This is a genomic window from Streptomyces sp. AM6-12 (assembly GCF_044327085.1).
Taxonomy (GTDB): Bacteria; Actinomycetota; Actinomycetes; order Streptomycetales; family Streptomycetaceae; genus Streptomyces.
This window is the reverse complement of sequence record NZ_JBIQWN010000003.1, coordinates 56744-114414: the sequence shown is the minus strand read 5'-3', so window position 1 is coordinate 114414 and position 57671 is coordinate 56744. Positions and strand designations below refer to the sequence as shown.

Annotated in this window: 36 protein-coding genes (2 of these 36 running past the window's edge); 7 read left to right on the top strand and 29 right to left on the bottom strand. The window is 71.8% G+C overall.

Annotated features, from left to right (window positions below; genetic code table 11):
• The 4 genes in view from ACE4Q9_RS33840 to ACE4Q9_RS33825 are tightly spaced (at most 55 nt apart) and all read right to left on the bottom strand, a layout consistent with a single transcriptional unit that may run on beyond the window.
• On the bottom strand, positions 1 to 761 hold the 5' portion of the coding sequence (locus tag ACE4Q9_RS33840) for a type I polyketide synthase (protein WP_397988447.1). 2329 nt of this gene lie to the left of the window's left edge; 761 of the gene's 3090 nt are visible here — the first part of the coding sequence; the start codon lies at positions 759 to 761; the stop codon falls past the left edge of the window.
• A gap of 55 nt (positions 762 to 816) precedes the next feature.
• Positions 817 to 1554, bottom strand: coding sequence for a thioesterase II family protein (locus tag ACE4Q9_RS33835; RefSeq protein WP_397988445.1), 738 nt, complete (start codon positions 1552 to 1554; stop codon positions 817 to 819).
• A complete protein-coding gene (locus ACE4Q9_RS33830) occupies positions 1551 to 2801 on the bottom strand; it encodes a cytochrome P450 (protein ID WP_397988443.1) in 1251 nt (416 codons plus the stop codon). Before ACE4Q9_RS33830 ends, ACE4Q9_RS33835 begins: the two co-directional genes overlap by 4 nt.
• Complete coding sequence (locus ACE4Q9_RS33825) at positions 2798 to 3046, bottom strand: phosphopantetheine-binding protein (protein WP_397988441.1); 249 nt, start codon at positions 3044 to 3046, stop codon at positions 2798 to 2800. The genes ACE4Q9_RS33830 and ACE4Q9_RS33825 overlap by 4 nt, the downstream gene beginning before the upstream one ends.
• 379 nt (positions 3047 to 3425) lie before the next feature.
• Here ACE4Q9_RS33825 and ACE4Q9_RS33820 point away from each other — a divergent pair, with 379 nt between their 5' ends.
• The gene (locus tag ACE4Q9_RS33820; RefSeq protein WP_397988439.1) at positions 3426 to 6569 is read left to right on the top strand and encodes a BTAD domain-containing putative transcriptional regulator; all 3144 of its coding nucleotides are present in this window, start codon (positions 3426 to 3428) and stop codon (positions 6567 to 6569) included.
• Here the strand turns inward: ACE4Q9_RS33820 and ACE4Q9_RS33815 are convergent.
• From ACE4Q9_RS33815 to ACE4Q9_RS33755, 13 genes are all read right to left on the bottom strand, one after another.
• Positions 6553 to 7317: an ABC transporter permease gene (locus ACE4Q9_RS33815; RefSeq protein WP_397988437.1), complete on the bottom strand. Its 765-nt coding sequence runs from the start codon at positions 7315 to 7317 to the stop codon at positions 6553 to 6555. The two genes, ACE4Q9_RS33820 and ACE4Q9_RS33815, sit on opposite strands and share 17 nt — an antisense overlap.
• Positions 7314 to 8258 carry an ATP-binding cassette domain-containing protein gene (locus ACE4Q9_RS33810; RefSeq protein WP_397988435.1) on the bottom strand — a complete coding sequence of 315 codons (945 nt, stop codon included), beginning with the start codon at positions 8256 to 8258 and terminating at the stop codon, positions 7314 to 7316. Before ACE4Q9_RS33810 ends, ACE4Q9_RS33815 begins: the two co-directional genes overlap by 4 nt.
• Before the next feature lie 88 nt (positions 8259 to 8346).
• Positions 8347 to 9087 (bottom strand): thioesterase II family protein, encoded by a 741-nt coding sequence (locus tag ACE4Q9_RS33805; RefSeq protein ID WP_397988434.1) that lies wholly within the window; start codon positions 9085 to 9087, stop codon positions 8347 to 8349.
• A gap of 17 nt (positions 9088 to 9104) precedes the next feature.
• Entirely contained in the window at positions 9105 to 10415 is a 1311-nt protein-coding gene (locus ACE4Q9_RS33800) for a lysine N(6)-hydroxylase/L-ornithine N(5)-oxygenase family protein (protein WP_397988432.1), read from the bottom strand.
• Between the two features lie 2 nt (positions 10416 to 10417).
• On the bottom strand, positions 10418 to 15379 hold the full coding sequence (locus ACE4Q9_RS33795) for an amino acid adenylation domain-containing protein (protein WP_397988430.1): 4962 nt from the start codon (positions 15377 to 15379) through the stop codon (positions 10418 to 10420).
• A 5-nt stretch (positions 15380 to 15384) separates the two neighbouring features.
• Complete coding sequence (locus tag ACE4Q9_RS33790; protein ID WP_397988428.1) at positions 15385 to 25371, bottom strand: amino acid adenylation domain-containing protein; 9987 nt, start codon at positions 25369 to 25371, stop codon at positions 15385 to 15387.
• A complete protein-coding gene (locus tag ACE4Q9_RS33785; RefSeq protein WP_397988426.1) occupies positions 25368 to 33158 on the bottom strand; it encodes an amino acid adenylation domain-containing protein in 7791 nt (2596 codons plus the stop codon). Before ACE4Q9_RS33785 ends, ACE4Q9_RS33790 begins: the two co-directional genes overlap by 4 nt.
• Before the next feature lie 41 nt (positions 33159 to 33199).
• Positions 33200 to 34387 (bottom strand): NAD(P)/FAD-dependent oxidoreductase, encoded by a 1188-nt coding sequence (locus ACE4Q9_RS33780; RefSeq protein ID WP_397988424.1) that lies wholly within the window; start codon positions 34385 to 34387, stop codon positions 33200 to 33202.
• A gap of 191 nt (positions 34388 to 34578) precedes the next feature.
• Positions 34579 to 34809 (bottom strand): phosphopantetheine-binding protein, encoded by a 231-nt coding sequence (locus tag ACE4Q9_RS33775; protein ID WP_397988422.1) that lies wholly within the window; start codon positions 34807 to 34809, stop codon positions 34579 to 34581.
• Between the two features lie 16 nt (positions 34810 to 34825).
• The gene (locus ACE4Q9_RS33770; protein WP_397988421.1) at positions 34826 to 36409 is read right to left on the bottom strand and encodes an amino acid adenylation domain-containing protein; all 1584 of its coding nucleotides are present in this window, start codon (positions 36407 to 36409) and stop codon (positions 34826 to 34828) included.
• Positions 36410 to 36521: 112 nt separating this feature from the next.
• Positions 36522 to 37265 (bottom strand): LmbU family transcriptional regulator, encoded by a 744-nt coding sequence (locus ACE4Q9_RS33765; protein WP_397988419.1) that lies wholly within the window; start codon positions 37263 to 37265, stop codon positions 36522 to 36524.
• 63 nt (positions 37266 to 37328) lie between these two features.
• On the bottom strand, positions 37329 to 37544 hold the full coding sequence (locus tag ACE4Q9_RS33760; protein ID WP_397988417.1) for an MbtH family protein: 216 nt from the start codon (positions 37542 to 37544) through the stop codon (positions 37329 to 37331).
• Positions 37545 to 37766: 222 nt separating this feature from the next.
• On the bottom strand, positions 37767 to 38972 hold the full coding sequence (locus ACE4Q9_RS33755; RefSeq protein WP_397988415.1) for a serine hydrolase domain-containing protein: 1206 nt from the start codon (positions 38970 to 38972) through the stop codon (positions 37767 to 37769).
• A gap of 195 nt (positions 38973 to 39167) precedes the next feature.
• Between ACE4Q9_RS33755 and ACE4Q9_RS33750 the strand changes: the two genes are divergently transcribed.
• Positions 39168 to 39905, top strand: a complete 738-nt coding sequence (locus ACE4Q9_RS33750; RefSeq protein WP_397988413.1) for an LmbU family transcriptional regulator — start codon at positions 39168 to 39170, stop codon at positions 39903 to 39905.
• 42 nt (positions 39906 to 39947) lie between these two features.
• Here ACE4Q9_RS33750 and ACE4Q9_RS33745 read toward each other — a convergent pair whose 3' ends face one another.
• Complete coding sequence (locus ACE4Q9_RS33745; RefSeq protein ID WP_397988411.1) at positions 39948 to 40595, bottom strand: FMN-binding negative transcriptional regulator; 648 nt, start codon at positions 40593 to 40595, stop codon at positions 39948 to 39950.
• Positions 40596 to 40942: 347 nt separating this feature from the next.
• Between ACE4Q9_RS33745 and argB the strand changes: the two genes are divergently transcribed.
• Both argB and ACE4Q9_RS33735 read left to right on the top strand, forming a co-directional pair.
• Positions 40943 to 41845 carry an acetylglutamate kinase gene (argB, locus tag ACE4Q9_RS33740; RefSeq protein ID WP_397988410.1) on the top strand — a complete coding sequence of 301 codons (903 nt, stop codon included), beginning with the start codon at positions 40943 to 40945 and terminating at the stop codon, positions 41843 to 41845.
• Positions 41846 to 41925: 80 nt separating this feature from the next.
• Positions 41926 to 42372 carry a hypothetical protein gene (locus ACE4Q9_RS33735; RefSeq protein WP_397988409.1) on the top strand — a complete coding sequence of 149 codons (447 nt, stop codon included), beginning with the start codon at positions 41926 to 41928 and terminating at the stop codon, positions 42370 to 42372.
• Positions 42373 to 42399: 27 nt separating this feature from the next.
• Here the strand turns inward: ACE4Q9_RS33735 and ACE4Q9_RS33730 are convergent, their stop codons facing one another.
• The 5 genes from ACE4Q9_RS33730 to ACE4Q9_RS33710 all read right to left on the bottom strand — a co-directional run bounded on the left by ACE4Q9_RS33730 (position 42400) and on the right by ACE4Q9_RS33710 (position 48351).
• Entirely contained in the window at positions 42400 to 42861 is a 462-nt protein-coding gene (locus tag ACE4Q9_RS33730; protein WP_397988408.1) for a nuclear transport factor 2 family protein, read from the bottom strand.
• Between the two features lie 136 nt (positions 42862 to 42997).
• On the bottom strand, positions 42998 to 43843 hold the full coding sequence (gene ddaH / locus ACE4Q9_RS33725) for a dimethylargininase (RefSeq protein WP_397988407.1): 846 nt from the start codon (positions 43841 to 43843) through the stop codon (positions 42998 to 43000).
• A gap of 103 nt (positions 43844 to 43946) precedes the next feature.
• Positions 43947 to 45008, bottom strand: coding sequence for a 2-oxoacid:ferredoxin oxidoreductase subunit beta (locus ACE4Q9_RS33720; protein ID WP_397984569.1), 1062 nt, complete (start codon positions 45006 to 45008; stop codon positions 43947 to 43949).
• The gene (locus ACE4Q9_RS33715) at positions 45001 to 46899 is read right to left on the bottom strand and encodes a 2-oxoacid:acceptor oxidoreductase subunit alpha (RefSeq protein ID WP_397988406.1); all 1899 of its coding nucleotides are present in this window, start codon (positions 46897 to 46899) and stop codon (positions 45001 to 45003) included. Before ACE4Q9_RS33715 ends, ACE4Q9_RS33720 begins: the two co-directional genes overlap by 8 nt.
• A gap of 177 nt (positions 46900 to 47076) precedes the next feature.
• On the bottom strand, positions 47077 to 48351 hold the full coding sequence (locus ACE4Q9_RS33710; RefSeq protein ID WP_397988404.1) for an aminotransferase class V-fold PLP-dependent enzyme: 1275 nt from the start codon (positions 48349 to 48351) through the stop codon (positions 47077 to 47079).
• A gap of 400 nt (positions 48352 to 48751) precedes the next feature.
• On the opposite strand from ACE4Q9_RS33710, the gene ACE4Q9_RS33705 reads away from it, so the two are divergent.
• Both ACE4Q9_RS33705 and ACE4Q9_RS33700 read left to right on the top strand, forming a co-directional pair.
• Entirely contained in the window at positions 48752 to 49060 is a 309-nt protein-coding gene (locus tag ACE4Q9_RS33705) for a hypothetical protein (protein ID WP_397988403.1), read from the top strand.
• 11 nt (positions 49061 to 49071) lie between these two features.
• Complete coding sequence (locus tag ACE4Q9_RS33700; RefSeq protein ID WP_397988401.1) at positions 49072 to 50352, top strand: class I SAM-dependent methyltransferase; 1281 nt, start codon at positions 49072 to 49074, stop codon at positions 50350 to 50352.
• A 64-nt stretch (positions 50353 to 50416) separates the two neighbouring features.
• On the opposite strand, the gene ACE4Q9_RS33695 is transcribed toward ACE4Q9_RS33700, so the two are convergent.
• The 3 genes from ACE4Q9_RS33695 to ACE4Q9_RS33685 all read right to left on the bottom strand — a co-directional run bounded on the left by ACE4Q9_RS33695 (position 50417) and on the right by ACE4Q9_RS33685 (position 53236).
• Positions 50417 to 51652: a helix-turn-helix domain-containing protein gene (locus ACE4Q9_RS33695; protein ID WP_397988399.1), complete on the bottom strand. Its 1236-nt coding sequence runs from the start codon at positions 51650 to 51652 to the stop codon at positions 50417 to 50419.
• 515 nt (positions 51653 to 52167) lie between these two features.
• Positions 52168 to 52299: a hypothetical protein gene (locus ACE4Q9_RS33690; protein ID WP_397988398.1), complete on the bottom strand. Its 132-nt coding sequence runs from the start codon at positions 52297 to 52299 to the stop codon at positions 52168 to 52170.
• A 559-nt stretch (positions 52300 to 52858) separates the two neighbouring features.
• Positions 52859 to 53236, bottom strand: a complete 378-nt coding sequence (locus tag ACE4Q9_RS33685; protein ID WP_397988396.1) for a hypothetical protein — start codon at positions 53234 to 53236, stop codon at positions 52859 to 52861.
• On the opposite strand from ACE4Q9_RS33685, the gene ACE4Q9_RS33680 reads away from it, so the two are divergent.
• A complete protein-coding gene (locus ACE4Q9_RS33680) occupies positions 53217 to 54842 on the top strand; it encodes an AAA family ATPase (protein WP_397988395.1) in 1626 nt (541 codons plus the stop codon). The two genes, ACE4Q9_RS33685 and ACE4Q9_RS33680, sit on opposite strands and share 20 nt — an antisense overlap.
• Positions 54843 to 55095: 253 nt before the next feature.
• Here the strand turns inward: ACE4Q9_RS33680 and ACE4Q9_RS33675 are convergent, their stop codons facing one another.
• The 3 genes from ACE4Q9_RS33675 to ACE4Q9_RS33665 form a co-directional block, all read right to left on the bottom strand.
• The gene (locus tag ACE4Q9_RS33675) at positions 55096 to 55917 is read right to left on the bottom strand and encodes a BTAD domain-containing putative transcriptional regulator (protein ID WP_397988394.1); all 822 of its coding nucleotides are present in this window, start codon (positions 55915 to 55917) and stop codon (positions 55096 to 55098) included.
• 323 nt (positions 55918 to 56240) lie between these two features.
• Entirely contained in the window at positions 56241 to 57083 is an 843-nt protein-coding gene (locus tag ACE4Q9_RS33670) for a 4'-phosphopantetheinyl transferase family protein (protein WP_397988392.1), read from the bottom strand.
• A gap of 121 nt (positions 57084 to 57204) precedes the next feature.
• Positions 57205 to 57671: the 3' portion of a phosphopantetheine-binding protein gene (locus ACE4Q9_RS33665; RefSeq protein WP_397988390.1), read on the bottom strand. It continues 262 nt past the right edge of the window; the window shows 467 of its 729 coding nt (coding positions 263-729); its start codon lies off the right edge, out of view — the gene reads right to left on this strand; the stop codon is at positions 57205 to 57207.

Genomic DNA, 57671 nt, shown 5'->3' with positions numbered 1-57671 from the left:
ACGGCGTGGTCGAGCCGCTTCAGCAGGACGAACGCGCCGCCCTCGCCCCGGACGAACCCGTTGGCGCGTGCGTCGAAGGGGAAGCAGCGGCCGTCGGGCGACAGGGCGCCCAGATTCGCCAGGCCGGCCCCGGCCTCCGGGTCGGCGATCAGGTGCACGCCGCCGGCGAGCGCCATGTCGACGGCGCCGGACCGGATCCGTTCGCAGGTCAGCGCCAGCGACACGAGGGAGGAGGACTGGCCCGAATCCGCGCAGAAGCTCATGCCGCGCACGTCGAACAGGCTGGAGATCCGGTTCGCGATCAGCGCGCCACTGGAGCCGAGGGCGGCGTAGTGGTCGTCCTGGTCGCTGCCGGTCTGCTTGCGCAGCTGCTGGTATCCGGAGGGCGCGGCGCCGACGACGACGTCGACCTCGCGGCCCGCGAGGACGCTCGCCGGCACGCGGGCGTCCTCGACGGCCTCCCAGGCCAGCTCCAGCCCGAGCCGCTGCACGGGGTCCATGGCGGCCGCCTCCGCGGGGCCCGCCCCGAAGAAGGCGGCGTCGAACCCGTCGACGGAGTCGAAGAACGACCCGGCGTCCAGGGTGGCGGCGTCCGGGTGGGACAGGTGCCTCGTCCGCGCGTCGGCCGCCCGCTGTTCCGGGAACGTGCCGACGGTGGACCTCCCGTCGTGCAACAGCCGCCAGAACCCGGCCAGGTCGGGCACTCCGGGAAAGCGGCAGGACATCCCGATGACGGCAATACCGGTGGCTGCGCCACTCATTCGCGTTCCTTCCGGTTCCCTCGGCGTACGGCCCCACGGGGCGGCCGCACGGTGCTCACAGCCAGCGGGTCAGCAGCTCTCGCAGTTCGCCGGGCGCGTCCATGAAGTCGTAGTGGCCGCCGTCGAGCACCCGGAACTCGACCGAGTCCGCGTACCGGCGCCAGCCCTGGAGGTCGGTGAGGCTCACATCCGGGTCGTCCCGCCAGTGCAGTACGACGACGGGGCAGTGCACCGCGGCCGGCTCCACGCGCCGGTACACGCCCGCGGCCGCGTGGTCGCGCAGCAGCACCATGACGCCCATGTCGACCATGTCGGGCCGCGGCTGCATCCCCCGGCTGCGGATGAACGACTCGACCTCGGCGCGCAGTTCGGGCTCGGTCATGGTGAGCATCCGGTCGCGCGCGGCGTCGTGGGGGGCCGGCTGACCCGACACGAACAGGCAGTCCGGTGTGGGCAGGCCGCGTTCGGCGAGCCGGAGCACGGTCTCGTACGCGGGCAGCGCGCCCGAGCAGTGGGCGAAGAACGCGAACGGCCGGTCGAGCAGCGGTGCGAGAGGCTCGACCAGGGCGTCGGCGAGATTCTCGTAGGTGCCGTAGTGCGGGTGGCCCAGCCGGTTCTCGCGGCCGGGGAACTGCACCGGACAGACCTCGGCGCCGTCGAGCGCGGCCGGCCAGGAGCTGAAGGCCGATGCCCCGGCACCGGAAAACGGGAAGCAGAAGATCCGGGCGCGGTGGCCGGCGGCCGGCGGCCGGACGAACCACGGCGACATGGCGGTGGTGGTGGCCGTTGTCATGGCGTCTGCCGTTTCTGCGCGACGATGGGGAGGTGGGTCATTCCGGCGATGAAGTACGACCGCAGGTGCTCCGGTTCGCCGGCGAGTTCGATGGAGCCGAACCGCTGGAGCAGTTCCTCGAAGAAGACGCGCTGGGTCAGCCGGGCCAGCGGTGCGCCGATGCAGAAGTGCGGTCCGAACCCGAACGCGACATGACGCTTGGCGTTGCTGCGGGTGATGTCGAAGGTGTGCGGGTCGGTGAACTGGGAGGGGTCCCGGTTGGCCGAGCCGATCCAGGCGACGACGGCCGCACGGGCCGGGATGGTGCCCCCGGCGAGGTGGACGTCGTCCACCGCGTAGCGCATGAAGTTGCACGCGGGCGATGTCCAGCGCAGCCCTTCCTCGACCAGGTTCGGGATCAGCGACGGGTCGGCCTGCGCCTTCTCGAACTGCTCGGGCCGCTCGGCGAGCGCGTGGACGGTGCCGGCGATGGTGTGCGGCGTCGTCACGTTGGCGCCCAGCAGGATGCTGTAGCCGTCGAGGGCGATCTCCTCGTCGGTCAGCGGTTCGCCGCCCGCGCGGACGCCCATGAGGTGGGTGAGCAGGGTGTCGTCCTCGCCGCCCCGCGCCCGCCGCCGTTCGACCCACTCGGTGACGTAGTTGATCAGCTCGTGGTGGGAGATGGCCAGCGTGGCGGCCTCGTGGCCCACCATGAAGTGCGGGTCCGAGGGGGCCGTCACCATCGCGGTCAGCTGGACGAGTTCCGCCCAGTCCCGCTCCGGGATGCCGAGCAGCGGGCCGGTGATCATCGCCGGGAGGAGCAGGGCCCGCTCGGCGAGGTCGAACTTCTCGCCGTCCAGGGCCGGTTCGAGGAAGCCCACGATCGTGCGGCGGATCGAGTCCTCCCAGGACTTCACCGCCCGGGGGGTGAGCGGCGCGCCGAGCGGCCGGCGGACCTCGGTGTGCCGCGGCGGGTCGGTGGATGTCAGCAGCTTGCCCGCCGCGGGGTCGTCCACCCCGACGTGGGTGGGTGTCGTGCCGCGCTCCGAGGTGAACTCGCGGTGCTCACCGAGCACCCGGCAGACGTCCTCGTGCCGGGTCACCGACCAGAACTCCCGCCCGTCGGGCAGGACCTGGTGGTGCACGGGCGCCTTCTCCCGCATCACGTCCCAGATCGGGTGCGGGTCGCCCGAGGTGTAGAGGTCCAGGTCGAACAGGTCGACCCCGTCGAGGTCGATGTCGCGCGCGGGACCCGGCGTCAGCCTCACGTCCCGACCCTCCCCTGCTCTATCAGCTCGGCGACCCGCGCGGGGGTCTGCGCCAGGTAGAAGTCGCGCACGGACAGCTTGACGCCGTAGTCCTGCTCCACCCGTTCAATGATCTTGATGCCGGCTATCGAATTGCCGCCGAGCTCGAAGAAGTCGTTGTCCGGCCCGACCTCGCGATCGCCGAGGATTTCCCGCCACAGCGCCGAGATCTCCTGAACGAGTGACGTTTGCGCACTCGATGCCATTTGCCAGTCTTCCTTCCTCCGCCGGACGTTCAGGTGTCCCGCTGGCGAGACAAATCCATGGAACGGCCGAAACGAGTGTCCCGTGATTCTCGTCCGCTCACCGCGTGTGGGTGGTGCCCGGTGCTCGCAGGTCAGGTGGCATTGAGAATGGACCAACAAGTCGGGATGCTAATCCCTTCTCGGCCACGGTGGTCATATCCAGCGGACGGCTCCATCGGCGCTAAAGTGGAATTCGAAATTTTCCCGAGCGGAACTTACGGACCGGCCGCTCCCGTCTTGCCGGCCGATCGCCGCGGTGGGGTGCGGGCCGATCACTCGTGCGGTGTGCTCGTTCCGGTGGCACTGGATGCCCGCCGACCGTGCGTGGCAAGATCTTCGGGTGCACATCGGAATACTTGGCCCGTTCGAGGTCCGCGACGCCGGCGGCGCCTTGGTGGACGTGCCGGGCGCGCGGCTGCGCGGGCTGCTGGCCGCCCTCGCGCTCAGGCCGGGCAAGGTGGTCCCGAAGGCGGCGCTCGTCGACTGGATCTGGGGTGAGCTGCCGCCCTCCGACGTGCCAAGTGCCTTGCAGCGCCTGGCCTCCCGGCTGCGCAAGGCACTGCCCGAGGGCCTGGTCGAGGGGCGGCCGGACGGCTACCGGCTGGCGGTGGGGCCCGACGACGTCGACGCCGTGCGCTTCGAGCGGCTGCTCACCTCGGGCCAGGTCCGGGCCGCGGACGATCCCCGGCGGGTCCAACTGCTGCGCGAGGCCGTCGCGTTGTGGCGCGGCGCGGCCTTGCAGGACATCGCTCTGCACAACAGCGCGGCCTTCGACGCGGCGGTCGCCCGGTTCGAGGGGCTGCGCCTGACCGCTCTGGAGGACCGGTTCGACGCGGAGCTCGGCCTCGGCAACGGCGCGGAGCTGGTCACCGAGCTGACCGACCTGGTGGCCGCGCATCCGCTGCGCGAGCGGCTCGCCGCCCTGCTGATGCGGGCCCTCGTCGCGGCCGGCCGCGGCAGCGAGGCACTGCAAGTCTTCCAGCGCGCGCGTCAGGTCCTGGCCGAGGAGCTGGGCGCCGACCCGTCGGCGGAGCTGGCGGAGCTGCATGTCGCGCTACTGCGGGGCGGGTTGGAGCGACGCGAGGAGTCACGCAAGACCAATCTGCGCGCCGAGCTGACCAGCTTCGTCGGCAAGGACGCCGACATCGCCGCCGTCCGCGACCTGATCTCCGCGCACCGGCTCACCACCCTGATCGGGCCGGGCGGCTCGGGCAAGACCAGGCTGGCCGCGGAGACCGCGCGCACGCTGCTCGACGATGTCGCGGACGGGGTCTGGCTGGTGGAGCTGGCGGCCCTCGGCCCCGACGACGACCTGGCGCACTCGGCGCTCGCCGCGCTGGGCCTGCGGGACACGCTGCTCGGCGGGACGCCGAACGCGGAGCTGACGGACCGGCTCATCGCCGCGGTCCGCCAGCGTGAGGCGCTGCTGATTCTGGACAACTGCGAGCACGTCATCGAGTCGGCGGCGGCGTTCGCCCACCGGATGCTCGGCGAGTGCCGGCGGCTGCGGATCCTCGCGACGAGCAGGGAGCCGCTCGGCATCACCGGCGAGGCGCTGTGGCCGGTCGAGCCGCTGGCCCTGCCGGACGTGTATCCCAGCCGGGCCGAGATGGAGGCCTCGCCCGCCGTGCGGTTGCTGCGGGACCGGGCCGGCGCGGTGCGCCGGGACCTCGTGGTCGACGCCCGCACGCTGCCGACGATGGTGCGCATCTGCCGGGCGCTGGACGGGGTGCCGCTGGCGATCGAACTGGCCGCGGCCCGGCTGCGGACGATGTCCGTCGATCAGCTCGCGCACCGCCTCGACGACCGCTTCCGCCTGCTGACCAGCGGCAGCCGGACCGCCCTGCCGCGGCACAAGACGCTGCGCGCGGTGGTCGACTGGAGCTGGGAACTGCTCAGCGACGCCGAACGGACGGTGCTGAGCAGGCTCTCGGTGTTCTCGGGCGGGACGAGCCTGGAGGCCGCCGAGCGGGTGTGTGCCGGCGATGGCGTCGGGCAGGGGCAGATCCTGGAACTGCTCACCTCGCTGGCCGAGAAATCGCTGCTGCGTGCGGTGGCCGACGACGACCCGCGCTACCGCATGATCGGCACGATCAAGGAGTACGCCGGGCTCCGGCTCGCGGAGGCGGGGGAAACGGAGCTGGTACGCCGGGCTCATCTCGCCTACTTCACCGAACTGGCCGAGGCCGCGGAGCCGCGGCTGCGCCTCGCCGAGCAGTTGGAGTGGCTGGCCGTCCTGGAGGCCGAGCACGACAACATCGGTGCCGCGATGCGCGGCGCGCTCGCGGCCGGCGAGGCGCAGGCGGCGATGCGGCTCGCGGCGGGCGCGGGCTGGTACTGGTGGCTCGGCGGGCACCGGGCCGAGGGGATGGAGCTGATCACCGCCGCCGCCGAGCGGCCCAGCGAGGTCGGCGACGACATCAGGGCCACGGTCTACGGCCTCGTCGTGCTGTTCCTGACGTCCGGCTGGGGCGACGAACGCCAGGCCGCGGAGTGGATCCACAAGGCGTACGGGTTCAGCCGGCACGCCCGGTACCGCCACCCGGCGCTGGAACTCGTCGGCCCGCTGGAGCACATGCTCCAGGAGCCCGAGTCGACCCCGACCGCGTTCGAACCGCTGCTGGACAGCGAGGACCCCTGGGTGCGCGCGCTGGCCCGGCTGCACCTGGGCAAGATGCGGATCATGCTCGGCCAGGAGGGGCGGGACGCCGACACGTACCTGGAGCTTGCGCTCACCGAGTTCCGGGCGCTCGGCGAGCGGTTCGGGATCTCGTTCGCGCGGACCGAGCTGGCGGACCGGATCGCGATGCGCGGCAAATTCGCCGCCGCGTGCGAACACTACGAGCAGGCGATCGAGGCCGTCACCGAGCTCGGTGCCGTCGAGGACGTCACCCGGATGCGGTCGAAGCAGGCGCAGCTGTACTGGCTGCTGGGCGACCAGGACGCCAGTGCGCGCGCTCTGGCCGAGGCGCAGCGGTGCGCCGAGCGGGTCGCCTGGCCGGACGCGCTGGCCGAGCTGGCCCTGTCGAGGGCGGAACTCGCCCGCTGGGCGGGCGACTTCGAGGAGGCGCGGCGGCAGGTCGGCATCGCGCGGACCCTGCTGGGCGACGAGGCGGAGCAGGCGACCGTGCGCGCGCTGACGCACGATCTGCTGGGCTATCTCGCCGAGGACCTCGAGGAGGCCCGGACGGCACGGGCGACGGCCTTCGCGGCGGCGTCCGAGGCGGGGCACGCCCCCCTGATCGCGCGGACGTTGGTCGGGGTGGCGGACCTGGCGCTGCGCGGTGAGCAGTACGGGCGGGCCGCGCGGCTGCTGGCGGCGAGCGCGGCCGTGCGCGGGCTGCGGGACCGTTCGCACCCGGACGTGGACCGGATCGAGGAGACGGTACGGCGCTGCCTCGGCGACACGGAGTTCGCCGAGGCAGCGCGCGAGGGGTCCGGTGAGGACTGGTCCGCGTTGGTCGCGGTCACGCTCGCTTCTTGAAGGAGGAGAGCGCCCACACGTAGCCGAGGACGGCGATCCCGACGGTCCAGGCGAAGGCGCCGATCAGATGGCCGGTCGAGACCGTGGTGCCGAGCATCAGGCCGCGCAGCGTCTCGATCATCGGGGTGAAGGGCTGGTACTCCGCGAACTGCCGCACCCCCGTGCCCATGGAGCTGGCCGGCACGAAGGCGCTGCTCAGGAAGGGCAGGATGTTCAGCGGCGCGGTGGCCATGCCCGCCGACTCCGGAGTGGAGGCGGCCAGGCCCATGGCGACCGTGAGCCAGCTGGCCGCGAAGCCGATCAGCGCCATCACGGCGATCGCGCCGAGCCAGTCGACGGCGCTGGCGTGGGTACGGAAGCCCATCGCGAAGCCGACGGCGATGATGGCCACGCAGGCGAGCATGCAGCGCACCGTGGTGGCGACGACGTGACCGGTCAGTACGGCGCCGCGGGAGACGTCCATGACCTTGAAGCGGTTGATGATGCCCTTGGTCATGTCGTTGCTCACCGACATCGCCGTCGGGCCGAGCCCGTAGGTGATGGCCATCACGACCAGGCCCGGCACGGCGTAGTCGATGTACTTGCCGCCGACGTTGAAGGCGCCGCCGAACACGAACACGAACATGCACATGATCACGATGGGCAGCAGGACGGCCTGGAACACCGACATCGGATTGCGCGTCTGGTGCTTGAAGTTGCGACGCAGCATGATTGCCGAGTCGCCGAGGGACATCGAGATGGTGCTCATTTTGCGACTGCCTCCGCGGGGGTGCCGGCGTGGCCGGTGAGGGCAAAGAAAACGTCGTCGAGGTCCGGCGTGTGCACGGAGAACTCTTCTGCGTTGATCATGTGTTCGTCGAGCCGGTCCAGCACGGCCCGCAGCGACCTCGAACCGCCGTCGCTGGGCACCCGCAGGACCAGTTCCTGCTCGTCGCGGGTGGACCCGGACAGGACCCGCGCGGCGGCGTCGAGTTCGTAGTGGTCGCCGAAGCGGAGCCGGACGTGGGTGCCGGGGATGCGGCGCTTGAGGTCGTCCGGGGTGCCGTGGGCGGCGATGCGGCCCTGGTCGACCACCGCGATCTGGTCGGCGAGCTGGTCGGCTTCCTCCAGGTACTGGGTGGTGAGGAAGATGGTGGTGCCGTCGGCCACCAGTTCACGGACGATGCCCCACATGGTGCGGCGGCTGCGCGGGTCGAGGCCGGTCGTCGGCTCGTCCAGGAAGACGATCTGCGGATTGCCGACCAGGGTCATCGCCAGGTCCAGCTTGCGACGCATACCACCGGAGTAGCTGCCCGCCTGCTTGTCCGCAGACTCGACCAGGTCGAACCGCTCCAGCAGCCGGGAGACCAGGCTGTCGGCCTTGCGCACCCGCTTCAGGTCCGCCATCATCCGCAGGTTCTCACGGCCCGTCAGCAGCTCGTCGACCGCGGCGAACTGACCGGTCACGCCGATCAGGGAGCGGACCTGCTTGGTCGCGGTCAGCACGTCGTGCCCGGCGATGCGCACCGTGCCGGCGTCGGCCTTCTGGAGCGTCGTCAGGATGTTGACCGTCGTTGTCTTGCCCGCCCCGTTCGGGCCGAGCAGGGAGAAGATCGATCCCGCGGCGACCTCGAAGTCCACGCCGTCGAGTACGACCTTGTCCCCGTACGTCTTGCGCAGCCCCGAGACTGCGATCACCGAACTGTTCATGCCTCCACCATTCCTACCGGACCAGACAACTACCTGACACCGCCCAGACACGGCCGTCGACACGGCGTTTTCCTTGTGTCTCCCCTGGTCACAGGGGTGCGGCTGTCTTCTCTATCGCGTCCAGCACCTCTCGGCCGCTGTCGACGAGGTACATGTGATCGCCAGGGAACTCCGCGTACCCGAAGCCGGCCGTGGTCGCCTTCCGCCACTGCCGGGCCTCCTCCGCGGTGACCAGGCCGTCGCGGTCGCCCCGCAACGAGAGGATCGGCACCGACACCGGATCGTCGGTGCTCGGCACATAGGCCTCGTGCATCTCGCAGTCGGCCTGGAGCACGGGAAGGATCAGCTCGCGCATCTCCGGGTGGTCGAGCGCCTCGTGCCGGAAGCCCGCGAACTCCTCGACGCGGGCCAGGAACTCGTCGTCCGGGAGTCCCGCCGCCCGCCGCTCCCGCTGGGTCCACGGGCCCGGCGAGCCGCTGACGACCAGCCGCTCGACGCGCACGCCGCGCGCGCTCAGCAGGTGCACCAGCTCGTAGGCGAGCACCGCGCCCAGGCTGTGCCCGAACAGCACGGTCCGCGCCCCTTCGCCGAGGTCCGCGAGGATGTCGTCGACCGAGTTCCTGGCCGCTTCGACGACGTTGCGGTACGGCGTCTCCAGGATCCTGCGCTCCCTGCCGGGCAGCTCGACCGAGGTCACGCGCCAGCGGCCGGCGGACAGTTCCCGCCAGGGGTGGAAGAACGACGGTCCCGCTCCCGCGAACGGCACGCACAGCAGTGTGGTCCGTGCCCGGTCCCCGGTCTCCGCCGCGGACGCGCCGGCTTGCTTCACTCCGACCGTTCCTCCCATCAGCAGCTCACCGCTTCGGGCAGCCGGTTCCGGGACAGCGAGCGCACGATCTCCCCGCTGCGGGTCGCCATGTTCGACAGCAGGGAGGACGACAGACCGTGCGTGTGCTCGGTACCGCCCTGGAGGTAGATCCCGGCGCTCACGTCATCGGTCGTGACCAGCCGGTAGTCGCGCTCCAGGCGGTGGCGGCCCTGCTCGTCGCGGGCGCAGTACCCGTCGAGTTCGCCGAGCACCCCCGCGATGTCCATCGCCTCGTACCCGGTGGCGCACACGACGATGTCGACGTCCATGTCGTAGGACCGGTCCGTCGCCAGCGAGTGGATGGTGACCCGGGTGTCGTCGCCGCTGCGCTTGACGTCGGTGACCCGCGACAGCTCGGCGAAGTGCAGCCGCTCGGCACCCCGTACTTCATCGTCGTACTGACGCTGGTAGAGGCTTCGGATCACCTCGTCGTCGACCACGGAGTAGTTGGTGTTCCGGTGGTACTGCCAGAACTTCTCCTTCGCCCGCTCCTCGGCGAAGTAGTAGTCGTCCACCGCGTTCGGGTCGAAGATCCTGTTCGCGAACGGGGTGTTGTCGGCGATGCTGTAGCCGTACGACGGGATCACTGCGGTGACCGTCGCGTTCGGCGCGTTGTCGTAGCAGTGGCGGGCGATCTCCGCGGCGCTCTGCCCGGCCCCGACCACCACGATGTCGGTCAGCTTCGCCGCGTCGCAGCGCCGGAACTTCTCCAGGAACTCCGAGCTGTGCCAGACCCGTTCGTCGCGGACGAAGTCCTGCGGCATCCTCGGCGCCAGGCCGGTCGCCAGGACGACGTTGCGTGCCTCCACGGACGACTCTCCGGTGGCCGGCGAGGACACCTGGATCCGGAAGCGGTCGACGGGTCCTGCCGGGCCCGAGCTGCGCAGCGGGGTGACGGCGGTGACCCTGGTGCCGTAGGACACCTGGTCGGCGAAGTTCGCCGCCACCCACTCCAGGTACTGGTGGAACTCGGCGCGTGTCGGGAAGAAGTCGGAGTTGTTGACGAACTGCGGCAGGCGCTCGACCGCGTGCAGGAAGGACACGAAGCTGTACGGCGACGTGGGATTGCGGAACGTCACCAGGTCCTTCAGGAACGAGACCTGCATCTTCGCCGTCGGCAGCAACATGTTCCGGTGCCACCCGAACGACGGCTGGCTCTCGAAGAACCGCGCGGTCGGCGGGGTGGCCCCGGTGGCGCCGAGCTCTTGCAGCGCGATGGCGAGGGACAGATTCGACGGGCCGAATCCGATGCCCACCACGTCGTAACCGGATGGTTCGCAACTTGCCATGCCTACACCTCCTTCAGGTACTGCGCCAGCTTGCGGTTGATGACCTCGAAGACTTCGGCGGCAGGCTCGGGCATGTACATGTCGTAGTGCGTGGCGTGGATGTCGTGCACCTCGATGGCACCGCGGACGTACGGCCGCCACAGGTGCGACCACGAGCCCTCGGGCTTCAACTCCGCGTTGAAATACAGGACATCTCCATGGAAGACCGGTGACTCGTACTGCGACATGAGGGTCATGTTGTTGGCCAGCACCCGCGACATGGCGTCGAGGAACTGCTCCTGGTTGCCAGTGTTCATGTACTGGCTAAAGAACTCCTCGAGTTCGACTCGATAGTCCGAGCGGCTGCGGCCGGCGAGGATCTTGAACTCGTTCGCCGGCTCGGAGTCCAGGATCGCCAGGAAGGCGACCCGGTGACCGCGCTCCTCCAGCCGCGCCGCGACGGCGTGCCCGAGCGTCCCGCCGTAGGACCAGCCGATCAGGTGGAAGGGCCCCTCGGGCTGGACCTTGAGCATCTCGTCGACGTAGTCGTCGACCATCTCCTCCATGGACTTCGGCAGTGTGCCCGAGCCGCCACAGCCACGGGCCTGGAGGGCGTAGACCGCCCACTCCTCAAGGAACGGCAGGAAGCTGAAGTACGCCCAGCTCAGCCCGCCGCCCGTGTGGAAGAACCACAGCGGAGGCTTGTCCGCCGCGCTGTTCAGCGGCAGGACGACCGCGAACGGGTCGGCGTGTTCGGCGGGGATGCTGTTGGCGAGCATCAGCGCGGCCAGCTGGCCCACGGTCGGGTACTGGATGATCGTCCGGAGCGGCACGTCGATGTCGAAGTGGCCGCGGATGCGGGCGCTGAGCCGGGTGGCCAGCAGAGAGTGGCCGCCGAGCGCGAAGAAGTCGTCGTCGATGCCGACGCTCGGCAGGCCGAGCAGCTCGCCGAAGATGGCGCACAGCGTCTCCTCGTGGGCGTTGCGCGGCTCCCGGCTGCCCTCGGTGCTCGCCTGGTCGGACGGCAGGGCCCGTCGGTTGAGCTTCCCGTTGGGGGTGAGCGGGATCTCCGAGAGCGGGACGACGGCGGCGGGCACCATGTAGTCCGGCAGCCGTCCGCGCAGGTATGCGGGGAGTTCGGCGAGGAGCGGGCCGATGGTCCGGGAGAGTCCGGGGTTGTTGGCCCGGGTCCGGCCGGCCACGCCGCTGGGCACGAACGCCCCGGTGACGGCGCGTTCCCCGGACAGCAGTACCGCGTCGAAGGCGTGGACGGCCTCGCCCGAGGGGGTGAGGACCGCCGCCCTGCCGTGCTCGCCGGCCCACTGGAGGACTTCCTGCGGGTCGACCGGCCGGCCGGCCAGGGACGCCTGGGGCAGCAGATCGGCCGCGACGGTCGCGGCGGCCTCCTCGGTCAGCCGGGCGTTGGGTATCCCGGTCACCCGCAGCGGGCCGTCCACCCGGTCGGCGCGGCGCTGGAGGTCGGTGAGCTCGTACACGTCACGCCCCCACGCGACCGTGGGCACCGCGGTCAGGTCGAGCAGGCCCGTGGCTTCCTTGTGCAGGACGACCTCGTAGCGGTGCCGGGTCAGCTCGTTGTGCGCCGTCCCGGGCTTCAGCCGGATGTCCACGCCGAGCGACCGGCCTTGCGCCCACTCGGTGAACCACTCGGGCGCGATGACCAGTTCGCGCTCGGCGAGCAGCGCCTTCTCCACCAGCGTCCGCAACTCCTCGGGCGAGGCGTGCGGCTGGGCCGTGCGCTGGACCGCCGTCAGCAGCAGCCGCAGCGTGGTGGCATTGCGGACGTCACCGACGATCAGCCGCCCGCCGGGCGCCACCAGTTCAAGGGCCTGGTCCAGCACCCGGTCGAGGTAGTCGACGCCGGGGAAGTACTGGATCACCGAGTTCAGGAGGACCGTGTCGAACGCGGCCCTGGGCAGTCCGGAGACGTCGTCGGCGGGCTGCGCACTCAGGTGCACCCGGTCGCCGAAGCCGTTCTGCTCGGCCTGGGCGCGGACCCGGTCCACGACGGGGGCGGACAGGTCGGTGCCCCAGAACTCCTCGACCTGGCCGACGATCTTCGCCATCAGCAGACCGGAACCGACACCGATCTCCAGCACCCGCCGGGGCGCGGACTCCAGCACCTGCGCCACCGCGGCGTCCTGCCACTCCCGCATCTGCTCCAGCGGGATCGGCTCACCGTCGTAGGTCGACTTCCACAGGTCGAAGTCGTCGCCCAGCGCCTCGTCCTCGGACGCGAGGTAGCTGTCGTCGTAGACCTGGCGCCACTCGTCCACCTGGGCACCCGCGTCGGCCGCCCCGGCCTGCGGTTCGGGGACGACGTAGCCGACGACGCGCTTGTCGTCCTGCTGGTCGCGTACGACGACCACGGCCTGCGCGACGCCCGGATGCGAGGCCAGCACGTTCTCGATCTCGCCCAGCTCGATACGGAAACCGCGCACCTTGACCTGGAAGTCGGTGCGCCCGATGTACTCGAGCCGGCCGTCCCGGCCCCACCGCACCAGGTCACCCGTGCGGTACATCCGCGCCCCGGACGCACCGAACGGGCACGCCACGAACCGCTCCGACGTCAGACCAGGACGACCCTGATAGCCACGGGCCAGACCATCACCCGCGATGTACAGCTCACCCTGCACCCCCCGCGGGACCGGACGCAGCCGCGAATCCAGCACGAACACCTGCGTGTTGCCGATCGGCGAACCGATCGGCGGGACGCCTTCGCCCACCTTCACGGCCGCCGTGGTCGACCAGATGGTCGTCTCGGTCGGGCCGTACATGTTGAAGACCTCGGCGGCCTGGTCGGCCAGCGTCTCGGCCAGCCGGGCCGGCAGGGCCTCGCCGCCGACCAGGATCCGCAGGCCCTTCGCGGCGTTCGGCTCGTGCATCACCAGCATCTGCCAGAACGCGGGGGTGGCCTGTACGACGGTGACCTCGTGCCGGCGCACCACGTCGAGCACGGCCGACGGCTCGGCGACGACGTCCTTGCCCGCGAGGATCACGGCCGCGCCCGAGAGGAGCGGCAGGTACAGCTCCAGACCCGCGATGTCGAACGACACCGTGGTCACCGCCAGCCACCGGTCCGACGGCGACAACGGCACCCGACGCCCCATCGTCGCAAGGAAGTTCGCCAGCGCGCCGTGCGGCACCGCCACACCCTTCGGCCGGCCCGTCGAACCCGACGTATAGATCACGTACGCCGTGCTCTGCGACCGTACGACCACGCCCGGAGCCGACTCCGGGAACCCGGCCAGCTCCGCGCCGGCCAGCGTCTCGGCGTCCAGGACCAGCACCGGCGCCGCGTCCTCCAGGATGTAGTCGATCCGCGACCGCGGATGATCCGGATCGATCGGCACATACGCACCGCCCGCCTTCTGCACCGCCAGCAACGCGACGATCAGCTCCACCGACCGCGGCAGACACACCGCAACCAACGACTCCTGCCGCACCCCACGCCCGATCAGCCAGTGCGCCAGCCGGTTGGCCCGCGCCTCCAGCTCCCCGAACGTCAGCGACTCGTCGCCGCACACCACGGCGGTCGCCGCCGGAGCGGTCTCGGCGTGCCGGGCGACCGCCGCCACGACGTCCGCGCCCCGGACCGGCTCGGCCGTGTCGTTCAGATCGGCCAGCAGCCAGTCGCGCTCCCCCGCGTCCACCACGTCGACGTCCCCGACGCACACGCCCGGATCGGCGACGACCTGCTCCAGGACGCGCACGAACCGGGCGGCGATGGCCTCGGCCGTGTCCCGGTCGAACAGCTGGGTCGAGTACTGGATGTCGCCGCGCAGCGCCCCCGTGTCGTCGGCGGCGATGCTGAAGAACAGGTCGAACTTCACGGTCGAGGTGATGGCCTGCTCGAACTGCACGTCCAGGCCGGGCAGTTCGAGGTCCCGCTTCTCGTAGTTCTGCCAGGCGAACATCACCTGGAACAGCGGCTGGTAGGCCGCCGAGCGGTCCGGGTTGATCGACTCGACCAGCACCTCGAACGGCACGTCCTGGTGCTCGTAGGCCGCCAGTGCCTTGTTCCGCACCTGAGCGAGCAGGTCGGTGAACGTCGGGTCGCCGGCGAGGTCGACGCGCAGCACCAGGGTGTTGACGAAGAATCCGACGAGGTCGGCGAGCGCCTCGTCGGTACGGCCGGCGATCGGGCTGCCGATGGTCACGTCGTCCCCGCCGCCGAGCTTGCGCAGCAGCACCGCGAGGGCGGCCTGGAGGACCATCGACATGGTCATCCCGCGCGCGGTGGCCAGCTTCTCCAGCCTGGCCGCCACCCGCGGTTCCACGACGAGGTCGACCGTGTCGCCGTGCGGGTCCGCCTCCGCGGGCCGCGGGCGGTCCAGCGGCAGGCTGAGCGGCTGCGGGACGCCGGCCAGCTCCGAGCGCCAGTACTCGACCTGCGCCGCGGCGAGGCTGCCCGGGTCCGCCGGGTCGCCGAGCACCTCGCGCTGCCACAGCGTGTAGTCCTTGTACTGCACGGGCAGCGGCTCCCACCGGGGCGCCTGCCCGCCGCGGCGGGCGGTGTAGGCGTCGGCCAGGTCACGGGCGAGCGGCGCGCCCGAGCTGCCGTCCATGGCGATGTGGTGGATCACCAGGGCGAGCACGTGCTCCTCGGGGGAGCAGCGGAAGACGGTCGCCCGCAGCGGGATCTCGGCCGCCAGGTCGAACTGGTGCGAGATGACCTCGTCGATGGCGGCGGACACCGCGTCGGGGGTCACGTCGACCACCGGCAGAGCCGGCGCCGCGTCCGCCGCCGGGAGGATCTTCTGGAAGGGCTCGCCGTCGGCGTCCGTCGGGTAGACGGTGCGCAGGATCTCGTGCCGGTCGAGCACATCGCCGAGCGCCGCTTCGAGGGCGTTGATGTCCAGGGACCCGGTCAGCCGGAACGCCGCCGACATGTTGTAGGTTTCGGCGGCCTCCTCCAGTTGCTGAAGGAGCCACATACGACGCTGCGCAAATGACAGCGGGATCATGGTCGTTACTCCTCTACGATCATCTTGCGCAAACCGGGACGGCGAGGTGCGGCCGCCGATTCCTCCGACCACGCGGCGAGCGCGGCCGGCGTCGGCAAGTCGAAGATCTTTCGGACAGGTATTTCGATGCCCATCTCGGCACGTGCTCGGCTGATCAGCCGGGTGGCCAGGAGCGAGTGACCGCCGAAGGCGAAGAAGTCGTCGTCGATGCCGACCCGGCCGAGACCGAGCACTTCCGCGAACAGCGCGCAGAAGTTCTCCTCGCGCTCGTTGCGCGGCGCCCGGCCGGTCGACACCTGCGCGTAGTCGGGCGGCGGCAGCACCCGTCGGTTGAGCTTGCCGTTGGGTGTGAGCGGGATCTCGGACAGGGGGACGACCGTGGCCGGGACCATGTACTCGGGCAGCCGTCCGCGCAGGTATGCGGGGAGTTCGGCGAGGAGCGGGCCGATGGTCCGGGAGAGTCCGGGGTTGTTGGCCCGGGTCCGGCCGGCCACGCCGCTGGGCACGAACGCCCCGGTGACGGCGCGTTCCCCGGACAGCAGTACCGCGTCGAAGGCGTGGACGGCCTCGCCCGAGGGGGTGAGGACCGCCGCCCTGCCGTGCCGTCGCGCCCAGAGCAGCAACTCCTCCGGGTCGACCGGCCGGCCGGACGGGGCGGCCGGGCTCGGCACGCCCGCCGTGGCGGCGGCCGCGGCCTCCTCGGTCAGCCGGGCGTTGGGTATCCCGGTCACCCGCACCGGGTCGTCGCCGGCGCGGTCGAGGCGGTGGGCGAGGCCCGCGAGGTCGGGGATCTCCCGGCCCCAGGGCAGCCCTGGCACTGCGGTCAGGTCGAGCAGGCCCGCAGCTTCCTTGTGCAGGACGACCTCGTAGCGGTGCCGGGTCAGCTCGTTGTGCGCCGTCCCGGGCTTCAGCCGGATGTCCACGCCGAGCGACCGGCTTTGCGCCCACTCGGTGAACCACTCGGGCGCGATGACCAGTTCGCGCTCGGCGAGCAGCGCCTTCTCCACCAGCGTCCGCAACTCCTCCGGCGAGGCGTGCGGCTGGGCCGTGCGCTGGACCGCCGTCAGCAGCAGCCGCAGCGTGGTGGCGTTGCGGACGTCACCGACGATCAGCCGCCCGCCGGGCGCCACCAGCTCCAAAGCCTGGTCCAGCACCCGGTCCAGGTAGTCGACGCCGGGGAAGTACTGGATGACCGAGTTGATCACCACGACGTCGAACGCGCCCCTGGGCAGTCCGGAGACGTCGTCGGCGGGCTGCGCACTCAGGTGCACACGATCGCCGAAGCCGTTCTGCTCGGCCTGGGCGCGGACCCGGTCCACGACGGGGGCGGACAGGTCGGTGCCCCAGAACTCCTCGACCTGGCCGACGATCTTCGCCATCAGCAGACCGGAACCGACACCGATCTCCAGCACCCGCCGGGGCGCGGACTCCAGCACCAGCGCCACCGCCGTGTCCCGCCACTCCCGCATCTGCTCCAGCGGGATCGGGACGCCGTCGTAGGTGGACCGCCACAGCTGGAAGTCCTCGCCCCAGGCCTGGTCCCTGGACTCCGTGTAGCTGTCGTCGTAGACCTGCTGCCATTCGTCCACCTGGGCATCGGCCTCGGCGAGCGCGGCGTCCGGCTCGGGGACGACATAGCCGATGACGCGCTTGTCGTCCTCCTGGTCCTCGCGTACGACGACCACGGCCTGCGCGACGCCCGGATGCGAGGCCAGCACGTTCTCGATCTCGCCCAGCTCGATGCGGAAACCGCGCACCTTGACCTGGAAGTCGGTGCGCCCGATGTACTCGAGCCGGCCGTCCCGGCCCCACCGCACCAGGTCACCCGTGCGGTACATCCGCGCCCCGGACGCACCGAACGGGCACGCCACGAACCGCTCCGACGTCAGACCAGGACGACCCTGATAGCCACGGGCCAGACCATCACCCGCGATGTACAGCTCACCCTGCACCCCCCGCGGGACCGGACGCAGCCGCGAATCCAGCACGAACACCTGCGTGTTGCCGATCGGCGAACCGATCGGCGGGGCGTCCGTTCCGGGCTCGATGGCCGCGCTCGTCGACCAGATCGTGGTCTCGGTCGGGCCGTACATGTTGAGCACTTCGGCGGCCTGGTCGGCGAGTGTCCCGGCCAGTTGCGCGGGCAGCGCCTCGCCGCCGACCAGGATCCGCAGATCCTTCGCGCCGTTCGGCTCGTCCATGAGCAGCATCTGCCAGAAGGCGGGGGTGGCCTGTACGACGGTGACCTCATGTCGGCGCAGTGCCGCCATGACGGCCGAGGGCTGGGCGATGGTGTCCTTGCCCGCGAGCACCACGGCCGCGCCGGAGATCAGTGGCAGGTACAGCTCCAGCCCCGCGATGTCGAACGACACCGTGGTCACCGCCAGCCACCGGTCCGACGGCGACAACGGCACCCGACGCCCCATCGTCGCAAGGAAGTTCGCCAGCGCACCGTGCGGCACCGCCACACCCTTCGGCCGGCCCGTCGAACCCGACGTATAGATCACGTACGCCGTGCTCTGCGACCGTACGACCACGCCCGGAGCCGACTCCGGGAACCCGGCCAGCTCCGCGCCGGCCAGCGTCTCGGCGTCCAGGACCAGCACCGGCGCCGCGTCCTCCAGGATGTAGTCGATCCGCGACCGCGGATGATCCGGATCGATCGGCACATACGCACCGCCCGCCTTCTGCACCGCCAGCAACGCGACGATCAGCTCCACCGACCGCGGCAGACACACCGCAACCAACGACTCCTGCCGCACCCCACGCCCGATCAGCCAGTGCGCCAGCCGGTTGGCCCGCGCCTCCAGCTCCCCGAACGTCAGCGACTCACCCTCACCGATCACCGCCAGAGCGTCCGGAGCCGACCGCGCCCACCGGGCCACCGCCTCCAGCAGACCCGGCTCCAGTGTCGGCTCCACCGTGTCGTTCGCCGTACCCAGCAGCCACCGCCGCTCGTCCGCACCGAGCACGTCGAGGTCACCGACGCGCACGCCCGGATCGGCGACGACCTGCTCCAGGATGCGCACGAACCGGGCGACGATGTCGGCGGCCGTGTCCGCGTCCAGGAGGTCCTGCTGGTACTGGAGGGCGAACTGCACCTCCGGCTCGGAGGCGGCGGCCAGGGTGACCGGGTAGTGCGACCCGGCGAACGGCCGTAGCCCGGTGATGGCCACACCGGCCTCCGAGTTGGCCTCGACGATGGCCTCGCGGTCGACCGGGAAGGACTCGAACAGCACCAGGGTGTCGAAGAGGGTGCTCAGCCCGGTGGCCTGCTGGATCTCCACCAGGCTGTGGTGGTGGTGATCCAGCAGCGCGACCTGCCGGCTCTGGAGTTCGGCGAGCAGTTCGGCGAAGGTGCTCCGCCATGCGCAGCGCACCCGCACCGGGATGGTGTTGATGAACAGGCCGACCATGTCGTCGGCGTCGATGAAGGCCGCCGGACGGCCGGCGACGGTGGCGCCGAACACGATGTCGGACCGCCCGGTGAGGTTGGCGAGCATCACGCCCCAGGCGCCCTGCACCAGCGTGTTCACCGTGACGCCGAGTTCCGCGGCCCGGTGCAGCAGGCCGTTCATGTCCTCGATCGCCACGTCGAGGTTTCCGACGCCGCCGGAGTCGTGCCGTGCGGTGGCGCGCGGCACGAGCAGGGTGGGCTCCTCCACCCCTTCGAGCTCGGCCGCCCAGGCGCGGGCGGACTCCTCGTGGTCGTGCCGGGCGCGCCAGGTCAGGAACTCGCCGAAGTCACGGGCCGGGGGCATCCCGGACGCGTCACCGTCGGCCGCGTACAGCAGCAGCAGGTCCCGCATCAGCAGCGGCGTGGACCAGCCGTCGAACAGCACGTGATGGGCGGTCAGCACCAGTTCGGCCCGGTCCGGTTCGAGGACGACCAGCGCCAGCCGGATCAGCGGCGGAGTGCCCACGTCGAAGTGGGTGGCCCGGTCCTCGACGAGGAAGCGCTCGAACGTCTCGACCCGCTCCGCCTCGGCGAGCCCGGTCAGGTCCAGGTGCTGCCACGGCAGCGCCACCGTCTCGGGCACCACCGACACCACGTCGCCGTCCGCCGAGTTGACGAAGGCCGCGCGGAGGTTGGTGTAGCGCCCGAGCAGCGCCTGCCCGGCCCGGTGCATGCGCTCCGGGTCGGTCTCGCCCGCGAGGTGGAACACCAGCTGCATGTGGTAGACGTCGAACTCGGCCCCGGCCAGCATCGCGTGGAACAGCAGTCCGGACTGGGCCGGGGTCACCGGCCAGACCTCGGTCAGGCGGCCGAACCGGTCCTGCCAGGCATCGATCTCGTCCTGGCCCACCGCGACCAGCGGTGCGTCGGACGGGGTGAGCCCGCCGGCGTCGGCGGACGCGGCGTGCCGGGCCAGCCCGGTCAGCGCCTCGATCCACAGCCCGGCCAGTTCGGTCACCTCGTCATGGAAGAGCACACCGGTGGGGAAGCCGAAGTCGGCGGCCAGCCGGTCGCCCTCCGGGGTGGCGGTGACCACCGCGTCGATCTCCAGCGCGGCCTGCGCCGGCCGGTGCAGGTCCGGCCCGGCGAGCAGGTCCCGGTGGGCCGCGTCCGGCTCCCAGCCCAGGCCGCGCAGGTCCGCGGGGAGTTCCGCGGACGCGGACCCGCCGTGATAGGTGAACCCGATCCGCGGTTCCCGGTCGCCGGTGAATTCGCGGGCACTCTCCGGGTCGAGGTAGCGCAGCAGGCCGTAGCCGGTGCCGTGGTCGGGCACCGCCCGCAGCTGCTCCTTGACGGTCTTGAGCGCACGGCCGGCGGCCCCGCCGCCGGCGAACGCGTCCGCCACGTCGATGCCGGCCAGGTCGAGACGGGCCGGGAAGACCGTGGTGAGCGGGCCGATCGTCCGGGACAGGTCGGCGCCGGGCACCAGGTGTTCGTCCCGGTCCTGCCCTTCGAGCCGGACCAGCGCGGACGACGCCGGCAGGCCGCGCAGTTCGCGCCAGCGCATCAGCGCCAGCGCCAGTCCGGTGAGCAGCCCGTCCTCGGCACCGGCGCGGAACACCGCGGGCAACAGGTTCAGCAGGGTGTCCGCGACCTCGGCCGGCACCTGGACCCGTACCGAGTCCACGGTGGCGCCCTCGCCCGCGCGGTCCGCCTCGCGGGCGCCGAGCGGGGACTCGTCGGTGCGCAACTCCCGCTGCCACCAGGGTATTTCGGCCTTGCGTCGCGGGTCGGCGGCCTCGTCGGCCAGGGCGTGCGCCCACCGGCGGAACGAGGTGCCCACCCGCGGCAGCACCGGGGTCTGGCCCGCGCGCGCCTGCTGCCAGGCGCGGACCAGGTCCGGGACCAGGATCCGCCAGGACACCCGGTCCATGACCAGGCGGTGTACGACGATCAGCAGCCGGTCCTCGCCGGTGTCGGAGGTGAGCCGGACGAACTGCGCCACGACGCCTGCGGCCGGGTCCAGTCGGAGGGCCGCGGCGTCGGCTTCGGCGGCCACGCGGTCACCGTCGGCGGCGGTGCAGCGGATCTCCCGCAGCAGCGTTCCGGCGTCCACCGTGCCGGACGGCTCGATCCGCAGACCCGGCTGCGCCAGGTCGAGCCGGGCGCGCAGCGCGTCGTGCTGGTCCAGCACGGCCCGCACCGCGGCGAGCAGTTCGGCGCGGTCGGTGCCCGCGGGCAGGGTGAGCACCATGGAGGTGGAGTGCGCGTCGCCGCCGCCGTCGAGGGCGAGGGTGCCCGCGGCCGTCGGCGGGAGCGGGGCCCAGCCGGTGCCGCCGCCCGGCAGTTCGGCCAGGGCCGAGCTCTCCTCGTCCCGTGCGTCGAGCAGTTCGGCGAGCCGGGCGACCGTGCGGTACTCGAAGATCTCCCGCACGCTGACCTCTTCGCCGCGGGTCTTGGCGCGGGCGACGACCTGGATGGAGCGGATGCTGTCCCCGCCGAGCGCGAAGTAGTCGTCGTCGACACCGACCGCGGCGAGGCCGAGCACCTCGGCGAACAGCTCGCAGAACAGCCGCTCGCGCTCGTTGCGCGGCGCCCGGCCGGTCGACACCTGCGCGTAGTCGGGCGGCGGCAGCATCCGCCGGTTGAGCTTGCCGTTCGGGGTCAGCGGGATCTGCGAGAGCGGTACGACGGCAGTGGGCACCATGTACTCGGGCAGCCGCCCGCGCAGGTGCTCGGGCAGCGCGGCGAGCAGCGGACCGATCGCCTTGGCCAGGCCGGGGTTGTTCGCCCGGATCCGGCCGCCCGCACCGCTGGCCACGAACGCGCCGGTGACGCACTGCCCGGCCCGCTGCCGGGGCAGCAGCACCAGGTCGAAGCAGCGCGGGTCCTCGCCGGACCAGGTGGTCACCGCTTCCCAGCCGTGTTCCAGCGCCAGTCGGCGCAGTTCCTCGGGGTCGGCCGGTCGGGCGGCCAGGGACACCGGGTCGAGGACCTGAGCCGTGACGGCGAGGCCGGCCTCCTCGGCCAGGCGGGCGTTGGGTATCCCGCGCACCCGTGTGGGGCCCGCCCGGTCCACGTGCCGGCCCAGTTCGACGAGGTCGGACACCTGTCCGCTCCACGGCACCGTGGGGACCGCGGTCAGGTCGAGCGGGTCGGCGGGTTCCTTGTGCAGGACGACCTCGTAGCGGTGCCGGGTCAGCTCGTTGTGCGCGGTCCCGGTCTTCAGCCGGATGTCCACGCCGAGGGGCCGGCCTTGCGCCCACTCGGTGAACCACTCGGGGGCCACGACCAGTTCGCGCTCGGCGAGCAGCGCCTTCTCCACCAGCGTCCGCAGTTCGTCGTAGGACGCGTGCGGCTGGGCGGCCCGCTGCATCGCGGTGAGCAGCAGCCGCAGCGTGGTGGCGTTGCGAACGTCACCGACGATGAGCCGGCCGCCGGGCGCCACCAGTTCAAGGGCCTGGTCCAGCACCCGGTCCAGGTAGTCGACGCCGGGGAAGTACTGGATGACCGAGTTGATCACCACGACGTCGAACGCGGCCTTGGGCAGTCCGGAGACGTCGTCGGCGGGCTGGGCACTCAGGTGCACCCGGTCGCCGTACCCCGCCGCCTCGGCCTGGGCGCGGACCCGGTCCACGACGGGGGCGGACAGGTCGGTGCCCCAGAACTCCTCGACCTCGCCGACGATCTTCGCCATCAGCAGACCGGAACCGACACCGATCTCCAGCACCCGCCGGGGCGCGGACTCCAGCACCTGCGTCACCGCGGCGTCCTGCCACTCCCGCATCTGCTCCAGCGGGATCGGCTCACCGTCGTACGAGGACTTCCACAGGTCGAAGTCGTCGCCCAGCGCCTCGTCCTCGGACGCGAGGTAGCTGTCGTCGTAGACCTGGCGCCACTCGTCCACCTGGGCCTCGGTGTCCGTGAGCGCGGCGTCCGGCTCGGGCACGACGTAGCCGACGATGCGCTTGTCGTCCTCCTGGTCCTCGCGTACGACGACCACGGCCTGCGCGACGCCCGGATGCGAGGCCAGTACGTTCTCGATCTCGCCCAGTTCGATGCGGAAGCCGCGGACCTTGACCTGGAAGTCGGTGCGCCCGATGTACTCGAGCCGGCCGTCCCGGCCCCACCGCACCAGGTCACCGGTGCGGTACATCCGCGCACCAGCCGGTCCGAAGGGGCAGGCCACGAACCGCTCCGACGTCAGACCGGAACGACCCTGATAGCCACGGGCCAGACCATCACCCGCGATGTACAGCTCACCGTGCACCCCGCGCGGGACCGGACGCAGCCGCGAATCCAGCACGAACACCTGCGTGTTGCCGATCGGCGAACCGATCGCCACGCTCGTACCGGCCTCGACGGGCGCCATGGTCGACCAGATGGTCGTCTCGGTCGGGCCGTACATGTTGAGCACTTCGGCGGCCTGGTCGGCCAGCGTCTCGGCCAGCCGGGCCGGCAGGGCCTCGCCGCCGACCAGGATCCGCAGGCCCTTCGCGGCGTTCGGCTCGTGCATGAGCAGCATCTGCCAGAAGGCGGGGGTGGCCTGTACGACGGTGACCTCGTGCCGGCGCATGGCCGCCGCTACGGCCGACGGGTCGGTGACGGTGTCCTTGTCCGCGAGCACCACGGCCGCGCCGGAGATCAGCGGCAGGTACAGCTCCAGCCCCGCGATGTCGAACGACACCGTGGTCACCGCCAGCCACCGGTCCGACGGCGACAACGGCACCCGACGCCCCATCGTCGCAAGGAAGTTCGCCAGCGCGCCGTGCGGCACCGCCACACCCTTCGGCCGGCCCGTCGAACCCGACGTATAGATCACGTACGCCGTGCTCTGCGACCGTACGACCACGCCCGGAGCCGACTCCGGGAGCGCGGAGACCTCCGCGCCGGCCAGCGTCTCGGCGTCCAGGACCAGCACCGGCGCCGCGTCCTCCAGGATGTAGTCGATCCGCGACCGCGGATGATCCGGATCGATCGGCACATACGCACCGCCCGCCTTCTGCACCGCCAGCAACGCGACGATCAGCTCCACCGACCGCGGCAGACACACCGCAACCAACGACTCCTGCCGCACCCCACGCCCGATCAGCCAGTGCGCCAGCCGGTTGGCCCGCGCCTCCAGCTCCCCGAACGTCAGCGACTCGTCGCCGCACACCACGGCGGTCGCCGCCGGAGCGGTCTCGGCGTGCCGGGCGACCGCCGCCACGACGTCCGCGCCCCGGACCGGCTCGGCCGTGTCGTTCGCCGTACCCAGCAGCCACCGCCGCTCGTCCGCGCCGAGCACGTCGACGTCCCCGAGGCGTACGTCCGGATCGGCGACGACCTGCTCCAGGATGCGCACGAACCGGGCGACGATGCTGACGGCCGTGGCGTGGTCGAAGAGTTCCAACGCGTACTCGAGGCGGCCGTGCGCGCGCCCGGTGGCGTCCGGGACGATGTTGAAGAACAGGTCGAACTTCGCGGTATCGGTGCCCACCGGGACGGGGGTGACCCGCAGCCCCGGCATCCGCAGCTCCGACCAGACGAACTGCCAGGCCAGCATGACCTGGAACAGCGGCTGGTACGAGGTGGAGCGATCCGGGTTGAGCAGTTCCACCAGCCACTCGAACGGCACGTCCTGGTTGTCGTACGCGGCGAGGGCCTTGTCCCGTGTGTGCTCCACGAGCCGGCCGAACGACGGGTTGCGCGACAGGTCGGCGCGCAGCACCCAGGTGTTGACGAAGAACCCGACCAGTTCGGCCAGGGCCTCGTCGGTGCGTCCCTCGATCGGGCTGCCGACCGTGAGGTCCTCGCCGCCGCCCAGCTTGTTCAGCAGCACCGCGAGCGCGGCCTGGGCGACCATCGGGACCGTGGCGCCGCGGTCGGCGGCCAGTTTGCCGAGCCCGGCGACCAGGTCGGGCTGGAGGAGGAACTCGACGTGACCGCCTTCGTGGCCGGCCACGGTGGGGCGCGGCCGGTCCAGCGGAAGCTGCACCGGCTGCGGCACCCCGGCCAGCTCCTCACGCCAGTAGGCGAGCTGGGAGGCCGCGACGCTGTCCGGGTCGCCCTCCTCGCCGAGCAGCTGCCGCTGCCACAGCGTGTAGTCCTTGTACTGCACCGGGAGCGGCTCCCACCGCGGCGCGTCGCCGCTGTGGCGGGCCGAGTACGCCGACACCAGGTCCCGGACGAACGGGCCCATCGAGGAGCCGTCCGCCGCGATGTGGTGGAACACGAACACCAGCAGGTGCTCCTGCCGCGAGAACCGGAACACCGTGGCCCGCAGCGGCAGTTCGGTGTCCAGTTCGAAGCCCTGGCCGAGCGCCTCGCGCAGGGCGGCGTCCACCTCGTCCGGGGCGACGTCGACCACGCGGAACGGGATGGCGGCCTCCTGCGGGGGCAGCACGCGCTGCTCCGGTGTGCCGTCCGCGTTCTCGGCGACCAGGGTGCGCAGGGTCTCGTGCCGGGTGGCGACGTCTCCCACGGCCGCGGCCAGGGCCGCCGTGTCGAGCGGCCCTTCCAGGCGCATCACGAACGGGATGTTGTAGGTGGCGGTCGGGCCCTCCAGTCGGTGGAGGAACCACAGCCGGCGCTGGGCGAAGGACAGGGGGATCATCGACGCGTCTCCTCAACGTTCATCTGGCCCAGCCGGGGACGCAGCCGGGGGCGGTTCGACGGGGCCTGCTCCTCGATCCGGGCCGCCAGCTGGGCGACGGTCGGATTGCGGAACACGGTCGTGACCTTCACGTCGGCGTTCAGCTCGTTGCGGATGCGGCCGACCAGCCGGGTGGCCAGCAGCGAATGCCCGCCGTGGGTGAAGAAGCCGACGTCGATGCCGACCTCCGGCAGGTCGAGCAGGTCCGCGAACAGCCGGCAGAGGACTTCCTCGGTGTGATTGCGCGGTCCTCGTCCGGTGCCGGCCTCGGTGCCGTGGTCCGGCGCGGGCAGGGCCTTGCGGTCGAGCTTGCCGCTCGGTGTCGTGGGCAGTGCGGCGAGCGGCATGATCGCCGAGGGCACCATGTACTCCGGCAGGTGCTCCCGGACCTGGTCCGTCAGGGCCGTGAGGTCCAGCTCGGCGTCCGTCTTCCCCTTGACCGGCACCACGTACGCGACCAGCCGCTGGTCGCCGGGGCGGTCCTCGCGCACCACGGCCACGGCGCCGTCGACGTCCGGGTGCGCGGCCAGTGCCTGCTCGATCTCGCCGAGTTCGATGCGGAACCCGCGGACCTTGACCTGGAAGTCGGCCCGCCCGATGTACTCGACCTGGCCGTTCTGGTTCCACCGCACGACGTCGCCGGTGCGGTACATCCGGGTGCCGGGCGCACCGTAGGGGCAGGCGACGAACCGGTTCGCGGTCAACCCCGGCTGTCCCAGGTAGCCCCGCGCGAGCCCGGTGCCGGCGAGGTACAGCTCACCGGTGACGCCGGGCGCGACCGGGCGCAGGGCCGCGTCCAGGACGTACACCTGGGTGTTCCAGATCGGTGCGCCGATCGGCACCCGGTCCGCGCCCGGCACGTGCTGATAGGCCGTGACCTCGACCGATGCCTCGGTGGGCCCGTAGAGGTTGTGCACCTGGCAGTTCGGCAGCACCTCGACCGCCTTGTTGGCGAGCGCCGGCGGGAACGCCTCGCCCGCGACCTCGATCCAGCGCAGCCCGGTGCACTCCTTGGCGGCGGGCTCGTCGAGGAACGCCTCCAGCAGGGAGGGCACGAAGTCCGCGCCGGTGACCCGCTCCCGGCGGATCAGCTCGGCCAGGTAGGCGGGGTCGCGGCGGCCGTCGGGGCGGGCGATGACAATGGCGGCGCCGACCTGGAGCGGCGCGAACAGCTCCGGCACCGACACGTCGAAGCTCGCCGTCGTGCTCAGCAATACCCGGTCCTCGGCCCCGACGCCGAAGTGCGCCAGACCCCACGCCAGCCGGTTCATGATCGACCGGTGTCCCACCAGTACGCCCTTGGGGCCGCCGGTGGAACCCGAGGTGTAGATGACGTACGCGGCGCTGTCCGGGGACAGCTGACGCTCCGGGTTCGTCTCCGGGTACCCGGACACGTCGGGGAGCGTCTCGTCGAGCACCAGCAGCGGCTGCGCGCTGTCCAGCACGTGCCGTACCCGGTCCTCGGGCAGCTCCGGGTCCACCGGCACATAGGCCGCGCCGGCCTTGACGACGGCGTAGATCGCCACCAGCAGGTCGACGGAGCGGGGGATCCTGACCGCGATCAGCTGCTCGGGGCCCGCGCCCCGTTCGAGCAGCCAGTGCGCCAGCCGGTTGGCCCGCCGGTTGAACTCGCCGTAGGTCAGCGTCTGCTGCTCGCCGATCAGGGCGACACGGTCGGGGTCGCGGTCCACCTGGGCCTCGAACGCGGCCGGCAGCGTGTGCGCGGCCACCGGGTGCGCGGTGTCGTTGACCTGCCGCACCAACCAGTCGCGTTCCCGCGCCGCCAGCACCTCGACCGCACCGACCGGTGTGTGCGGGTCGGCGAGTATCTGCTCCAGCACCCGCACGAGCCGGGCGGCGATCACTTCGGCGTCGGCACGCTCGTACAGGTTCTTCTGGTAGTCGAGGGAGAGCCGCAGATACGGGTCGGAGGAGTTGAGGGTGAGCGGGTAGTGCGAGCCGGCGAACGGCCGGATGGCGTCGATCGCGAAGCCCGCGTCGGTGTTGGCATCGACCATTCCCGCGCGGTCGATCGGGTAGTTCTCGAAGACGACGATCGTGTCGAACAGGGCGGGCAGCCCGACGCTGCGCTGAATGTCGGCCAGCCCGTAGTAGTGGTGGTCGAGGAGCGCGGTCTGCCGCCGCTGGAGTTCGGTGATCACGGCGGAGACGCTGTCGTTCGGCCGGCACAGTGCTCTGATCGGCAGGGTGTTGATGAACAGGCCGACCATCTCGTCCGATCCGGTCAGCTCGGCGGGGCGGCCGTTGACAGCGGCGCCGAACACCACGTCCTGCTGCCCCGTCAGCTTCGCGAGCAGGATCGCCCAGGCGCCTTGCAGGAGCGTGTTGAGGGTGACCCCGAGTTCCGCGGCGCGGCGGGAGAGTTCGCGCCCCTGGTCGATCGACCACGGCACCTCGATCCGGCCGAGGGAGGACGCCTCCTCCTTGACCGGCGGGTTCGGGGCCACCAGGGTCGGCTGCTCGAATCCCTCGAGCTCGGCGGCCCACCGGGCGGCCGACGCCTTACGGTCCTGTGCGGTCAGCCAGGCCAGGTAGTCGCCGTAGCCGCGGACCGGGGCGAGTTCCCGGGTCCCGGCGTACAGCCGGATCAGGTCCGTGATGACCAGCGGTGAGGACCAGCCGTCGAACAGGGTGTGGTGCGCCGTGATGATGAGCTTCGCCCGCTGCGGCCCGCAGGTGAGCAGGGCCAGGCGGAACAGCGGCGGCCGGGTGGGGTCGAGCTGGTCGGCCCGGTCGTCGGCCAGCGCGGTGTCGAGCGCTGCGTCCTGCTCGGCCTCGCTGCGGCCGGTCAGGTCCAGGTGCCGCCAGGGCAGGGCGACGTGTTCCGCCACGACCTGGACGGGGTCGCCGTCGGCCGAGGCGAGGAACGCGGAGCGCAGGTTCGGGTACCGCTCCAGCAGTGCCTGTCCGGCCGCCCGCATGCGCTCCGGGTCCACATGGCCGGACAGGTGCAGCACGAACTGCATGTGGTAGACGTCGAAAGTGCCGTCGGCGAGCGCGGCCTGGAACTGGATGCCGGACTGCCCCGGCGCCTGCGGCCACACCTCGGCCAGCCGGCCGTAGCGCTGCTCCCAGGTCTCGATCTCGTCCTGCCGCACCGTGACCAGCGGGGCGTCCGAGGGCGTGAGCCCGCCGATCTGCGGGCCCGTGGCGTAGGCGGCCATGCCGTGCAGCACCTCGACCCACAGCCCGGCGAGTTCGGCGGCCCGCTCGCGGGTCAGCAGCCCCGTGGCGAACATGAGGGCGGCCTGGAGCCGGGTGCCGTCGGGGGTGTCCGTGGCGACCGAGTTGACCTCCAGCGCGGACAGCGCGGGCAGGTCCGGGTCGGGCAGCGCGATCAGCTCGGCGGACCAGTTCGTGGGCCCCCACCCGTCGGCGCGCAGGTGCTCGGGTATGTCGGTGCCGGAGATCCGGCCGAGGTAGTTGAACCCGATCTGGGGCACCGGAAGGTCGGCGAGCTGTTCGGCGGTCTCGGGGTTGAGCCAGCGCAGCAGCGCGTACCCCATGCCCTTGTCCGGGACGCCGCGCAGCTGCTCCTTGACCCGCTTGACCGCCTGGCCGGCCGCGGGGCCGCCCGCGAGCACGTCGGCCAGGTCCACGCCCCGTACGTCGACGCGGGCCGGGTACATGCTGGTGAACCAGCCGACGGTCCGGGAGAGGTCGGCGCCGGGGACGATGTCCTCCTCACGGCCGTGTCCCTCCAGCCGGACCAGGGTCGAGCGGTCACCGCCCCACCGGTTCACGGCGAGGGCGAGGGCGGCGAGCAGGACGTCCGTCCCGGTGCCTTTGAACGCGGCGGGGAGCGTGGTCAGCACCGCCTCGGTGACGTCGGCGGGCAGCTCGACGCGCACGGTGTCGACGGTGGACCACACGTCCGTCTTCGGGTCGAAGGCGCGCGTGCCCAGGGGCGGGTCGGACGCCTCCAGCAGGTCCCGCCAGTACGTCAGCTCCGCCTCCCGCTCAGGCGACAGCGCCTCGTCCGCCAGGGCCGCGGCCCAGCGGCGGGCCGAGGTGCCGACCGCGGGCAGCTCGGGCGTCCGGCCCGCGCGGACCTGCTGCCAGGCCTCGGCGAAGTCCGACATCAGGATCCGCCAGGACACTCCGTCCACCACCAAGTGGTGGAGGACGACCAGCAGCCTGCCCGCGCCGGAGCCGGCGGCGAACCAGACGAAGTCGGCCACCGTCCCGGCTTCCGGGTCGAGCCGCCCGAGCGACGCCTCCAACTCCGCCTGCGCCGCCCGGAGCGACGCCGGCTCGTCCCAGCGGCCGTCGCAGTCGACCCGGTGGATGAGGTCCGCGGCCCGTACGGCGCCCTTTTCCCGTACGACGAGGGAGAGCTCGCCCTCCCGCACCAGCCGGGCGCGCAGCAGGTCGTGCCGGTCGAGTACGGCGTCGAGCGTGGCGGCGAGTCCGTCCGTGTCGATGCCCGCGGGCAGCTCCAGCACCATCGACATGGCGAACCGGTCGATGCCGCCGCCGTGTTCGAAGACCTGCCGGGCCACCGGCTGGAGCGGCATCGGGCCGATGCCGCCGCGCTCGTCCTCGGCGAGGACCGGCGCCTGGTCGCGGCGGTCGGCGGCCGCCTCGGCCAGCCGCGCCGCGGTGCGGCACTCGAAGATCTCACGGGTGGTGAGAGTCAGGCCGAGGGCCCGCACCCGCGCCACCACCTGGATGGAGCGCAGGCTGTCGCCGCCCACCGCGAAGAAGTCGTCGTCTATGCCGACCCGTTCCACGCCGAGCACGTCCGCGTAGGCGGCGGTGATGATCTTCTCGGTCTCGGTGCGCGGCTCGCGGTAGCTCTCGCCCAGGAACTCCGGTTCGGGCAGCGCCTTGCGGTCCAGCTTGCCGGTCGGTCCGAGCGGCAGCCGGCCGAGGACCACGAAGGCCGCGGGCACCATGTAGTCGGGCAGCCGGGCCGCGACGAACTTGCGGAGTTCGGCGGCGGAGGCGCCGGACTGCACGTCCACGTCGCCGATGCCGCCGGCGCCGTCGTCACCGACGGCTCCTTCGCCGGTGTGCACCACGTAGGCGACGAGCCGCCGTCCGCCCGAGGGCACCTCGCGGCTGATCACCACGGCCTCGCTGATGCCGGGGTGGCGGGTGATCGCCGCTTCGACCTCCGCCGTCTCGATGCGGAAGCCGCGCACCTTCACCTGGCCGTCGGCGCGGCCGACGCACTCCAGCTGACCGTGCGCGTTCCAGCGGGCCAGATCGCCCGTGCGGTACATCCGGTCGCCGGCGGGGCCGAACGGGTTCGGCACATAGCGCTCGGCGGTCAGGTCGGGGCGGTCGTGGTAGCCGCGGCCCAGGCAGGTGCCGGCCACGTACAGCTCGCCGATCACGCCCCGCGGCGCCGGGGCGAGTGACGGGCCGAGCACGTAGGCGCGCATGTTGCCCAGCGGGGTGCCGATGGGCGCGACCTCGCTCTCCGGCCACTCCTGCCCGGCGCCGAGGGAGAACGTGGTGGCGTAGAAACTCTCGCTCTGGCCGTAGGAGTTGACGATCTGCGCGCCGGGCAGCGCCTCGCGCACCTGCCGTACCAGCCGGGCCGGGAGCACGTCGCCCGCGAAGACGACCGTGCGGATGCCGGTGGTCTTGTCCAGGTGGCCGACGAGTTCGCCGAGCACCGAGGGAACGCCGCTGAGCACCTGGCCGTGCCAGCCGTCGCGTTCGGCGAGGGCCAGCGCGTTGGGCACCACCTCGGCGGTGCCACCGGTGGACAGGGTGGTCAGCAGCTCGAAGACGGAGACGTCGAAGTTCACCGAGGTGCCGGCCAGCATGCGCCAGCCGGGCGGGGCGTCGAGGACGCGCACCAGCTCCCGCACGCCGTTGACGATGTTGCGGTGGGTGATCGCCGCGCCCTTCGGCTTGCCCGTGGAGCCGGAGGTGTACATCACGTACGCCAGGTTGTCCGGGGCCAGCGGCGCGGTACGGTCCGCGTCGCCCGGAGCCCCGCGCGGGGTGTCCCAGTCCGCGCGGTGGTCGAGGTTGACGCACGACATGTCGTTGGCCGGCAGCTCCCGCGAGGTCGCGGTGTCGGTGACCGCGAACCGCGGGCGTGCCTCGGACAGCACGCTCTCGGCGCGTCCGGCGAGGTACTGCGGGTCCACCGGCAGGTATCCGGCGCCGGACTTGAGGATGCCGAGCAGGCCGGCCACCAGGTCCTCGGTGCGGGGCAGCGCCAGCACCACCAGGTCCTCCGGTCCGGCACCGCGCCGGATCAGCTCCCAGGCGACGGCGTTCGCCCGGTCGCCGAGCTCCCGGTACGTCACCGTCCGGTCGTCGCACACGAGCGCCGGGGCGTCCGGGCTACGGGTGACCTGGAGTTCGAACAGCTCCGGAACCGTCAGTTCGGGCCCGGCCGCCGCGGTGTCGTCGAACCCGGCGACCAGCTGCTCCCGCTCGGCGGTGTCGAGCACGTCGACGGTGCCGATCGCGTGGTCTGCGTCGGCGACGAGCCGGCCGAGCACCCGGACGAAGCGCTGCGCGATGCTCTCGGCCGTGGTCCGGTCGAAGAGGCTGGTGGCGTACTCCAGACGGCACTGCGCGCCGCCCGAGTTGTCCGGGAGCAGGTCGAAGAACAGGTCGAACTTGGCGGTCCCGGTCTCCAGGCGCTCGGTGCGGACGCCGAGTCCGGGGAGTTCCAGGTCCGGCACCGGCGGCTGCCAGGAGAGCATGACCTGGAAGAACGGGTTGTAGGCGGTGGAGCGGTCGGGGTTGAGCAGCTCCACGAGCCGCTCGAAGGGCATGTCCTGGTTCTCGTACGCGGCCAGGGAGCGGTCCCGCACCTGGCGGAGCAGCCGGCGGAAGCTCGGGTTGCCGGCGAGGTCGACGCGGAGCACCCAGGTGTTGACGAAGAAGCCGACGAGGTCGCGCAGTTCCTCGTCGGTGCGGTCCGTGATCGGCGCGCCGATGGACACGTCGTCACCGCAGCCGAGGTGGTGGAGCAGTACCGCGAGCGCCGCGTGCATGACCATCGACACCGTCGTGTCCTGGTCCGCGGCCAGCTTCTCCACGGCGCCGAGGAGTCCGGGCTCGAGGGAGAACCTGACCCGGTCCCCGTCGGGGCTCATCACCCGCGGGCGCGGGCGGTCCGTGGGCAGGTCCAGCGGCTGCGGCAGGTCGGCCAGCGCCTCGCGCCAGTAGGCCAGTTGCCGGGCCGACAGGCTCTCGGGGTCGGACTCGTCGCCGAGCACGTCCCGCTGCCACAGGGTGTAGTCCGCGTACTGCACCGGCAGCGGCTCCCACGGCGGGGCGCCGCCCTCACGGCGGGCCGCGTAGGCCGTGGTGAGGTCGCGGAACAGCGGCCCGAAGGACTCGCCGTCCACGGCGATGTGGTGGGCCACGACGACCAGGGTGTGGTCGGCTGGTCCGCAGCGCACCAGCCGGGCGCGGATCGGCGCGTCGGCGGCCAGGTCGAAGGTCCGGGTGGCCACCTCGTCGACGGCGGCGGCCCGGTCCTGCTCCGCGACCTCCACGACGGGCAGCTCGAACGGCTGCTCCCCGGCGGCGAGTACCCGCTGGTGCGGCACGCCGGCGTCGTCCTCGACGATCACCGTCCGCAGCACCTCGTGGCGGTCGATGACATCGCGGAGCGCCGCTCCCAGCGCTTCCGCGTCCAGCTCACCGGTCAGCCGCAAGGCGAACGCACCGTTGTAGGTCGGCGAAGGGCCTTCGAACCGGTCCACGAACCACAGCCGACGCTGCGCGAACGACAACGGGATCATTGAGTCTCCAAAATCGGCAGAACCAGGGAGCAGGTCGTCACTCAGCTCTGGTCGAGCAGGGTCAAGAGTTCGTCGTTGTAGAAGTCGTCGATGGAGCAGGCTCCCGACAGGGTCGAGAAGTACCGGTCGATCAGCTCCTGGTGACCGACCAGCTTTTGCAGCAGCTCGACGCGTCCCTCGGGCTTGAGCTCGGCCACGTTGAGCGCGCCCCGGTAGTGGCTGAAGGCGTCGTCGCCCAGGTTGTCCTCGTAAGCGCTCAGCGCCGCCTCGAGCGCGGCGTCGTCGTGCAGGTTCTCCCCGATGTACCCGGTGAGCGTCTGGGCCTGGACGAATGCCTCGGTGATGCCGCGGGCGGTGATGGAGTCCTTGTGGTTGACCGCGTCGCCGACCAGCGCCCAGCCCGGTCCGTAGGCCTTGCGGAAGAAGTTCTCCTGGTGTCCGGTGCCGTACAGCTGTTCCACGCGTTCGCCGGACCGCATCCGCTCGTACAGCTCGGGGGCCGTCGTCCGGAAGGTCTCCAGGTAGAACGGCTCGACTCCCTTGCGGACGGCGTTGTAGTCGTCCTGCGGGAAGTAGGTCATGAGCAGGGTCAGGTCGTCGTTGGTGGGAATGACGCCGACCCAGCGTCCGGGGCGCTCGTACAGCTCGAAGTTCGCCGGGACGCCCGCCCAGTAGCTGTAGTAGGTGCAGGTCAGTCGCGGGTGCTCGATGACGTTCGGGGCGCCTACCTTGCGGGCCACCAGCGAGCGCATGCCGTCCGCTCCGACGACGAGCCGGGCCCGGTCCGTCGCCGCGGCGCCGCCGGGGGTGGTGTACCGCACCCCGACCACCCGGTCCCCCTCGAAGACCAGGTCGTTGACCGCGCAGGACTCCCGGAACTCCACACCGGCCGCGACGGCACCGGCCGCGAGGATCGGGTCGAGCACGTAGCGCCGCGGCGCGTACGTGGTCCGCAGGCCGTCGATGGGCAGGGAGAAGCCGTCGATGCGGACGCCGGGCCCCTCGTAGCTCTGATGAGTGATCGGCCGGCAGCCCGCGTCGCGGAGTTCGTCGAGCAGTCCCCACCGGTTGAGGAGCGCCACGCCCTCCTGGTGGATGTAGTGGGAGGACAGGGTGTCCTGCGGAAATCGCGCTTTCTCCAGGAGCAGGACTCGATATCCCGCTTGAGCGAACAACATGGCCGTGGGCGAGCCCGCACAACGGGCACCTATGACAATCACGTCGTACATAGCGCCACTCCTACCAGATTGTTTTTTGATCGCAATGCGGCCTCAGCCGGAAATGTAGTGACTCTCGAGTGCGCTATCGACGCGACGGATGCGAATTCCCGTCAGCGGGCACTTATTTGATGCTAGCCGTCCGAACCGGCCCTGGGAAATACATAGTGAAGTCTGCGACGCCCCGAAAGAAATCGGCGCCGTTACCGGGTCACCGCGCCCAGGGTCTCGATGTACGCGGAGATCGAGGCCACTGTCGGGTTGAGGTACATCTGGTCCATCGGGACCTCCGCGCCCAGCTCCTCGATGTAGGCACCCTGGATCCTGGCCATGATCACGGACTGGCCGCCCAGGGCGAAGAAGTCGTCGTCGTCCCCTATGTCATCGCGCTGGAGTTCCCGGCACCAAATGGTGCGCACCCCGTCGGCAATCATGTCGTTCCTCTCGTTTTCAGGCCGCCGTGACGCGGCCGGCGAACTGATTCGGATACGCGTCGGCCAGCGCCGCGCGGTCCACCTTTCCGTGCGGGCTCAGCGGGAGGCTCGGGACGGTGACGAACCTCGACGGCACCATGTTCCGCGGCAGTGTGGCGAGGAGCCGGGCGCGCACGTCGTCCTCGGCGCCTTCGTCGCCGTCCGGGACGACGAAGGCGGTCAGTGCGGCCTCCCCGGCTTCGGTGTACTCGACCACCACGGCGGCTTGCCTGATCCCGGCCAGGCGGGCGAGCGCCCGCTCGATGTCGGTGGGATCGATGCGCATGCCCCGCACCTTCACCTGCGCGTCGATCCTGCCGAGGACGATGAGCTCGCCGGCCTCGGTCACATAGCCGCGGTCGCCCGTGCGGTACACCCTGCGTGTCTCGCCGTCGACCTCGATGGTGGTGAACCGCCGGTTCTCGGGGCCGTTGTTGAGGTAGCCCGCACCGACGCCGGCACCGGAGATGCAGATCTCACCCTGCTCCCCCGGCGCGACTCCGCGCAGCTGCGCGTCGAGGAGGTGGATGTCGGTGTTGTAGGCCGGCCTGCCGACCGGCGCGACCTGCTGGTCGCCGGGCCGGCGCGCGCACAGGACGTAGGACGTCGCGACGTCCGTGCACTCGGCGACGCCGTACTGGTGCAGGAGGGTGCAGTCGTTGTCCGGGCGGCGCGCCCAGTCCGCGATCCGCTCGTACACCAGCGGCTCCCCGCCGAACAGCAGGTAGTCGAGCCTGGCCAGCGCGTCACCGCCGCGCGCGGTCTCCCAGTCCACCAGCAGGTACAGCGTGCTGGAGGCGCAGTGGATCACGCGTATGTCGTGGTCGGTGAGCATGCGGTAGGCCAGCATGGCGTCGAAGTTCCGGCTGGCCATCAGGTGCTGGGTGGCGCCGCAGAACAGCGGTGTCATCAGGGCCCGTTGGGAGAGGTCGAAGCCGAACGCGCTGACGACCAGGTTGTGGGAGCCCTGGTGCAGGCCGTACTCCAGCCGCAGCCAGTTCATGAGGTTGAACCAGCCCTCGTGGCGCACCGCGGTCAGTTTCGGGGTGCCGGTCGAGCCGGAGGTGAAAACCGCGTAGCACACGTCGTCGCCGGTGACATGGACGTCCGGGGCGGTCGCCGGGAGACCCGACAGGTAGCCGGACATCCGCTCCAGGTCGACGACCTCGACGACCGCCGACTCGACCAGTGCGGCCGTCGCCGGTGAGGCCACGATCAGGGCGAGGTGGGGCACCTGGTCCAGCAGCAGCTGAAGCCGGGCCGACGGGTAGGCGGGATCGAACGGCACGTAGGCCGCCCCCGCCTTCAGCGTGCCGAGGATGGCGACGAGCATGTCGACCGAGTAGTCCAGGCAGACGCCGACCTTGGCGCCGCGGCCGTGTCCGCAGGTGACGAGGAAGTGCGCGAACCGGTTCGCCCGCGCGTCCAGTTCCGCGTACGTCACCTGCTGCCCCGCGCAGCGAACGGCGACGGCGTCGGGCGTGGCGGCCGCGTGCGCTTCGAACTGCTGGTGAACGACGGGCGCCGGGGGCAGGGCAACCCGCTTTCCCTGAAGGATCATCAACTGACTCCGATGTGACAGGTGTCCGAGCGGGCGAGCCGTCGGTACACCAGGGGGAAGGGGCTGGTCCGGCGCCTTCACCGGGTCCGGCGCCGGTCGGTGCGGTGCGCCGTTAGGCGGTGCGCCGACCGGTGGCGTCGAGCACCCGGGTCACCCACTGTTCGACGGGCAGACCGTGTGCGGCAGCCGATTTCGAGTAGTAGTCCAGTTGGTCGGCCGACAGCTCGATGGTGAGCGTGGCGGCCTTGCGCGGGCGGGTGCCGGCGGCCGCCGTCTCGGCCGGCCGGGGCGGCGCCCCTCGGGACCGGCCGGCGCCGTCCGGGCAGGTGACGGCCGGCGGGGCGTCGGCCGGCGGCAGGTCGCCGGTGCGGCTTCGCTCGGCCAGACCGGCGCGAACCGCCTTGCGCAGTTCGTTCCGTGACCAGCCGCCCCGTTCGGCCTCGCACAGCCACTGGTCCTGTTCCGGCGGCGGCAGCCGGGCCACTTCCGCGTGGTGGGCGAAGCTGAGGCCGTCCCGCCTGCGGTGCCGCTCGAAGCGCCGGGCCACCCAGGCGTAGTTGCGCAGGGTCTGGTAGTCGAGACCGGTGCGCTCGACCGCCTCCCGGTACCGCCGCCACCCGTAGGCGGCCTCGCCGAAGAGCAGCCAGTCGGCGAGCCACCACGCGGAGGAGTTCGTGAGCTCGCGCAGGTTGGACCCGATCCGCTCCCAGGACCGCTCGGACAGGTTCTCCGGGAAGATCAGCGCCGACTTCCGCACCATCGCCTGCCGTCCCACCAGGGAGAGCACCACGTCGTGCTGCGCGGGCTCGCTCCTGGTGGCCGTCGGTGCCGACCGGTGTCTGCTGGCGGTTCTCACAGGATGTCCCCCACAACCCTCGTCTCGCGGCCGGCGTCCCCGCCGTGCGCTGTGGCCCCGGACTCAGTCCGCGGCCATGGCCTCCCGCAGCCCCCTGGGCCGCATGTCGGTCCAGTTCTGCTCGACGTACTCCAGGCACTCGGTCCGGGCCGCCGCTCCGAAGGCGACCCGCCAGCCCGCGGGCACCTCGGCGAACGCGGGCCACAGGGAGTGCTGCTCCTCGTCGTTGACCACGACGTAGAAGCTGCCGTCCTCGTCGTCGAATGGGTTCGTGCTCAACTGCCACCGTCCTTAGCCGTCCCGAGGCAAGTCGGGATTGGAATTCATCAGGGGGTTTTTCGTGGATCAGCGGGTACCGGACGGCATCGTCCTGTCGACAGGACACCCGGCATCCGGCGCGCCCCGTGAATGCTCACGAACTTAGGTCCCGGACGCCCTCATCACAAGGGCGGCGAATTCCGGCGACCACCGGCTGAACCGGAATTCGAGCGGAATTGAAGGCTACTTGCCGCAGAACTCCGCTTCCAGTTCGGCGCCGAAGACGCCGAGCGGTGACTGCATGGACCAGCCCGTGCCGTCCAGCCAGTCGCCGTTGACGTTGGTGGAGAGCAGGTGGCGGCCGTCCCGGGTGCCGTAGGTGTACGTCCAGGAACCCTCGGTACCACCGAACTGGCCGTACACGGTGGTACCGCAGGACAGGGTGGTCGAGGAGACACCGGAGCCGTAGTTCATCCCCGGAATCCAGCTGGTGGTCTGCCGCATGGTCAGCATCTCCTGCAACTGGGCGGGCGGCAGCAGACGGCCGCGCAGCAGCGCGCCGAAGAAGGTGTCGAGGTCCCCGGTGGTGGAGATCATGTCACCGGTGGCGAAGACCCAGCCGGGGTTCAGCTCGGTGACGTCGTACGACGGGAGGCCGGAGCCGGTTTCGTTGAGGCGGGAGTACTCGCGGCCGTGCGGGCCGTCGATGCCGGTCTCACCGGCGGCCGGCTCGTACGTACCGGTCAGGTGCAGCGGGCGGACGATCCGGTCGTCGATCTCGTCGGCCAGGCTGTGCCCGGTGGCCTTCTCGATGATCATGCCGGCCAATACGTAGTTGGTGTCGGAGTAGCCCCAGTTGGTGCCGGGGGGAAAGGCCGGCGGGTAGGCGACGGCGAGGCCGACCAACTGCTCGGGGGTCATGCTGTCGAAGCGGTGCTGGAGGAAGGGGGTGCCGATGACGGAGGACAGGACAGTGCTGGACATGACGTAGTTGAAGATCCCGCTGGTCTGGTTGAGCAGCTGGCGGACCGTGATCTTGCCGGCGTCGTAGCCGTTGCCCTCGACCAGGCCGGGCAGCCACTTCTCCACCGAGTCGTCCAGGCTCACCTTGTGCTCGGCGACGAGTTGGAGCATCACGGTGGCCACGAAGCTCTGGGTGGTGCCGCCGATCCGGAACCGGTTCTGCGGCTGCTGCTGCGCCCCCGTACCGAGATCGGCCACCCCGGCGCGGCCGAACCAGTTCCCCTTGCCGGCCTCGGTGATCTGCGCGGTGGCTCCAGGCAGCGCGCCCTCGCTCACCGCGCGGTCCAGCGCATCCTGCACCGCGGCGTGGGGGCTCTGGCCGGTGGCTCTCGGGGTGGGTACGGCGTCGGCGGGTACGGCCGCCGTCATGGCCAGCGCCGCACCGGCTGCGAGCAGGCCGACGGCGGCGCGGATCCGGAGCTTCATGGGGTCCCCCTCGGGTGAAGTACGGCCCGCTGTCTGCGGGTTGCCACGACGTTGCGGGCGCCGGCTGGAGCACGGCACGTACGTCACTGGAGGCGCGCGCACGGTGCCGGCGCGCGTGGCACAAGTCGTACTTCACGGGCACTCCAGGTCGGCGTGCCAGGCTCCCGCCTGTCCGCACGCGTTAAGGGAGGCCTGATGGCGATTCACGCCGGCAACGTCGAACGACCGGGGGACGGGGAGAGCGGGCCGGAGCGGACCGTGGTGCCGCAGCGCAGGCTCTCCGGGGAGCCGCCGCGGCGCGCTCAGGTGATGACCACGAAGGTCGGCCTGCGGATGCCCGCCGGCGCCTCCTTCGACGAATGGGAGCAGGCCGGCCGCCAGTTGTCCGGCATCGTCGACTCCTCGTCCTGGTGGCTCGGCGACTGGCTGGTGTTCGGCAAGGACCACTACGTGGACCGCTACCAGCACGGGATCCGGGCCGTCGGCCTCCAGTACCAGACCCTGCGCAACTACGCCTGGGTCTCCCGGCGGTTCGCGTTCGACCGGCGGCGTGCCGCGCTGACCTTCCAGCACCACGCGGAGCTCGCCTCGCTGCCGCTGGACCAGCAGGAGATGTGGCTCGACCGCGCGGAGCGCAGCGGGTGGACCACCAAGCAGCTGCGTCGGGCCCTGCGTGCCTCCCGCGAGCCCGCCGGGCGCACCGGTACGTCCGTCGAGCCGGTCCGCCGGCTCGAACTGACCGGCAGCCGGCTCCAGTGGTGGCACCAGGCCGCCGACCGGTTGGGTGTCGACTTCGAGCAGTGGGTGACGGCGAGCCTCGACCGTGCGGCCGCCCACGTCCTGGAGAACATCGAGAACCTGCCCGACGTACGCGGGCTCACGAGCGTGGGCGCACTGCCCGAGGCCGAGCGCCCGGCCGCCATCAGCGCCTGAGCGCGCACCCGTGCCGGGCCCCCGCGACGGGGGGCCGGGGCGTCACGGCAGGTCGCGGATGAGTTCGGCCGTCGCGCGCGCGTAGGTGCAGGCGCTGGCGGCGAACGATTCCCGCACCCGCTCCCGGACCTCGCCGGGTTGCTCCTGGCTGAGCTTGAACATCCCGTCGGACCCGGTCACCCGCACCCGGAAAGCCCCGACGGCGGGCCCGATCTTGCGGAAGTAGCCGAGCGACTCGCTCATGTCCCAGCCGGTTCCGAAGTCACGCTCGTAGGCCCGCACGGTGGCCTGCACCACGTCCATCGTGTCGTCGATCGAGTCGAACTTCTCCACCACGCCCTGTACGTGCACCGCGGTGAAGTCCCAGGTCGGGGCGGCCGGAGTCACCCCGTACACGGTCGGTGAGACATAGGCGTGCGGGCCGGTGAAGGTCAGCAGGACGGCGTCGCCGTCCTCGAGCGCCTTCCAGTGCGGGTTGCCCCGGTTCATGTGCGCGAGAAGTTGCAGCCCGGACAGGTCGGCCGGCAGACCGGTGCCGTCCTGGGCCGGGTCGCAGATCACCGGCAGATGGGTGGCGAAGGGGATGCCTCCGGGACTGCCGTTGGACACCGCGAGGGCCAGCGGATTTCCTCGGATCACCGCCATTTTCCACGAACTGTGCGGTTCTCGGTAGAAGCTCGGGACGAACATCCGCAATACATCCTCTCCCTGATCCGGCTCAAGACCGCCGTCCTGTCGACCGGACAGTGAACGCGCCGTCCGCGAGCCCGAGTTGAGTGGGCCTGCCGTGGCCTTTCCGCACTTCTCATGCTGACGTCAAAGGGTTCTTCCAGGCAATGCCGGACGGTGTCCCGCACATCGTCGGGAATTTCGTTCCACTCCCGTTCAAGCAGTCCCTCATTCACTTCCGAGCGGAAATGAATCATCATCCGAAGAGCAGGCGCCGCCGGTGCGGCCCCGCCTGTCCCGTCGACCGGACATCCAGTGGCCGTCGACCCGAACTCCAGCACTCTCACCGGTGATTGCGAGGTTTCCCCATGACGCCCAGTCCATATCCGGCGCTGGCCAAGGCCCGGTCCGTCAGCGAGGCACTGCCGTGGCTGGCCCGCCACCAGGGCCGGACGGTCGTCATCAAACTGGGCGGGCACGCGATGGCCGACGCGGAACTGACCGCGGCCTTCGCCGGTGACGTCGCCTTCCTGCGCTACGCGGGACTGCGTCCCGTGGTCGTCCACGGCGGCGGCCCGCAGATCGACCGGGAACTCGAACACCGTGCCCTGCCGAGGGAGTTCAGGGCCGGCCTGCGCGTCACCTCCCCGCTCGCGATGGACGTCGTACGGATGGTGCTGGCCGGCCGGGTACAGCGTGAACTGGTCGGCCTGATCAACCGGCACGGCCCGCTGGCCGTCGGCATGACCGGCGAGGACGGGGACACCCTCACCGCGACCCGGCTGACACCGTGGCTCGACGGCGAGCCGGTCGACATAGGGCGGGTCGGCTCCCTCACCCGAGTGGACACCACGACCGTGCGGACCTTGCTGGACGCCGGCCGGATCCCGGTGGTGTCCCCCGTCGCCCGCGGCGCCGAGGACCACGGCGTCTACAACGTCAACGCCGACACCGCGGCGGCGGCACTCGCGACCGCGCTGGGTGCCGAGGCACTGGTCATGCTGACGGACGTCGCGGGCCTGTACGCGGGCTGGCCGCACGGCGACGAGGTGATCCGGCGGCTCACGGCCGTCGAGCTGGAGAAGCTCCTGCCGGAGCTGAGCGAGGGCATGGTCCCCAAGATGACCGGCTGTCTGCACGCCGTGCGCGGCGGTGTGCGCGTGGCCCGCGTGATCGACGGACGGGTCCCGCACTCGGTGCTCCTCGACATGTTCACCGAGGAGGCGTCCGGCACGACGATCGTGCCGGACGAGCCGGAGCTCCTGCCGTGAGTGGGCAGCGGTCCGGGTCCGGCACCGGGGACCGCGGCGCTGGCGGGCACCGGTACGGGAGCGAAGGCGGGGCGGCGCCCATGACGGACATTCGTGACCGTGCCGTCTCCGGCTCGCCCGAGCGCCGGCTCGTGCTGGTGGGCGCGCCGGGCACCGCGCCGACGGACCGGAGTGCTGAACCGGCCCCGCCGTCCGACGGACCGGACGCCCCCGGATCCGGCGCCGCCGCATTCCAGGAGGCGGGCCGTAACGGCCCCCCGGACGCCCTCATCCGCCTGCGGTTCGGCGACGCGGTCGCACTGGCACGCGCCGAGGCCGCCTTCCACACCGCCGGTCCGGGTGCGGGCCTCGGCGACGCGTGCGGCGATGTCGCTTCGCTCACCCTGCGGATCCCGGGCGACGCCGGTGTCGAGACTGTGCGGGCCGTGCTCACGGTCCTCGACGCGGCGGCGCTCACCGCCGAGTCGCTCACCGTGCACACAAACGAACTCGGCGACGTCTTCGCCGCGTTCACCAGCCTGCCCTAGGGACTTCGGGTGCCGCCGCGGCGCTGCTCAGGCCAGGTCGTCGCGGGTCACCCGGCGGTGCGCGCAGCACCATTCACCCTGGCCACGGACCAGGACGTCCTCCATGACGTAGGCGTACAGGACCCCGGGACCGCCGCCCACCGGCCCGGCGTACGCCAGCGCCGAGCAGCGGGTGCGCAGCGACCCGTCCGCCTGGGGCCGCACGTCGAGCATGCCGACCCAGTGATCGAGGCGCCCGCCGGCCTGCCGCTGCCGCGCCGCGCCCGCGCGCACATACCGGGCGAGCCCCTCCCGCGCGCGCACCGGCCCCGGCAGGAGGGGCAGTTCGACGACGGCGTCCTCGGTGAAGGTGTGCACCCAGCTCTCGGTGTCGTGCGTGTCCAGGATCCGTGTCTGGAGCGCGTAGAAACGCTGAGCCTGCGCGTACAGGGCGGCGAACTCGCGGCCGCGCAGCGTGCCTTCGGCAGTGCTCGCCAACTCGACGGTCATGGTCCCGTCCCCGCCTCCGTCCGTGCCGCCAGGGAATCCGAACCCGGTGCGCACAGTTCCCGCGGCCCGCCTCGGGGTTCTTTCGCGTGCTGGTCGAGCGCTCCGGACCACGCTGGGTCTCGACGTGGGCGGCGGACTACAGCACGAGGGTGCAGCACTTGACGCTGCCGCCCGCCTTCAGCAGCTCGCCGAGCTGCACGCCGATCGGGTGGAAGCCGCGGTCCTTCAGCTTCTCGATGAGCCCGGTGGCCGCCTGCGGCAGCAGCACGTTCAACCCGTCGGAGAACGCGTTGAGGCCGAACACCGCCGCGTCCTCGTCCGTGGCCAGGATCGCGTCCGGGAACAGCTCCCGCAGCACCGCCCGGCTGCCCGGCGTGAACGCCGCCGGGTAGTACATGATCTCGGTCGGCGAGAGCACCGCGAGGGCGGTGTCCAGGTGGTAGAACTCCGGGTTGACCAGCGTCAGACCGGTCACCGGCAGTCCGAAGAACTCCTGCGCCTCGGCGTGTGAACGCGGATCGGTGCGGAAGCCGGTCCCGGCGAGGATCCGCCGCCCCACCCGCAGATAGTCGCCCTCGCCCTCGTTGATGAACTCCGGCCACAGGATGTCCCGATACCCGTTGCGTTCGAACCAGTCCAGGTAGGCCGGCCCCTCCGCGGTCCGCTCCCGGTGCCTGAAGCGCGCGCCCAGTACCTTGCCGTCGACCACGGTGGCGCCGTTGGCCGCGAACACCATGTCCGGCAGCCCCTCGACGGGCTCGATCACCTCGACGGTGTGCCCGAGCGACACGTACAGCTCCCGCAGCGCTTCCCACTGCCGCAGCGAGGCCGCGGTGTCCGTCGGCTGCCGCGGGTCCATCCACGGGTTGATGCTGTACGTCACGTCGAAGTACTGCGGACGGCACATCAGCAGCCGGCGTGGTACCGCCTTCCGTTCGGCCCGTACGGCCCATTCCTCGTCGGCGACGCCGTTCGGATGCATGGTGGATCCTCCTTGTGAGAGTGCGGTGCGGGTACGAGCGCGAGCCCGGCGCAGCGAGAGTGTGCGCGCCGGGTGCCGGGTGCTGCCTCGGCCGGTGCCGGTGTCAGCCGGTGACGGTCCAGGTGTCGCTGCCTGTGAGGAGTGTGGCGAGGTCGCCTTTGCCTTTCTGTTCGATGGCGGTGTCGAGTTGCCGGCTCATCTGTTCGTCGTAGACGGGGCGTCGGGTGTCGCGGAAGACGCCGATGGGGGTGTGGTGGAGGGTGTCGGGGTCGGCGAGGCGGGAGAGGGCGAAGGCGGTGGTGGGGGTGGGGGCGTGGGCGTCGTGGACGAGGATGTCGGCCTCGTTGTCGGGGGTGACGGTGACCACGTGGAGGTCGCCGGTGGCCCGGTCGCGTACGACGCCGCGGCTGCCGCCTGTTCCGAGGCGGATCGGTTGTCCGTGGTTCAGGTGGATCAGTGCTTCCTGGGCCTGCTGGCGGTCTTTGAGGGTGTCGAAGGCGCCGTCGTTGAAGATGTTGCAGTTCTGGTAGATCTCGACGAGTGCGGTGCCGGGGTGGTTGGCGGCGGCGCGCAGGACCTCGGTGAGGTGTTTGCGGTCGGAGTCGATGGTGCGGGCGACGAAGGTGGCTTCGGCGCCGAGGGCGAGGGAGACGGGGTTGAAGGGTGCGTCGAGCGAGCCCATGGGCGTCGATTTGGTGATCTTGCCGACCTCGGAGGTGGGTGAGTACTGGCCCTTGGTCAGGCCGTAGATCCGGTTGTTGAACAGCAGGATCTTCAGGTTGACGTTGCGGCGCAGGGCGTGGATGAGGTGGTTGCCGCCGATGGAGAGCGCGTCGCCGTCGCCGGTGACGACCCATACGGACAGGTCGCGGCGGCTGGTGGCCAGACCGGTGGCGATGGCGGGGGCGCGGCCGTGGATGGAGTGCATCCCGTAGGTGTTCATGTAGTACGGGAAGCGGGAGGAGCAGCCGATGCCGGAGACGAAGACGATGTTCTCTTTGGCCAGGCCGAGTTCGGGCATGAAGCCCTGGACGGCGGCGAGGATGGCGTAGTCGCCGCAGCCGGGGCACCAGCGTACTTCCTGGTCCGACTTGAAGTCCTTCATCGACTGTTCGGCCTCGGCCCGGGGCACCAGCTGGAGGAGTGGGTTGGCGGTGTCAGTCATCGATGGCCTCCTTCAGTGCGGTGGCGAGCTGCTGTGCCTTGAACGGCATGCCGTTGACCTGGTTGTAGGAGTGGGCGTCGATGAGGTATTTCGCGCGGATCAGGGTGGCCAGCTGGCCGAGGTTCATCTCGGGGATGACGACCTTGTCGTAGCGGGCGAGGACCGCGCCGAGGTTGGCCGGGAAGGGGTTGAGGTGGCGCAGGTGGGCCTGGGCGATCGCGTCGCCGGCCGCGCGCAGTCTGCGTACCGCCGCGGTGATGGGGCCGTAGGTCGAGCCCCAGCCCAGGACCAGGGTGCGGGCACCGTGCGGGTCGTCCACCTCCAGGTCGGGGACGGTGATGTTGTCGATCCTGGCCTGGCGGGTGCGGACCATGAAGTCGTGGTTGGCGGGATCGTAGGAGATGTTGCCGGTGCCGTCCTGCTTCTCGATCCCGCCGATACGGTGCTCCAGACCGGGCGTGCCCGGCACCGCCCAGGGCCGCGCCAGGGTCTGCGCATCACGTTTGTAGGGCCAGAAGACGTCGGTGCCGTCGGCCAGCCGATGGTTGGGTGTGGTGGTGAACCGGACGCGCAGGTCGTGCAGTTCACCGATGTCGGGGATGCGCCAGGGCTCGGAGCCGTTGGCGAGGTAGCCGTCGGAGAGCAGCATCACCGGGGTGCGGTAGGCCAGGGCGATCCGGGCGGCTTCCAGGGCCGCGTCGAAGCAGTCCGCCGGGGTGCGCGGCGCGACGACCGGTACCGGTGCCTCGCCGTTGCGCCCGTACATCGCCTGCAGAAGGTCCGCCTGCTCGGTCTTGGTCGGCAGGCCGGTGGAGGGACCGCCGCGCTGGATGTCCACCACCAGCAGCGGCAGCTCCAGCGAGACGGCCAGCCCGACCGTCTCGCTCTTGAGCGCGACACCGGGACCGGAGGTGGTCGTCACCGCCAGCGACCCGCCGAACGCGGCCCCCAGGGCGGCACCGATGCCGGCGATCTCGTCCTCGGCCTGGAAGGTACGCACCCCGAAGTTCTTGTGCCGGCTCAGCTCGTGCAGGATGTCCGAGGCCGGCGTGATCGGGTAGGAGCCCAGGAACAGGGGCAGGCCGGCCTGCCGGGAAGCGGTGATCAGACCGTAGGCCAGGGCGAGGTTGCCGGAGATGTTGCGGTAGGTGCCGGGCGGGAACGCGGCCGCGGCCGGGGCGACCTCGTAGGAGACGGCGAAGTCCTCCGTGGTCTCCCCGAAGTTCCAGCCCGCCCGGAACGCGGCGATGTTCGCCGCCATGATCTGCGGCTTCTTCGCGAACTTCGACGCCAGGAACCTCTCCGTGCCCTCGGTGGGCCGGTGGTACATCCACGACAGCAGACCGAGCGCGAACATGTTCTTGCTGCGCTCGGCCTCCTTACGGGACAGGTCGAACTCCTTGAGGGCCTCCACCGTCAGCGTGGTCAGCGGTACCGGGTGCAGGTGGTAGGCGTCCAGGGAACCGTCGTCCAGCGGCGAGGCGTCGTAACCGACCTTCTGCAGGGCCCGCCTGGTGAACTCGTCCGTGTCCACGATGACCTCCGCGCCACGCGGGAGATCGCCGATATTGGCCTTCAGAGCGGCCGGGTTCATCGCGACGAGAACGTCCGGCGCATCCCCCGGAGTGAGGATGTCATGATCGGCGAAATGAAGCTGGAACGAGGAGACACCCGGCAAGGTCCCGGCAGGCGCCCGGATCTCCGCGGGAAAGTTCGGCAGGGTCGAAAGGTCGTTGCCGAAGGAAGCCGTCTCCGAGGTGAACCGGTCCCCGGTGAGCTGCATACCATCACCCGAGTCCCCCGCGAACCGGATGATCACCCGGTCCAGACGCCGCACATCCTTCGCGGTCCCCGTCCCCGTCCCGGGCGGCACGGTCATTTCCACAGACATGCGTACGTCCGCTCCTGTCGGTCCGTGACTGGTCTCGCGGCGCCACCGCAGGGTGCGCGCGACTGGGTCCGAGGCTAGGGACGGCCGTTAGAGGGGCGCTCGTGTCTTCCCGGTCCTGCTACCGCCTCCCGGAGAGCCGAAGGGGGACCACCGGCGGGACCTTCCTCACGAGGCCGCTCATGCCCCCGGCCGGCACCGGTCGGAGTCGGCCGGGTGGCCGGACACCAGGGCCAGATGCCGCCGCCCGGCCGCCCGCTGCCGTGGCACCGGGAAGGCGACCGGCACCGACGTGCCGGACGGCACGGACGCGTCGGACGGCGTGGTGAGCAGGGCGGGTGCGGGGCGCAAGGCCGGGGCGGCGGGCCGCGGGAGTCCTGCGGCCACGGCGTCCCGGAGGGCGTCGGCGAACAGTTCGATGTCCTCGGTGGAGTTGTCGTGGTGGACTGATGCGCGTACCGCCGTGACGACACCGCGCCGGGGCAGGTACAGCGGGACTTCCTGGGCGACCGTCTTCCACACGACGACTCCGCGGTCCGCGAGCCGGCGGCGCAGCAGCGCGGACGGCAGTTCTTCGTGCCGGAAGGTGACGATGCCGGACTGGGTACGTCCCGGTGCGATCGGTTCGATGCCGGGCGTCCCCTCGACGGCGGCGCGTAGGCGACCGCCGAGGTCCTCGCCCGCGGACGGCGCTGCGTGCCGGGCCAGAGCCTCGTTCAGCGCGGCGGTGACGGCGCCGTGCGGCGGCACGAACGGCAGGCCGCCGTGCGGGGCGAGGGTCTCGCGCAACAGCGGTGCCGCGTAGGCGAATCCCGCTGACTGCGGGCCGCGCAGAAACCTCCAGCCGTCCCCCGCCAGCAGGTGGCAGCCGATGCCGGCGATGTCAACAGGGAGCTGTCCGACGGCGTAGGAGGCGTCGACGGCGTACAGGCACCGATGCGGGGCGAGGATCCGCCCCACCTCCCGCACGGGACTGACGATGCCGCAACCCGCCGGGACGTACGGGACGCAGACGAGGGCGACGTCGTCGCCGATGTGCTGGGCCATCCACTCCAGGTCGAGGTCCCCGTCGTGGCCCAGCGGTACGACGTCCAGCGCGCAGCCGGTGCGGGCGCGCAGGGCGAAGAGGGCGGTGAGGTTGGCGGCCGACTCGTAGGGCGTCACCCAGACGCGGTCCAGCGGGCCGAGCGGCAGCCGGGACAGCACACCGGCGAACGCGTCGGCGGCGCCGGTGCACGGAAAAGTGTCCGCGGGCGGCGCGCCGAGCAGGGCGCCCAATCGCTCGTGGAACTCCCCGTGCAGGACATCGCCCAGGCGGTCGTCCAGCTCGTACGGCCCGTACCGGTCCTCGAAGCGCGTCCATTCGGTGAGCACAGCGCGTACGTCGGCGGGCATGCGGCCGGCGCCGGCCGGGTCGAGGTGGATCCTGCGGTCGCCGTGGGACGTCGCGTTCATTTCAGGGACCTCCCCCTTAGCCGAGGCAATTCGTTGCCTGGAAGTTGGCAATAGATTGCCTTCCGGTGCGGGGAGTTGGCAACATCGGGTGCCACGGGCTCAGGCAAGGCTCGAGTGAGCGGACGATGGGCAACGGAATTCGGGGGTTCCGGCTTCCGTCTCCAGCAGTTGGCAAGTGTTGCCAGAGCTTCTCCGTATGTGCCAAGAGGGAAGGTTTCCGCAGCTCAGAGCCGTTCCGTTAGGCAAATTCGGTGCGCCTCCATGCCCCTTGGTGCGTTTCTGGCGGGTATCTCGAGCGGAAATCCACCCATTTTCTAGCAATTCCCGAGGTGCGCTTGCCAGTCTTCTTGGCAAGAGGTTGCCAAGCAACGCACACGGAATTGACACCGAGGAGCCCGCCATGAACCGCATCGCCCGGATCGCCGCCGTCGCCGCCGCCGCCGTCGTCTTCTCCACCGTCGGCGCCACCGCCGCCGACGCGATCGTCTCGCCGGCGACGCAGAAGGCGGTCTCCGCCGACCAGCAGTGGCCCATCGCCCCGACCACCGCCACCCCCGCCGACCAGCAGTGGCCCACCACCCCCACCCCCGCCGACCAGCAGTGGCCCACCACCCCCACCACCGCCACCCCCGCCGACCAGCAGTGGCCCACCACCCCCACCACCGCCACCCCCGCCGACCAGCAGTGGCCCGCTGTCGCCGCTGTCTGACGTCCGACCCCGTGACGCCCCGCCGGCCGGAGAAGGAGATCCACGAGGTGCTCTACGACGACCCCGATGCCGCCGTGCTGGGCGACGACTCCCTCGTCCGGCACAGCAGTTACGACACTCTGCCGATCCCGCCGGAGCACCTGCGGGAGTGGCAGGACACCACCCTCGACCGGATCCGCGAGCTGCCGCGCCGCCGGATCCTGGAGATCGGCGCGGGCGCCGGGCTGCCGATGGCCCGCCTCGCCCGTGACGAGGAGGTCCACGAGTACTGGGCCACCGCCTCCTCCCCCGCCACCGTCGCCGCGCTCGCCGCCCGGGTGGCACACGACCCGGTCCTGAAGGGCAAGGTCCGGCTCGACCGCCGGGACACCGAGGACACGAGTGGTCTGCCCACCGGCCACTTCGACACGGTCGTCGTCACGTCAGTGGCCCGCTCCTGCCCGAGCCTCGCCCACCTGCGCACCGTCGTCGAGCGGGCGGTGGCACTGCTCGGACCGAACGGCTCGCTGTTCCTCGGTGACCTGCGCAACCGAGAGCTCGCCCGCTGCTTCCGGACCGGCGTCGCCCTGGCCCGGCCGGGTGCGGCCCGAAGCGACCGGGAGGCACTGCGCCGCGGCATCGAACAGCAGGTCGCCACGGAGCCTGAACTGCTGGTCCCGCCCGGCCTGTTCGACGCACTCGCCCAAGACCTGCCCGCCGTGCGCGCGGTCGACGTACGCGCCAAGCGGGGCCGCAACCACAACGAGCTGACCCGCTACCGCTACGACGCGGTGCTCTCCACCGCCGAGCCGGTCGCCGACCTCCGCACCGCGCCCGCCCTCCGCTGGGGCCGGGACCTCCCCGGCACCGTCGAGGCCGTACACCGCCTGACGGCGTCGCGCCCCCGCGTGCTGCGCCTGGCCGGGATCCCCAACCGCCGGGTGCACGACGAGTACACGGCCATGCAGTCCCTCTTCGACCCCCGCGAGAGCATCCACCTCGCGCCGCAGGACGCGCCCGCCCCCGACCCGGAGGTGCTGTGCGCGACCGCCGAGAGCCTGGGCTACCGAGCCCTGCCCACCTGGGGCGAGAGCCCGGACGTCCTCGACATCGTCCTCCTCGACCCCGAGCAGTTCCCCGTGGGCCGGCTGACCGGCGTGTACGCGGCATCCTTCACCGGCTCCGGGAGCCGCGCCGACGCACCGGCCGCGGGCGAACACACCGCCGGCCCGGACGCCGCCCCGCGCCACCAGGAACGGCCTGCGCGGCCCGCGCTCCCGCCCGCGCCGAGGCTCCTGACGTCCTGCCGCTGAACACCGGCGGCACGGGGGACCGCGGGGCCCGCTCCGCGCCGGCCGCAGGGGACCCTCGTACCGGTCATACCCCCGACGCGGCCGTGCCCCGCTCCATGGCGGACTGGGCCAGAGCCTCGGCGAGGATGCGCCAGATGTCCGCGGCCAGGTCGATGTTGGCGTCGGCCTGCGCCTGCTCGGCCAGGTTCCGCAGCCCCTGGATTCCGCTGTCGTCGCCGGAGCGGATGCGCAGCTGGTTGCGGAGGATGTCCAGCCGTACCCGGTCCCGGTAGCTCATCCTCGACTCCACCTCGGCGAGTTCGCCGAGCAGGACGCGGGCGTCGTCGTACCGGCCGGTGAGGAAGGCGACGTCGGCCTTGAGCGCGATCAGGTCCTGGCGCAGGGCCGGGGTGCCGACGAACGCGAGCGCCGGCTCGGCCTCCGTGAGGCACCGCTCGGCGGCCTCGGGGTCCGGGGGCAGCTTCTGCAAGTACAGCCGGCCGGCCGCGAAGCGCAGCCGCACCCACAGCACGAGGTCCTCGCTGCTGCCGAAGCCCGCCAGTGCCTTCTCCAGACAGGCCTGCGCGCCGGCATGGTCGCCCTGCCGCAGGCGCACCGCCGCGGCGGTCCACATCGCCTCCGCCCACAGCGTGTCCGAACGGCCCGCGACCAGCTCGACGAGCTCGTCGGCGTGGGCCCGCGCGTCCGGCAGCCGGCCCGCCTCCGCCTCCACCGAGACCAGGGCCAGCAGCACCGCGCCCCGGTCCTCCGCCTCCAGGTCGTCGTCCTGGGCGAGGTGGTGGGCCGCCATCGCGGCGTCCAGGGCGGCGTGCATCTCCCCCAGCGCGCGCAGGCAGCGGGCCAGCCGGGTCAGGCCGCGCACCCGCAGCGCCATCAGCCCGACCGCGTCGCCGAGCCGTACCAGCTCCTCCAGGTAGTCCCGCTCGCCGGCGTGGTCGCCCTGGACCTTCCGCTGCTGGGCCAGTTGCCACAGCGCCTGCCAGCGCAGCACCGGCGCCTCGTGCCCCTCGGCCGCCAGAGCCTCGCGGAGGGTTTCCATCGCCGCGTCGGATCCGGTGGAGGAGACCAGCGACAGCGCGTGGGCGAGCGAGCCGCCGGCGGGTTCCTCGAAGTCCGCGGGTTCCAGACCGAGCCGTTCGGCGAGATGGGCGACGGCCCGCTCGGTGGGCTGGCGGGCGCCGGACTCCAGCCGGGAGAGGTATCCCGTGGACATGCCGTCACCGGCCAGGGCGGTCTGGGACAGCCCGCGGGCCTGGCGCAGTTTGCGGAGACGACGGCCGAACGCGGGCTGACGCAGCATAGGACCATTCCCTGGGACGGAGGGGTGGGGGCGGCCGGGGGCGGGACGGGGCGGGCCATGGTCCGCGGGCCGCCGACAGCCGCGACGAGCGTAGGCGGCCGGGCAAGTGCCGGGCAATGTTTTGCCAGACGCCGTGCCCTGGACCTCGTGCGCACCTCACGGGATCCTCCGGCGTTTCTCCAGCGGTCCTCCAGCGATTGCGGGGAGTATCTCGAGCGCCGGTGCCGCCACCTGCACACCGGTCCGTCCTCGATCACGGAGCCGGTCTCGTCGCGACCACGGGAGTCGCCCATGAATCACGCGGTTCCTGCCCGCCGCGCTTGCCAAAGGTGCCGCGCCGGCCGGCCCGCACCGATGCGCGGTCCGTCGTCCGACGACGACATCGGCTGGCCCAAGAAGTGATCTTGCCGTACCACCGTGCCGGGCGTCCGCGCCGTACGGGCGCGCGGCGCTTCCGTGCCGTACCCGCCGCGCCGGGCAGGGCAGGGCACCCGCCTTCCCGCGGGCACGGCGCCTCAGGGCCGGGCGGCCGATCCGCTCGCCCGTCGCAGGGCGGTGTCCAGTGGCCCGTGCGGTTCCAGTGCGCCGTGGGCGCCTCGCTCGGCGTCGATCACCGCGCGGACGCCGGCGGACCGGCCGTCGTTCATCGCCTCGCCCTCTCGGACACCCCCGTATGGAACGGACGTCTGCCCTCCGGACCAGCGGGCGGGCCGGGGAGCTTCGCGCGGCGGAGCGCACCGTGCGGACAGTCCGCCGCGACAGCGGCCCGGAGGCCAACTCCGCGTGCCCGGTCGGCGCGGCGGCGTCGCGGGGGCGTGGCGCCCACAGGGCCGGGCGGCGCAGGGAGTCACCGGGTACGCGTACGGCGCTCTTGTGACAGCCGGCACGCACGCGCTCTCCGTATGGCCGTCCCCTCGTTCCCGGCCTCCCCGCGCCGGCTCCGCCACGTCCCGCGCGTCCGTTTTCTCCCGTGGCCCCCGAACCGTCCTGGATCCGCGTTCGTCCTGCGTGGAGGGCCGTGGTCGGCGTATGCGGAGCGCAGCCGGGTCACCGGGCACGGAGAGAGACGCGCCGTGGCAGCGGAGCGGTCCGGTCCGCCGTCACCGGGCCCGGTGATTACGCCGTAATCACCCCGCCCCGACCGCGACTTCGGGACTGGCCCCGGCCGGGGCCGTCCGTACCGGCTCGCCCCGGCGCGAGAGCGGGTCAGGCCGCCGCGGTCCGCGGCACGAGCATGTCGTGGCAGTGCGCGACGCGGCCCGCGGCGTCGAAGCGGAGCTCCGCGACCAGCGACCAGGCCGCCCTCGCGGTGCGCGCCGTCGCCCTCAGCACGACGAGGTCACCCTCGGCGAGGACGCTCTCGGCCGTCAGCCCCAGCTCCGCGGGCAGCATCCGCCCGCCCGGGCCGGCGGGGGCAGCCCAGTGGCGGGTGAGCTGGTTGGCCTCGCCCCGGTTGGCCGCCGCGACCAGCGCGAGGACGAGTTCCTTGTTGCGCTCACGCAGGGTGCGAGCGGTGAGGAGTTCGTGCAGCACTCCGCTGAGGGGCTCGGTCAGCGCGGTCACCATGCCGAGGTCCTTCCTCATGGTTCGTCGTCCCGTACAACCGTCCCGCACAGCATGGCCGTCCCCGCTCGAGAGGGGATGGAGAGCGGGTGGCCGGGGCGGGGTGCGGGGACGTCCGCGTACGGACCCCGGCCTGGCGGGTGCCGCGCTCCGTCGACGCTCCACCGCCGTTCCAGTCGGCGCGGTCAGACTGGTCCGGTTCGGGGGCAGCACCAACCGCGACGGGACGATTATGACGTTGGTCGGCAGGACCACGGCGATCAGAACCTTGACGGACGCCTTCACAAACTGCGCCGAGGGGTGCTCCCGCACCGTCCTGGTGGAGGGGCCCACGGGGTGCGGCAAGAGCGCACTCGTCCACCTGCTGATCGAACGGGCCGCCGCCGCGGGTGCCGTGGTGCTGTGCGCGACCGGCTCCCCGGCCGGGCGCCGCACCGCGTGGAACGTGGTCCGCCAGCTGCTGACCGGCCTTTCCGGGCCGCTCCGGCGGACGGGCATACCGCAGCGGGAACCACGCGCCGAGGACCTGCGGTCCCTATACGCCGAACTGCGCGAGGCGGCCGGAGACGGCCCGCTGGTGCTGTGCGTGGACGACGTCCACCACGCCGACGACGAATCCCTCGCGTTCCTGTCGTACCTCGCCCGCCACGCACGGGCCGCCCGCACGCTGCTCGTCCTGGCCGGACCGGTGCACCACGAGAGCGGTGACCCCGCGTTCACGACCGGCCTGATGCACCTGCCGACGTCTCGCCGGATCCGGCTCGAGCGGCTCGGCCCGGCCGAGGTGACCGCGCTGGCCGAGCGCGCGGGCTGCCGCGAACAGGTCTGTTCCCTCTACGAGTTGAGCGGCGGCAACCCACTGCTGCTGCGCACGCTCCTGGACGAACGCTCCGGCGCGGCCCCCGGCGCCCGCCGTCCCGCACCCGGCTGCGGCGGGTGCCCACCGGCCGGGGCCGGTATCCGGCACGGCGGCACCGCCGCGGACCCCGGCGGCCCCTTCGCCCGTGCCGTGCACGCCTGCCTGCACCGCGCCGGCGCCACCGCCGCGGCGGTCGGCCGGGCCGCGGCCGTGCTGGACCGGGCCACCACGCCGGAGCGGATCACGGAACTGACCGGCATCGCGCCGCCCGCGGTCCGGCGGGGCCTGGCCGGCCTACGCGCGGCGGGACTGCTGAGCGGCGCCGGTCACCCGACTCCCGCCGTGCGGGCCGCGGTCCTCGGCGCCCTGTCCCCCGCCGACCTGGTCGCGCTGCACCGCCGGGCGGCCCTCGTGCTGCACCGCCAGGGCCGCCCGGCGGTGGAGGCGGCCGGGCACCTTCTGTCCGCCGCCCTGTCCGCCACCGGTTGGTCGGCCACCGGCGAGGAGACGGAGCTGCTGTGCGCGGCGGCCGAGAGCCGGATGGCCGAGGGCGACGGCCGCTGCGCACTCGCCCTGCTGGAGGCGGCCCACCAGCTCTGCGGGGAAGGCGCGCGGCGGGATCACGTGGCGGTCCGGCTCGCCCGGGCCGGCCGGCTGTTCGGCCCGACGGCCGCCGTACGACTGCCCGCCGGCCCACCCGGCGGGTCGTACGAGGGCGGCCCCGGCGGCGCACCGGCGCGGCCGCTGGCCCAGTTGCTCCCGCTGTAGGCCCGGCCGACCGATGCGCCACGGCTGCTCGGCAAAGGCGGAAGCAGGGACGAAGGCGGAAGCGAAAGCGGCGACGGCACAGGCGACGCCCACAGCGACCACAGCCCCGGCTGCCCGGGCACCGCACGCGGACGCGGACGCGCCTCCGGTGCGCGCCCGGCGCTCCGGGACACCGCCGAGGGCGGACCTGCCGGGGCGCGGAACTCCCCTGCGACAGACCGCCGTTCCGCCGGTGACCGGACGGCGCCGGCCGTCAGGCCGCGAACAGGTCGAACGTCGAGCTGTGGCGCGGCCCGGCCAGCACGTCCAGCTGGGGGTCCACGGCCAGCATCGCCTGGTGCATGCGCTGCAACTGCGGGGAGGGCTCCACGCCCAGGTCCTGGATGAGCCGCATCCGCAGTCTGCGGTAGACCTCCAGCGCGGTGGCCTGCCGGCCCGAGCGGTACAGCGCCACCATGACCTGGGAGTGCAGCCCCTCGTGGTGCGGGTGGCGAGCGGTCAGCTCGGTCAGCTCGGCGATCAGCTCCGAGTGGCGGCCGAGCCGCAGGTCGGCGTCGATGCGCCGCTCCACGGTGACCAGCCGGCTCTCCTGCAACCGCATCACCTCGATGTCCAGGACCGGGCCGAGCTTCACGTCGACCAGCGGTGCGCCGGTCCACAGGTCCAGCGCGGCGCGGAAGCGCGCCGCGGACACCTCGTTGTCCCCCGCCTCGAACGCGGCTTGGCCCTGCCGGGCCAGTTCCTCGTACTGGTTCACGTCGACGCAGCTCTTGTCGATCTGGAGCAGGTATCCGCCGTGCCGCGTGGCGAGAATGTCCTTCGCTCCGGTCGGAGCGCCCGGACCCATCGCCGTGCCGAGCCGTCTGCGCAGTTGGAGTATGTACGTCTGAAGGGTCGTCAGCGCACTCGCCGGCGGCTCGGTTCCCCAGAGTTCCTCCATGAGTGTGGGTACGGGCATGACCCGTCCCGGATAGAGCGCCAGCAGCGACAGAATCTGTCGCGGTTTGCCGGCCGTCGGAACGATCGATCCCCCGTTGACCTCGGCACTCAACGGACCCAGAACCTGAATCTTCATGCTGGCCTCCCCACCTCGTCGAGTTCCTTGTCCAGTTCCTTTTGGTGGCCAGAAATCTTCGCCACTCCACACGCTAGCCGTGTGCGTGTCCTTCAACCGATTTCCTGTAGCGGTCCTCTAGCCGTGCTCCAAGCGGGACGGTCTTTCGATTCCCGAAAGGAATTCCCGCCGCTGCCCGGCCTTTTGGGACGGCGGACAATTCGCGTGGCCCGGATACGTGCACGGTGCCCGGACGCCGCGCGGCGGCAGACGGACAGGGCTGCCCGCCCCGGCGCGGTGGTTCCCCACGGAGCCCCGGCGGATCACCGCGCGGAGGGACCCGGCTAGCCGCGCGGCGCGCCCACGGGTTCGGGCAGGGGCACGATGTGCGGTGCGGCCCGGTTCCAGGGGAACCCGTGGTGCAACTCCAGGTGCGGGGCGAAGGGTTCGTCAGCGGGTACGGCCACCGCGACCAGCACGCCCGGAACCGGCTCCAGTTCCAGCAGCCGCCAGCGCCCTGCCAGGTCGTCGGCGGGTGGCCGGAAACCGAGCACCCCCCGGTCGTCGGCCAAGGAGAAGGAGAACTCGTCGAAGGGCAGGCCGAGTCCCAGTCCGCGGGCCTTGGAGTATGCCTCCTTCAGGGTCCACAGCCGGAGCACCCGGCGCTCCCGCCGCGGCCCCTCGGGCACCTCGGCCGCCCAGCGCTGCTCCTCGGGGGCGAAGGTGGTCACGATGGTCTCCAGACCCCGCGCCTCCCTGCCGAGGCCCTCCACGTCGACGCCGATGCGCTGCCTGCGCACGATCCCGAGCAGGCTGTAGCCGCCCGCGTGGGAGAGGTTGAAGTCCAGGTGGTCGCCGCCTCTCGGCAGACCGCCGGGCAGCGGCTGGAGGAAGGGCCGACCGCGCGAGGAACGCCAGATGACCAGCTCGGCCTCGGTGAGGCCGGCCTCCAGCGCCAGCGCCCGGCGGACCAGGGTGTGGGCGACCAGGTACTGCCGGCGGTCTCGTTCGAAGAGGAACCGGGTCGCGGTCTGGTGTTCCCGCTCGTCGAGCCAGTGCCTTGCCAGTTCCCCCGCGAGGTCGGGCGGGAGGGCGTCGTTGGGGCACAGCCACAGCTTCACCGGGGCCACGGTCTCGTGGTGCGGCGGGGACCCGGCGCTGGGGGACTCCGGTGCGGTGAGGGTCATGGTGTCGTCTCGTCCGTCTCGGTGCCCCGAGCCGCTGCGGTCGGCGTGACATCGCGGCGCGCGAGGCCGCCGGGGCCGTAGCGGGCGGGGAACTGTCGGTGCTCCACGGTGGGGTTTCCGTTCAGGCGGAGCGGTCCGCCAGGAGCGCGGCCGCCTCGTCGACGCCGATCCGCTCGCCGCGCACCGCGTCGAGGAGCGCGACCACCTCCTCCTGGGACAGCGGGGACCGCGACGTGGGAGCGGTGGCCGCCGGGGGCCGCCTTACCGGTGCCGCGGCAGGTGCGCCGTGATCCGGCGCCGCGGGGAGAGCCGGGCCCCGGCTGCGGGAGGCGACGTAGGAGGCCATGGCGGCGAGGCTGGGATGCTCGTGGACACTGACGGGGCTCTCGCTCAGGCCGTAGGCGCGGTTGACACCGGCGATGAAATCAGCGGCCAGGATGGAGTCGATGCCCAGTTCCGCGAAGGCGGCACCGCCGTCGATCTCCCAGGGGTCGCAGTGCAGGATGCGGGCCAGTTGCTCGCGCAGCACCTGGAGCACGGCGGCCGAGGCGCCGGGGTCCTGGACGGCGGGGGCCTCGTCGGCGCCGC

Coding starts and splice junctions, on each gene's coding strand:
- ACE4Q9_RS33835 (WP_397988445.1), bottom strand. CDS start 1,554: ATGACAACGGCCACCACCACCGCCATGTCGCCGTGGTTCGTCCGGCCG.
- ACE4Q9_RS33825 (WP_397988441.1), bottom strand. CDS start 3,046: ATGGCATCGAGTGCGCAAACGTCACTCGTTCAGGAGATCTCGGCGCTG.
- ACE4Q9_RS33815 (WP_397988437.1), bottom strand. CDS start 7,317: ATGAGCACCATCTCGATGTCCCTCGGCGACTCGGCAATCATGCTGCGT.
- ACE4Q9_RS33810 (WP_397988435.1), bottom strand. CDS start 8,258: ATGAACAGTTCGGTGATCGCAGTCTCGGGGCTGCGCAAGACGTACGGG.
- ACE4Q9_RS33800 (WP_397988432.1), bottom strand. CDS start 10,415: ATGGCAAGTTGCGAACCATCCGGTTACGACGTGGTGGGCATCGGATTC.
- ACE4Q9_RS33795 (WP_397988430.1), bottom strand. CDS start 15,379: ATGATCCCGCTGTCATTTGCGCAGCGTCGTATGTGGCTCCTTCAGCAA.
- ACE4Q9_RS33790 (WP_397988428.1), bottom strand. CDS start 25,371: ATGATCCCCCTGTCCTTCGCCCAGCGCCGGCTGTGGTTCCTCCACCGA.
- ACE4Q9_RS33785 (WP_397988426.1), bottom strand. CDS start 33,158: ATGATCCCGTTGTCGTTCGCGCAGCGTCGGCTGTGGTTCGTGGACCGG.
- ACE4Q9_RS33780 (WP_397988424.1), bottom strand. CDS start 34,387: ATGTACGACGTGATTGTCATAGGTGCCCGTTGTGCGGGCTCGCCCACG.
- ACE4Q9_RS33775 (WP_397988422.1), bottom strand. CDS start 34,809: ATGATTGCCGACGGGGTGCGCACCATTTGGTGCCGGGAACTCCAGCGC.
- ACE4Q9_RS33770 (WP_397988421.1), bottom strand. CDS start 36,409: ATGATCCTTCAGGGAAAGCGGGTTGCCCTGCCCCCGGCGCCCGTCGTT.
- ACE4Q9_RS33755 (WP_397988415.1), bottom strand. CDS start 38,972: ATGAAGCTCCGGATCCGCGCCGCCGTCGGCCTGCTCGCAGCCGGTGCG.
- ACE4Q9_RS33750 (WP_397988413.1), top strand. CDS start 39,168: ATGGCGATTCACGCCGGCAACGTCGAACGACCGGGGGACGGGGAGAGC.
- ACE4Q9_RS33745 (WP_397988411.1), bottom strand. CDS start 40,595: ATGTTCGTCCCGAGCTTCTACCGAGAACCGCACAGTTCGTGGAAAATG.
- argB (WP_397988410.1), top strand. CDS start 40,943: ATGACGCCCAGTCCATATCCGGCGCTGGCCAAGGCCCGGTCCGTCAGC.
- ACE4Q9_RS33735 (WP_397988409.1), top strand. CDS start 41,926: ATGACGGACATTCGTGACCGTGCCGTCTCCGGCTCGCCCGAGCGCCGG.
- ACE4Q9_RS33730 (WP_397988408.1), bottom strand. CDS start 42,861: ATGACCGTCGAGTTGGCGAGCACTGCCGAAGGCACGCTGCGCGGCCGC.
- ddaH (WP_397988407.1), bottom strand. CDS start 43,843: ATGCATCCGAACGGCGTCGCCGACGAGGAATGGGCCGTACGGGCCGAA.
- ACE4Q9_RS33720 (WP_397984569.1), bottom strand. CDS start 45,008: ATGACTGACACCGCCAACCCACTCCTCCAGCTGGTGCCCCGGGCCGAG.
- ACE4Q9_RS33715 (WP_397988406.1), bottom strand. CDS start 46,899: ATGTCTGTGGAAATGACCGTGCCGCCCGGGACGGGGACGGGGACCGCG.
- ACE4Q9_RS33710 (WP_397988404.1), bottom strand. CDS start 48,351: ATGAACGCGACGTCCCACGGCGACCGCAGGATCCACCTCGACCCGGCC.
- ACE4Q9_RS33705 (WP_397988403.1), top strand. CDS start 48,752: ATGAACCGCATCGCCCGGATCGCCGCCGTCGCCGCCGCCGCCGTCGTC.
- ACE4Q9_RS33695 (WP_397988399.1), bottom strand. CDS start 51,652: ATGCTGCGTCAGCCCGCGTTCGGCCGTCGTCTCCGCAAACTGCGCCAG.
- ACE4Q9_RS33690 (WP_397988398.1), bottom strand. CDS start 52,299: ATGAACGACGGCCGGTCCGCCGGCGTCCGCGCGGTGATCGACGCCGAG.
- ACE4Q9_RS33680 (WP_397988395.1), top strand. CDS start 53,217: ATGCCGAGGTCCTTCCTCATGGTTCGTCGTCCCGTACAACCGTCCCGC.
- ACE4Q9_RS33685 (WP_397988396.1), bottom strand. CDS start 53,236: ATGAGGAAGGACCTCGGCATGGTGACCGCGCTGACCGAGCCCCTCAGC.
- ACE4Q9_RS33675 (WP_397988394.1), bottom strand. CDS start 55,917: ATGAAGATTCAGGTTCTGGGTCCGTTGAGTGCCGAGGTCAACGGGGGA.
- ACE4Q9_RS33670 (WP_397988392.1), bottom strand. CDS start 57,083: ATGACCCTCACCGCACCGGAGTCCCCCAGCGCCGGGTCCCCGCCGCAC.